This is a genomic window from Janibacter limosus NBRC 16128 (genome assembly GCF_001570985.1).
In the GTDB taxonomy this organism is placed as follows: Bacteria; Actinomycetota; Actinomycetes; order Actinomycetales; family Dermatophilaceae; genus Janibacter; species Janibacter limosus.
The window spans coordinates 1-55,626 of the sequence record NZ_BCSS01000014.1; the positions used below are offsets into that span (position 1 = coordinate 1).

Annotated in this window: 54 protein-coding genes and 1 riboswitch (1 of these 55 only partly in view); of the genes, 22 read left to right on the forward strand and 32 right to left on the reverse strand. The window is 69.9% G+C overall.

The annotated features are described in order from the left end of the window. The coding region (locus JLI01S_RS06935; RefSeq protein ID WP_157074853.1) for a hypothetical protein at positions 1-1,484 on the reverse strand (1,484 nt) is incomplete at its 3' end. Between the two features lie 251 nt (positions 1,485-1,735). Further along, the gene (locus JLI01S_RS06940; protein WP_068262090.1) at positions 1,736-2,593 is read right to left on the reverse strand and encodes a glycosyltransferase family 2 protein; all 858 of its coding nucleotides are present in this window, start codon (positions 2,591-2,593) and stop codon (positions 1,736-1,738) included. A 126-nt stretch (positions 2,594-2,719) separates the two neighbouring features. Between JLI01S_RS06940 and JLI01S_RS06945 the strand changes: the two genes are divergently transcribed. Both JLI01S_RS06945 and JLI01S_RS06950 read left to right on the forward strand, forming a co-directional pair. Beyond that, on the forward strand, positions 2,720-3,610 hold the full coding sequence (locus tag JLI01S_RS06945; protein WP_157074854.1) for a right-handed parallel beta-helix repeat-containing protein: 891 nt from the start codon (positions 2,720-2,722) through the stop codon (positions 3,608-3,610). A 73-nt stretch (positions 3,611-3,683) separates the two neighbouring features. Next, positions 3,684-4,997, forward strand: coding sequence for a glycosyltransferase family 4 protein (locus tag JLI01S_RS06950; protein WP_245634544.1), 1,314 nt, complete (start codon positions 3,684-3,686; stop codon positions 4,995-4,997). 40 nt (positions 4,998-5,037) lie between these two features. On the opposite strand, the gene JLI01S_RS06955 is transcribed toward JLI01S_RS06950, so the two are convergent. Both JLI01S_RS06955 and JLI01S_RS06960 read right to left on the reverse strand, forming a co-directional pair. Next, the gene (locus JLI01S_RS06955; protein ID WP_068262101.1) at positions 5,038-5,676 is read right to left on the reverse strand and encodes a hypothetical protein; all 639 of its coding nucleotides are present in this window, start codon (positions 5,674-5,676) and stop codon (positions 5,038-5,040) included. 14 nt (positions 5,677-5,690) lie between these two features. Next, on the reverse strand, positions 5,691-6,845 hold the full coding sequence (locus JLI01S_RS06960) for a cell division protein PerM (RefSeq protein WP_068262103.1): 1,155 nt from the start codon (positions 6,843-6,845) through the stop codon (positions 5,691-5,693). A 121-nt stretch (positions 6,846-6,966) separates the two neighbouring features. Between JLI01S_RS06960 and JLI01S_RS06965 the strand changes: the two genes are divergently transcribed. Together JLI01S_RS06965 and JLI01S_RS06970 are read left to right on the forward strand one after the other, a co-directional pair. Further along, positions 6,967-7,473 carry an RNA polymerase sigma factor gene (locus JLI01S_RS06965; RefSeq protein ID WP_068262115.1) on the forward strand — a complete coding sequence of 169 codons (507 nt, stop codon included), beginning with the start codon at positions 6,967-6,969 and terminating at the stop codon, positions 7,471-7,473. Continuing rightward, positions 7,466-8,269 carry a hypothetical protein gene (locus tag JLI01S_RS06970; protein WP_068262117.1) on the forward strand — a complete coding sequence of 268 codons (804 nt, stop codon included), beginning with the start codon at positions 7,466-7,468 and terminating at the stop codon, positions 8,267-8,269. The genes JLI01S_RS06965 and JLI01S_RS06970 overlap by 8 nt, the downstream gene beginning before the upstream one ends. 127 nt (positions 8,270-8,396) lie before the next feature. Here the strand turns inward: JLI01S_RS06970 and ribH are convergent, their stop codons facing one another. From ribH to sucC, 7 genes are all read right to left on the reverse strand, one after another. Further along, positions 8,397-8,867, reverse strand: a complete 471-nt coding sequence (gene ribH / locus JLI01S_RS06975) for a 6,7-dimethyl-8-ribityllumazine synthase (protein WP_068262119.1) — start codon at positions 8,865-8,867, stop codon at positions 8,397-8,399. Further along, entirely contained in the window at positions 8,864-10,111 is a 1,248-nt protein-coding gene (locus JLI01S_RS06980) for a bifunctional 3,4-dihydroxy-2-butanone-4-phosphate synthase/GTP cyclohydrolase II (protein WP_068262123.1), read from the reverse strand. Before JLI01S_RS06980 ends, ribH begins: the two co-directional genes overlap by 4 nt. Next, positions 10,108-10,758, reverse strand: a complete 651-nt coding sequence (locus tag JLI01S_RS06985; protein WP_068262126.1) for a riboflavin synthase — start codon at positions 10,756-10,758, stop codon at positions 10,108-10,110. Before JLI01S_RS06985 ends, JLI01S_RS06980 begins: the two co-directional genes overlap by 4 nt. Then, the gene (gene ribD, locus JLI01S_RS06990; protein WP_068262128.1) at positions 10,758-11,849 is read right to left on the reverse strand and encodes a bifunctional diaminohydroxyphosphoribosylaminopyrimidine deaminase/5-amino-6-(5-phosphoribosylamino)uracil reductase RibD; all 1,092 of its coding nucleotides are present in this window, start codon (positions 11,847-11,849) and stop codon (positions 10,758-10,760) included. The genes JLI01S_RS06985 and ribD overlap by 1 nt, the downstream gene beginning before the upstream one ends. Before the next feature lie 144 nt (positions 11,850-11,993). Continuing rightward, positions 11,994-12,123: riboswitch (FMN riboswitch) on the reverse strand. Between the two features lie 92 nt (positions 12,124-12,215). Next, positions 12,216-13,046, reverse strand: coding sequence for a lysozyme (locus JLI01S_RS06995; protein ID WP_068262131.1), 831 nt, complete (start codon positions 13,044-13,046; stop codon positions 12,216-12,218). 188 nt (positions 13,047-13,234) lie between these two features. Then, complete coding sequence (gene sucD, locus JLI01S_RS07000) at positions 13,235-14,125, reverse strand: succinate--CoA ligase subunit alpha (RefSeq protein ID WP_055993292.1); 891 nt, start codon at positions 14,123-14,125, stop codon at positions 13,235-13,237. 18 nt (positions 14,126-14,143) lie between these two features. Continuing rightward, entirely contained in the window at positions 14,144-15,325 is a 1,182-nt protein-coding gene (gene sucC, locus JLI01S_RS07005) for an ADP-forming succinate--CoA ligase subunit beta (protein WP_068262134.1), read from the reverse strand. 177 nt (positions 15,326-15,502) lie between these two features. Between sucC and JLI01S_RS07010 the strand changes: the two genes are divergently transcribed. Continuing rightward, the gene (locus JLI01S_RS07010) at positions 15,503-16,429 is read left to right on the forward strand and encodes a lipase family alpha/beta hydrolase (RefSeq protein ID WP_245634545.1); all 927 of its coding nucleotides are present in this window, start codon (positions 15,503-15,505) and stop codon (positions 16,427-16,429) included. Positions 16,430-16,550: 121 nt separating this feature from the next. After that, the gene (locus tag JLI01S_RS17315; protein ID WP_068262137.1) at positions 16,551-17,456 is read left to right on the forward strand and encodes a M23 family metallopeptidase; all 906 of its coding nucleotides are present in this window, start codon (positions 16,551-16,553) and stop codon (positions 17,454-17,456) included. 81 nt (positions 17,457-17,537) lie between these two features. Here the strand turns inward: JLI01S_RS17315 and pcrA are convergent, their stop codons facing one another. Then, on the reverse strand, positions 17,538-19,991 hold the full coding sequence (gene pcrA / locus JLI01S_RS07020; protein ID WP_068262142.1) for a DNA helicase PcrA: 2,454 nt from the start codon (positions 19,989-19,991) through the stop codon (positions 17,538-17,540). Positions 19,992-20,050: 59 nt separating this feature from the next. On the opposite strand from pcrA, the gene JLI01S_RS07025 reads away from it, so the two are divergent. Genes JLI01S_RS07025 through ligD form a run of 3 tightly spaced genes read left to right on the forward strand, consistent with a single transcriptional unit; the run spans position 20,051 to position 22,918 of the window. Then, positions 20,051-21,328 (forward strand): MFS transporter, encoded by a 1,278-nt coding sequence (locus JLI01S_RS07025; protein WP_245634546.1) that lies wholly within the window; start codon positions 20,051-20,053, stop codon positions 21,326-21,328. A gap of 21 nt (positions 21,329-21,349) precedes the next feature. Next, entirely contained in the window at positions 21,350-21,940 is a 591-nt protein-coding gene (locus tag JLI01S_RS07030) for a GNAT family N-acetyltransferase (protein WP_068262145.1), read from the forward strand. Positions 21,941-21,949: 9 nt separating this feature from the next. Further along, a complete protein-coding gene (gene ligD, locus JLI01S_RS07035) occupies positions 21,950-22,918 on the forward strand; it encodes a non-homologous end-joining DNA ligase (protein WP_068262147.1) in 969 nt (322 codons plus the stop codon). Here the strand turns inward: ligD and JLI01S_RS07040 are convergent, their stop codons facing one another. Continuing rightward, the gene (locus JLI01S_RS07040) at positions 22,919-23,251 is read right to left on the reverse strand and encodes a TfoX/Sxy family protein (RefSeq protein ID WP_084349262.1); all 333 of its coding nucleotides are present in this window, start codon (positions 23,249-23,251) and stop codon (positions 22,919-22,921) included. Positions 23,252-23,284: 33 nt separating this feature from the next. On the opposite strand from JLI01S_RS07040, the gene JLI01S_RS07045 reads away from it, so the two are divergent. From JLI01S_RS07045 to JLI01S_RS07055, 3 genes are all read left to right on the forward strand, one after another. Further along, positions 23,285-24,115 carry a uracil-DNA glycosylase gene (locus JLI01S_RS07045; RefSeq protein WP_068262154.1) on the forward strand — a complete coding sequence of 277 codons (831 nt, stop codon included), beginning with the start codon at positions 23,285-23,287 and terminating at the stop codon, positions 24,113-24,115. 16 nt (positions 24,116-24,131) lie between these two features. Next, complete coding sequence (locus JLI01S_RS07050) at positions 24,132-25,121, forward strand: quinone oxidoreductase family protein (protein WP_068262156.1); 990 nt, start codon at positions 24,132-24,134, stop codon at positions 25,119-25,121. A 142-nt stretch (positions 25,122-25,263) separates the two neighbouring features. Then, on the forward strand, positions 25,264-26,151 hold the full coding sequence (locus JLI01S_RS07055; protein WP_068262157.1) for a type IV toxin-antitoxin system AbiEi family antitoxin domain-containing protein: 888 nt from the start codon (positions 25,264-25,266) through the stop codon (positions 26,149-26,151). Between the two features lie 75 nt (positions 26,152-26,226). On the opposite strand, the gene JLI01S_RS07060 is transcribed toward JLI01S_RS07055, so the two are convergent. Genes JLI01S_RS07060 through JLI01S_RS07070 form a run of 3 tightly spaced genes read right to left on the reverse strand, consistent with a single transcriptional unit; the run spans position 26,227 to position 28,347 of the window. Then, a complete protein-coding gene (locus tag JLI01S_RS07060; RefSeq protein ID WP_068262159.1) occupies positions 26,227-26,562 on the reverse strand; it encodes a hypothetical protein in 336 nt (111 codons plus the stop codon). A gap of 34 nt (positions 26,563-26,596) precedes the next feature. Next, positions 26,597-27,268, reverse strand: coding sequence for an NUDIX hydrolase (locus JLI01S_RS07065; RefSeq protein WP_068262162.1), 672 nt, complete (start codon positions 27,266-27,268; stop codon positions 26,597-26,599). Then, positions 27,265-28,347, reverse strand: a complete 1,083-nt coding sequence (locus tag JLI01S_RS07070) for a glycosyltransferase family 4 protein (protein WP_068262165.1) — start codon at positions 28,345-28,347, stop codon at positions 27,265-27,267. The genes JLI01S_RS07065 and JLI01S_RS07070 overlap by 4 nt, the downstream gene beginning before the upstream one ends. A gap of 43 nt (positions 28,348-28,390) precedes the next feature. Between JLI01S_RS07070 and JLI01S_RS07075 the strand changes: the two genes are divergently transcribed. After that, positions 28,391-29,236, forward strand: a complete 846-nt coding sequence (locus JLI01S_RS07075) for a PIG-L family deacetylase (protein ID WP_068262170.1) — start codon at positions 28,391-28,393, stop codon at positions 29,234-29,236. Then, entirely contained in the window at positions 29,233-30,321 is a 1,089-nt protein-coding gene (locus JLI01S_RS07080; protein ID WP_084349264.1) for a lysylphosphatidylglycerol synthase transmembrane domain-containing protein, read from the forward strand. The genes JLI01S_RS07075 and JLI01S_RS07080 overlap by 4 nt, the downstream gene beginning before the upstream one ends. Positions 30,322-30,337: 16 nt before the next feature. On the opposite strand, the gene JLI01S_RS07085 is transcribed toward JLI01S_RS07080, so the two are convergent. The 3 genes from JLI01S_RS07085 to JLI01S_RS07095 are packed head-to-tail and all read right to left on the reverse strand — an operon-like array spanning position 30,338 to position 33,190. Continuing rightward, complete coding sequence (locus JLI01S_RS07085) at positions 30,338-31,135, reverse strand: type 1 glutamine amidotransferase (protein ID WP_068262172.1); 798 nt, start codon at positions 31,133-31,135, stop codon at positions 30,338-30,340. Then, entirely contained in the window at positions 31,132-32,475 is a 1,344-nt protein-coding gene (locus JLI01S_RS07090; RefSeq protein ID WP_068262174.1) for a Mur ligase family protein, read from the reverse strand. Before JLI01S_RS07090 ends, JLI01S_RS07085 begins: the two co-directional genes overlap by 4 nt. A gap of 4 nt (positions 32,476-32,479) precedes the next feature. Beyond that, complete coding sequence (locus JLI01S_RS07095) at positions 32,480-33,190, reverse strand: lysophospholipid acyltransferase family protein (protein ID WP_245634547.1); 711 nt, start codon at positions 33,188-33,190, stop codon at positions 32,480-32,482. A gap of 31 nt (positions 33,191-33,221) precedes the next feature. On the opposite strand from JLI01S_RS07095, the gene JLI01S_RS07100 reads away from it, so the two are divergent. Continuing rightward, complete coding sequence (locus tag JLI01S_RS07100) at positions 33,222-33,701, forward strand: hypothetical protein (protein WP_068262179.1); 480 nt, start codon at positions 33,222-33,224, stop codon at positions 33,699-33,701. 55 nt (positions 33,702-33,756) lie between these two features. Here JLI01S_RS07100 and guaA read toward each other — a convergent pair whose 3' ends face one another. The 6 genes from guaA to JLI01S_RS07130 form a co-directional block, all read right to left on the reverse strand. After that, the gene (gene guaA / locus JLI01S_RS07105) at positions 33,757-35,334 is read right to left on the reverse strand and encodes a glutamine-hydrolyzing GMP synthase (protein ID WP_068262184.1); all 1,578 of its coding nucleotides are present in this window, start codon (positions 35,332-35,334) and stop codon (positions 33,757-33,759) included. A 41-nt stretch (positions 35,335-35,375) separates the two neighbouring features. Then, positions 35,376-35,720 carry a DUF3817 domain-containing protein gene (locus JLI01S_RS07110; RefSeq protein WP_068262186.1) on the reverse strand — a complete coding sequence of 115 codons (345 nt, stop codon included), beginning with the start codon at positions 35,718-35,720 and terminating at the stop codon, positions 35,376-35,378. After that, positions 35,717-36,475 carry an SURF1 family protein gene (locus JLI01S_RS07115; RefSeq protein WP_068262188.1) on the reverse strand — a complete coding sequence of 253 codons (759 nt, stop codon included), beginning with the start codon at positions 36,473-36,475 and terminating at the stop codon, positions 35,717-35,719. Before JLI01S_RS07115 ends, JLI01S_RS07110 begins: the two co-directional genes overlap by 4 nt. 30 nt (positions 36,476-36,505) lie before the next feature. After that, positions 36,506-38,284 (reverse strand): FAD-dependent oxidoreductase, encoded by a 1,779-nt coding sequence (locus tag JLI01S_RS07120; RefSeq protein ID WP_245634548.1) that lies wholly within the window; start codon positions 38,282-38,284, stop codon positions 36,506-36,508. 5 nt (positions 38,285-38,289) lie between these two features. Beyond that, on the reverse strand, positions 38,290-39,882 hold the full coding sequence (locus tag JLI01S_RS07125; protein ID WP_068262196.1) for a succinic semialdehyde dehydrogenase: 1,593 nt from the start codon (positions 39,880-39,882) through the stop codon (positions 38,290-38,292). Between the two features lie 90 nt (positions 39,883-39,972). Continuing rightward, the gene (locus JLI01S_RS07130; protein WP_068262199.1) at positions 39,973-41,094 is read right to left on the reverse strand and encodes a GuaB3 family IMP dehydrogenase-related protein; all 1,122 of its coding nucleotides are present in this window, start codon (positions 41,092-41,094) and stop codon (positions 39,973-39,975) included. Between the two features lie 137 nt (positions 41,095-41,231). Here JLI01S_RS07130 and JLI01S_RS07135 point away from each other — a divergent pair, with 137 nt between their 5' ends. Together JLI01S_RS07135 and JLI01S_RS17280 are read left to right on the forward strand one after the other, a co-directional pair. Further along, complete coding sequence (locus JLI01S_RS07135; protein ID WP_068262202.1) at positions 41,232-42,893, forward strand: DHA2 family efflux MFS transporter permease subunit; 1,662 nt, start codon at positions 41,232-41,234, stop codon at positions 42,891-42,893. A gap of 92 nt (positions 42,894-42,985) precedes the next feature. After that, on the forward strand, positions 42,986-43,267 hold the full coding sequence (locus JLI01S_RS17280; protein ID WP_068262204.1) for an antitoxin: 282 nt from the start codon (positions 42,986-42,988) through the stop codon (positions 43,265-43,267). Positions 43,268-43,316: 49 nt separating this feature from the next. Here JLI01S_RS17280 and JLI01S_RS07145 read toward each other — a convergent pair whose 3' ends face one another. Continuing rightward, positions 43,317-44,339 carry a dipeptidase gene (locus JLI01S_RS07145; protein WP_068262208.1) on the reverse strand — a complete coding sequence of 341 codons (1,023 nt, stop codon included), beginning with the start codon at positions 44,337-44,339 and terminating at the stop codon, positions 43,317-43,319. A 46-nt stretch (positions 44,340-44,385) separates the two neighbouring features. On the opposite strand from JLI01S_RS07145, the gene JLI01S_RS07150 reads away from it, so the two are divergent. Beyond that, positions 44,386-45,417: a P1 family peptidase gene (locus JLI01S_RS07150; protein WP_068262211.1), complete on the forward strand. Its 1,032-nt coding sequence runs from the start codon at positions 44,386-44,388 to the stop codon at positions 45,415-45,417. Here JLI01S_RS07150 and JLI01S_RS07155 read toward each other — a convergent pair. Together JLI01S_RS07155 and guaB are read right to left on the reverse strand one after the other, a co-directional pair. Beyond that, positions 45,401-46,378: a hypothetical protein gene (locus tag JLI01S_RS07155; RefSeq protein WP_068262219.1), complete on the reverse strand. Its 978-nt coding sequence runs from the start codon at positions 46,376-46,378 to the stop codon at positions 45,401-45,403. The two genes, JLI01S_RS07150 and JLI01S_RS07155, sit on opposite strands and share 17 nt — an antisense overlap. Positions 46,379-46,389: 11 nt before the next feature. Continuing rightward, a complete protein-coding gene (gene guaB, locus JLI01S_RS07160; protein WP_068262222.1) occupies positions 46,390-47,931 on the reverse strand; it encodes an IMP dehydrogenase in 1,542 nt (513 codons plus the stop codon). Between the two features lie 178 nt (positions 47,932-48,109). Between guaB and JLI01S_RS07165 the strand changes: the two genes are divergently transcribed. Together JLI01S_RS07165 and JLI01S_RS07170 are read left to right on the forward strand one after the other, a co-directional pair. Beyond that, positions 48,110-48,412, forward strand: a complete 303-nt coding sequence (locus tag JLI01S_RS07165; protein WP_068262224.1) for a WhiB family transcriptional regulator — start codon at positions 48,110-48,112, stop codon at positions 48,410-48,412. Positions 48,413-48,443: 31 nt separating this feature from the next. After that, positions 48,444-48,689: an RNA-binding S4 domain-containing protein gene (locus tag JLI01S_RS07170; RefSeq protein ID WP_068262232.1), complete on the forward strand. Its 246-nt coding sequence runs from the start codon at positions 48,444-48,446 to the stop codon at positions 48,687-48,689. A 12-nt stretch (positions 48,690-48,701) separates the two neighbouring features. On the opposite strand, the gene JLI01S_RS07175 is transcribed toward JLI01S_RS07170, so the two are convergent. Further along, positions 48,702-49,397, reverse strand: a complete 696-nt coding sequence (locus JLI01S_RS07175; RefSeq protein WP_068262246.1) for an aspartate/glutamate racemase family protein — start codon at positions 49,395-49,397, stop codon at positions 48,702-48,704. A gap of 118 nt (positions 49,398-49,515) precedes the next feature. Between JLI01S_RS07175 and serA the strand changes: the two genes are divergently transcribed. Further along, positions 49,516-50,718, forward strand: coding sequence for a phosphoglycerate dehydrogenase (gene serA / locus JLI01S_RS07180; protein WP_068262247.1), 1,203 nt, complete (start codon positions 49,516-49,518; stop codon positions 50,716-50,718). Positions 50,719-50,850: 132 nt separating this feature from the next. On the opposite strand, the gene groL is transcribed toward serA, so the two are convergent. Then, on the reverse strand, positions 50,851-52,458 hold the full coding sequence (gene groL / locus JLI01S_RS07185) for a chaperonin GroEL (RefSeq protein ID WP_068262249.1): 1,608 nt from the start codon (positions 52,456-52,458) through the stop codon (positions 50,851-50,853). A 107-nt stretch (positions 52,459-52,565) separates the two neighbouring features. Further along, on the reverse strand, positions 52,566-52,859 hold the full coding sequence (gene groES / locus JLI01S_RS07190) for a co-chaperone GroES (RefSeq protein WP_068262252.1): 294 nt from the start codon (positions 52,857-52,859) through the stop codon (positions 52,566-52,568). A 181-nt stretch (positions 52,860-53,040) separates the two neighbouring features. Here groES and JLI01S_RS07195 point away from each other — a divergent pair, with 181 nt between their 5' ends. Next, the gene (locus JLI01S_RS07195) at positions 53,041-54,288 is read left to right on the forward strand and encodes a class I SAM-dependent methyltransferase (protein ID WP_068262254.1); all 1,248 of its coding nucleotides are present in this window, start codon (positions 53,041-53,043) and stop codon (positions 54,286-54,288) included. 244 nt (positions 54,289-54,532) lie between these two features. Here the strand turns inward: JLI01S_RS07195 and JLI01S_RS07200 are convergent, their stop codons facing one another. Continuing rightward, positions 54,533-55,626 carry the 3' portion of a DUF11 domain-containing protein gene (locus JLI01S_RS07200; protein ID WP_169797299.1) on the reverse strand. Its footprint extends 391 nt past the window's final position, so the window shows 1,094 of its 1,485 coding nt (coding positions 392-1,485); the start codon falls outside the window, past its right edge; the stop codon is at positions 54,533-54,535.

The window sequence follows — 55,626 nt, forward strand, 5'->3', positions numbered from 1 at the left end:
TCAGGGGCCTCTGCGCTCCCACCGACAATGGCATGGGAAACAGTCCCAGTGGAGGCAGCAAGTACCAGCCAGGCGCCGTCGGCGTTGGACTTGGTGCTGGTGACATTGTTGAAGGAGCCGCTCAACACCTTGGTCTCGCTCGGCGAAAACTGGATCTTGGACATCGGCGAGACCCGTTCAACGACGTCATCCAGATTTTCGGTGGTGGTGAAGACGACCTTCACCGTCGCCGCCCCCTCGTCGAGCAGGACGATCGGCCGCGTGCCGTGGCGGGCCACCTCGTGCAGCGGCTCCCAGGCGCCGTCAGGCTGGCGTACCAAGAGGGCGATGACGGGTTGCGACGCTGAGTCAAAGGACGTCTTGACCGCCGCGAAAAGCGTCCCGTCGGACGCCACAGCCAGGTTGATGTGGTCATCGGCCATCCCGCCACCAACCGACTTGGCCGAACCGCCGGCTGGGACCTCATCCGAGGTCCAGCTGCTGGGCGCGCTGCCATCCTGGTGCGTGCGAAAGCCGAATCGCCGACTCGACTGGTTGGACCACATGACGCCGATGCGGCCTCCGCGCAACGACGTGATCGCGGCGATGTCGTCGTCCTTGATGCCACTGGCCACGGTGATCGGCGCCGAGAACGACGTGTAGGGAGCATCGCTGTAGCGCATCTGCACTGTCGTGCTGGTGTCATAGGCGACCCACATGCGACCGGTGGTGTCCGTCGTCAACGTGGCAGTCTCGCTCCCCGGCATGGAGATGCCGGTCGCTTCCGGACGTTGCGCCCAGGGCTGGTAACCGGCCCCGTCGTACTGGAGTGACACCAGTGAAGTGCTCGGCCCGTGCAGCAGAACGTGGGCCAGGTCGCCGTCCGTCTGCACGTCGGCGCGCACAGCCGTGCTGGGGGAGATCATCACCTCGGGTCGCCAACGCTCGCCCTCGAGCTTCCACACCCAGGTTCCAGCAGGCGAGATGCCCGTGGACCCCAGAACGACCCACCAAGCACCATCATGACGCCATACCTTCGACTGCGGCTTTTCGCCGGTGTTCGTCGACGCGGGTATCGATGCAAAGGTGCTCTGCGAGGGAGCGACACGCCGCTGCTTCGGCTGGGCAACACCCACGTCCTCACTCCAGGACAGCGTCATCAAACCGGCCTGGCGGTGCTTCGCGCGAACACTGATCTGGAAGATCTGGCCCTCGCTGGCAACGACGACGACGGCAGATGTGGTCACGTCACCGACATCATCGCTATGCGTGGTCTTGCCTGAGCCCGCTCGTCCACTCTGGGGGCGCACGGTGAGCACTGTGTCCGCCTCGGACCCGTGGGTGTCGAAGTCATATCGGCCGTCGGCCGGGGCAGTCCACGTCCATGCCACTGTGTCGTCGACGAGCACCTTGCGTGGGTTCACCGGATCCATGACGAAGTTGGGAACCACGACCTGCCCGGTGGCCCCCACGAGGGTCTGGACGGGGAGCTTGCCCGCCGCCACGGCACGGGACCCCTGGCTGGCCACTCCCGCGGCGGCCGGCCCTCCCATTGACGCCATGACCAAGAGAGCGCTCATCAGCGCCCCGCAAACCCAGCGCCCCCACGCCCACCGACCAGTTGTGACTGCAGACATAGCCCCTCCTCAGGGGCAGCACTCGCGACCCTTAGTGATCGCGGGGCCTTCTCCCACCGCCAAAGTACTCCGCTCCAAGCGGCTTGCCTAGGCTCGGACACGGGTGTCTGCGAGCAGTCCTACAGGTAGAGCACCCGATGGTGGACGCTCCCGGAGACACGTCCGGCCGCGCCGGCGAGGTCCTCCGTCCACTGCCATCGCACCCGCTGAGAGAAGGGCACGATCGGTGCCACGGCAATGAGCCTGGCCCACCTCCCGGCCGCCCCGGCCAGCCGTGGCCGCGGCATCCCGCGATCACCGTAGTCACGGAACAGTCGGCCACGTGACTGATTCGCCTTGTAGGCCTTGACGGCCACCGAGCGGAGGGTGGAACGGTGCCGGTAGTGGACCACCGCATCGGGGGCATGTCGAAGGCTGAACCCGGCGAGCTGCAGTCGCCAGCTGAACTCCGTGTCATCAGACCCATACGTGTATGCCTCTGCGAAACCCCCGATCTCGTCGAAGACCGTTCGCTGCACCGCCAAGTTGGCGCTGATGGCGCGAGGGAGGAACCCCGCCACGACCGGCAGCCCGTCGGGGTGGCGAGGCAGGAAGGAGGGGCGGTTGCCGTTGAGGAGGTCGTTCTCGATGGCGCCGCCCACCGCGTCGGCCCGGTCCAACGCCAGCACCATCGCCCGGATCCAACCGGGTCCCACCATGTCGTCGGCATCGCAGAAGAGCAACCGGTCAGACCCGGCGACCGCGGCTCCCCTGTTGCGCGCGGCACTCGTCCCTGGCGTCTCGCAGGCCACGACGCGGATGGGCAGTCTGGACGTGTAGGAAGCGCACACATCGACGGTGTCGTCTGTCGAGCCGTTGTCGACGACGATGACCTCCCACGGGAAATCGACATCCTGCTGAGCGAGGGCATCGAGCTGCAAGCCGATGGACTCTGCCTCATTCAGCACCGGAATGATCACGCTGGCCCAGAAGGTCACGCGGCTCAACGTAGCAGTCCCCAAATGACCAGGCATTGACCCCGAAGAGGGAGCACGCTTGACTGTGTGGACGCCCCTGCCAGGGGCTCCCCCGGCACGGGTCGGGAGGAGGGGAGGGAGTCAGTCGTGGCTGGCATTCAGGCGCGATCCATCGTGATCGGCGCAGGGATGACCATTGCCCTGTTGGCGACCGCCTGCAGTTCATCCAGCGGCGCCCCGACGCGGGTCGCAGCCGACCCGACCCAGGCTGCCGATGTCGCCAGTCCTCCCCCGTCACTGCAACGCTCCGATTTCCCCGATGAGTCGACCACCGGTGTGCCCGCTGGTACCCGCCTGAAGCCGTCGGGGTCCCTGACGATCGACAAGGACGGCACGGTGATCGACGGTAAGGAGATCACCGGGACGGTCACCGTGAAGGCCGACAACGTAGTCATCCGCAACTCAAGGATCCTCAACACCGGTCCCTTCCCCGTGCGTGTGGACGGGGGCAAGAACCTCCTCGTGGAAGACAGCGAGATCGACGGACGCGGACGAGGGGAAGCCGCCATCGCCTTCGGCAAGTACACCCTCCGGCGAGTCCACATCCACAACATCCCCGAGGGGCCGCGCGTGGCGGGTGGCGACGTCTTCATCGAGGACTCGCTCATCCACGAAATGGTGCAGAAGGGTGACAACCACACCGATGTCGTGCAGGTCGTCTCCGGCAAGAACATCGTCGTGCGAGGCAACGCCCTGGAGGCCTACAACCCGGAGTCGGGACTCATGGGAAATGCCGCCTTCATGTTCGGCGAGGACGACGGTCCCGTCACCGACTGCCATGTCACGGGCAACTACCTCAATGGCGGTAACTACACCGTCAATGGTGGAGGGTCCAAGACCACGGGGGCTGCGTGCACCTTCCGGGACAACGCACTCGGCAGCGACAACCGCTACGGCCCGACTGCCAACCTCGGTCCAGACGTCGACTGGGACGCGTCGAACGTCTGGCTGTCGAACAACAAAACCGTCAAGGGGTGACTGACTTGGGCCATGTCCTGGCAGCGGGTGTACCGCGTTGACGACCACCAGGCCACCAGGCTCTGGGACGCGTGTGCTCATCATCGTCCAGAACCTGCCGGTCCCCTTGGACCGACGGGTCTGGCTGGAGTGTCAGGCCTTGCGCGACAACGGCTACCTCGTCAGCGTCATTTGTCCCAAGGGCCCGGGCGACCCTGCGCGGCACGACGTCGATGGCGTGGCCCTGTACAAGTATCGGCCAGCGCCCGAGGCGCAGGGGGCAGCCGGCTTCGCGTACGAGTTCGCCTATTCCTGGCTCAGAACCGCATGGCTGAGTCTGCGCGTCCACCGGGAGCGAGGCTTCGACATCATGCAAGCCTGCAACCCACCGGACACCTACTGGCTGCTGGCCAAGTTCTGGCGCGTGCGCGGTGTCCGGTTCATCTTCGACCACCACGACTTGAACCCCGAATTGTTCGTGTCGCGGTTCGGAGCTCCGACATCGCTCGCAGGGCGTGTCCAGCTCGCGGGACTTCGCTGGCTGGAGCGCCGCACATTCCGCACCGCCGACCACGTGATCTCCACCAACGAGTCGTACAAGGAGATCGCACGACGGCGGGGCGGCGTTGCGGAGAGCCAGGTGACCGTCGTGCGTAGCGGCCCGGACACGACCCGCATGCGCCCGGTGCACCCGACGATCGATGTGCGCCGAGGTGGCGAGCACTTGCTGGCATACCTCGGGATCATGGGACCTCAGGATGGCGTCGACAACGTCCTGAAGCTGATGGACGAGCTGGTGCATCGCCGGGGTCGCACCACGGTGCGGGCTGCGCTCCTGGGCTTCGGTGACTGTCTCGCCGAGCTCGAGCAACAGTCCACCGACCTCGGGCTGGATCCGTACGTGGAGTTCACCGGCCGCGTCGGGCCGGAGCAGATCGCGCAGTATCTGAGCGCTGCAGACGTGGGGATCGGCCCTGATGCGGCCACTCCTCTCAACGAGCTCTCGACGATGAACAAGACGATGGAGTACATGGCCTTCGCGCTGCCGTCCGTTGCATTCGACCTGAAGGAGACCCGGGTCAGCGGCGCAGATGCCGTCCTGTACGTCCCCTCTGGGGACGTGTCCGCGATGGCCGACGCTGTCGAACGTCTGCTGGACGACCCTGATCTACGGGTCACTCTCGCCCTGCGCGGCAGAGAGAGAGTGAGCGCCCTGCTCGACTGGCAACCACAGCGCGAGGCCTACCTCGCGGCCTTCGCTCAGGTTGCAGGCGTGCCTTCAGAGCCAGACGCCAACGTGGCCACACCGGTCGAGGACAGGGCGGCGAAGGCACCCACCGGACTCACCTACGTGGACCTCGGCGATGAGGACGAGATGCGGACCTTCGTGCTGCATCGCGGGGGGTAGACCGCACTCACAGGCGATTGCCGACCGTCTCCGTCCGCACTCACCACGTGGTGTACGAGGAGTCGTTGATCGTGAACCCGTGGTCGCCGACCCGGCAGGTCATCCCGGTGGAGCGGCTCTCGCACTCTGCCTGATCAGTCCCGACGCTGTGCTCGTACGGGAGCACCGCCTCGTCCTGCGCGGACGAGCCGAGCTCCGCCGTCCACCAGCCGGCGTCCTGGGCCTGGGTGGCCGACTGCGCCGTGACCGCATCGCTGACGCAGCCGGGGCGGGCGCCCTGCGCGTCGACGACCATGCTGGCGCCCATGTCGAACTCGCAGCCGTCCTTGAGGTCAGCCGGGACCGGGAGAGCGCCGCTGCGCAGGTCGCAGCGAGCCAAGGCCTCAGGACCCTGCGTCGACAGCGTGCACACGATCTTGCCGCTCGGCGAGACCCAGCTGGCGTCCGCGGTGTCCTGACCCAACCGGTTGGCGGACGGGATCGCTGACTGCGACGGCTGGCCCGCCGCGCTCGACGTCCCAGTGGCTGGCTCGGCGGGCGAGGACGTCGCCTGCGTGGTGACGGTCACCGTCGTGCCCGACGCCCCGTCCCCGGGCTCGTCGGCTCCACCGCAGGCGGTGAGGGCCAGCACGAGGGCACTGACAGCGACCGCAGACGAGAGCAGGCGTGGGGTGCGCATGGTCAATGGTGCCCTCAGCGGCGCAGGACCCACCAGTCGCGCGCGAGGACGGCGAAGGCTCCGACCGCGAGCTCACCGAAGAGCACCAGCGCAAGCAGGGGCGCCGGAGCGCCCAGGTGGGACAGCCGGACCGCCCCGAGTGAGCCGCCGGCGAAGGTGTCGAGCAGAGCGATCGTCACGGCGGCCACGAGGACCGCAGCCACCACGGCCGCGAGCTTGGTCTGGGTCGCGGCCAGTCGGGGCACGTAGGCCAGCGCCTCGCGGCCGAGCCAGACGCCGACCGCGATCGGCAGCAGGACGAGCAGGTGGGTGGCCCACGGGAGGCCGCCGGGCTGCGGTTGCGCGGCCAGGACGGGGACCATCGGGAGCAGTCCGGCCTCGGCGCCCGACCAGGTCGTCATCGCGCCACCGGTGGTCGAGAAGCCCGGTCCGGCAGCGAGGGACAGCGCCCAGATGCCGAGGTTTGGCAGCAGGGCCACCTGGAGCAGGACGAGGACGACTCCGCCGAAGAAGCCGGCGTCGAGGGCTGAGTGGATGTGCGCGACCCGCCCCAGGTGCAGCAGCGTGGCCACGGCCACGAGGACCGAGCCGAGCGCGATGAGCAGGACCGCCCCCTTCGCTCCCGGGAGGAGGCCCCGACGCAGCGACAGGGGGGCGCGGACCCACAGGTCGTCCAGCTGCTCCGGGAGTCCGTGCGCCCAGACGAGCCCGACGGCGGGTATGACGATCAAGGGCAGGACGAGGCTGAGCAGGACGGGACCTGCAGGTGACATGAGCCCGATGAGCGCAGCCACCACCCCGACCGCGGCATATCCACCGAGCCAGGCACCCTGCACCCGCGGGGCCGGCTGCTCGGGCAGCCCACGACGGGCTCCCGCGCGAGCGAGGAGGACGAGGAGCACGGCCCCGAGGAGGGGCGTGAGGGCCAGGGTCCCGTCACCGAGATGCAGGCGGGCACCACCAGCGACGAGCCACACCAGGCTACCGGAGCCGACGGCGTCACCGAAGCCGGCGGACGCGCGCGGGACCGCCAGAGCGCCGAGCACGACCAGGAGGACGGGGAGCGCCCAACCAACGGCTGCCGTCAGGGCGCCTGCCGCTGCCGCCCGCACCTCGGGCCGTCTCCGAGTACCGTCATCAACGGTCGTGGCCGACCGGATGAGCTCCATCACCGTCACGCCCCCATGGTCACCGACGAAGGGGGATGGGTGGTGGAGGCCAGCCGAGGGTCACGAAAAGATTTCGGTTCCGGGAGCAACCCACGTGCATCCGCAGGCGTCTGGAGGGGTGATGAAGGGAGGCGAGGCATCGGCCGAAGCCGAGTTCGACGACTTCTACCGCTCCACGGCCCAAGGCGTCGTGCACCTCGTGTATGCCGCCACGGGCGACCTCGAGCTGGCCCGGGACTCCACCCAGGAGGCCTTCGCCAGGGCATGGCAGCGGTGGGACCAGGTGCGCGCCACGGACGAGCCGGGCGCCTGGGTGCGGACCGTGGCTCGGCGCATCGCGATCTCCGCATGGCGCAAGAACACCAACAGGAACAAGGCGATGGAGCGCCACGGGGAGCCCCCGTCTCCAGCCGGCCCCACCGTGGACCGGGTGACGGTGGTCGCTGCCCTGCGCACCCTGGGCCCCGAGGTGCGCGAGACCCTCGCACTGCACTACCTCACCGACATGTCGGTCGAGGAGATCTCCCGGCAGACCGGCGCCCCGCCGGGAACCATCAAGGCACGTCTGCACCGTGGACGAGCACAGCTGGCCAAGGCACTCACCGACAAGGAGGCCCACGATGACTGACCACCACGACGACCAGCCGTGGGGCCTCGAGGACGACGAGCTCGTCCGCTCCGCGCTGGTCTCCCTGCGCGAGGATGTCTCCGCCCAACCCCTGCCCGAGCCGGCCTTTGTGCGGGCCCGCGCCGAGGGCCGGGAGCAGGCGTCCGCTGGCCAGGTCGTCGACCTGGCCAGGCGCCGCCGTCGCTCCTTCACGCTGCTCGCCGGAGTGGCCGCCGCTGCGCTCATCGCGACGGGTACCGGCTTCCTCGTGCAGGCCCGGGTCGACACCGCTCCCCCTGCTGCGACCTCCACCGACTCGGCCGGCGAGCCGACGATGCGGATGCTCGACTCGAGCGAGTGGTCAGCCGCCCTCGGCCTGCCCGTCGCGAGCACGCAGGGCACGACCGACCCTGACGGGCAGTGCTTCCAGGCCCCCCGCTCGGACACGTGGGACCGGCGCGTCTCCACGCTCGACGACGGTCGGGTGGTCGCAGGACAGTGGATCGGCACGGCGTCCGGCGGCACGGACGCTCCGACCGATGCGATCGACACGGCCGTGGCCCAGTGCGAAGAGACCTACACGGTCACCCAGCGGGTCACCGAGGACCTCCCCGGCGATGCCAGGTTCCGCTCGTGGCACGCCCGCGGGGCCGATGGTGCGACCTACTGGTGGGTCGAGGCGACCCGCGGAGCGTCGACCTCGTACCTCACTGTCGCCGAGCTCGACGGCATGACCTACACGTCAGAGGAGATGCGCCAGGTCGCGCAGTCCGCCCTCGGGGACTTCGACCTCACCGCGTCCCGCAACGCTCCCTGAGGAGTCACGGCAGACAGCGCCGACCCGGGAACAGGGGGGATCGACCGGGTCGGCGCTGCCTCGCAAGGCTAGACCCGCATGTCGCTCCGCGTCACCACCGCTGATCCACACCGCACCGTGTGCTCCGTCACGCTCGGAGACCGCGCAGGGTGACGGCCGTGGACAGCGCCGCCTCCGTGGCCTCGCGGCCCTTGTCCTCCTGGGAGCCGGTCAGTCCGGCTCGGGCGATGGCTTGCTCCTCGTCGTCGCAGGTGAGCAGGCCGAACCCGATGGGGGTCCCGGAGTCGAGCGCCACGCGCGAGAGACCGTCGGTCGCGGCCGCGCAGACATAGTCGAAGTGCGGGGTGCCCCCGCGGATGATGACCCCCAGCGCGATGACCGCGTCGTGCGTGCGGGCCAGCTGCGCCGCGACGACCGGCAGCTCGAAGCTGCCCGCGACCCGCACGAGGGTCGCCTCCAGGCCCACCTCTGCGAGCGCTCCCTGCGCCCCGCCGACCAGTCCGTCCATGACCTGGGTGTGCCAGCTCGAGGCGACGATCGCCACCGTGAGGCCTGCAGCCCCCTCCACCTGGATCGTCGGTGCTCCGTGACCACTCATCGTGTGCTCCCTTCGTCGTCGGTACCCGGCAGCCACGGGAGGTCGTGACCCATCCGGTCGCGCTTGGTGCGCAGGTAGCGCAGGTTGTCGCTCGTGACCTCCGGAGGAAGTCCCACCCGGTCGACGACCTCGACGCCGAGCGCGGTGAGCGCCTCGACCTTGGCCGGGTTGTTGCTCAGCAGGCGCACGGTCTCGACCCCGAGATCACGCAGCATCTGAGCGGCATGCGTGTAGTCCCGGGCATCGACCGGCAGGCCCAGGTCGGAGTTGGCGTCGACGGTGTCCGCGCCGCCGTCCTGCGCGGAGTAGGCGCGCAGCTTGTCGACGAGCCCGATGCCTCGCCCTTCGTGCCCGCGGACGTAGACGATGACACCGGAGCCGGCCTCGGCGACGGCCGCCTGGGCCGCGTCGAGCTGAGGGCCACAGTCACAGCGGAGCGAGCCGAAGACGTCGCCCGTCAGGCATTCGCTGTGCACGCGCACCAGCGGCGTCCCGGACGTGATGTCCCCGTGGACGAGGGCGATGTGCTCGCTGGCGTCGATGCCACTGCGATATCCATGAGCCATGAACTCGCCGTGGATGGTCGGCAGGCGCGTGGAGACCACTCGCTCCACGAGCGACTCGGTCCGGCGCCGCAGGTCGACCAGGTCGGCGATGCTCACCAGTGGCCAGCCACGCTCGTCGGCGAGCTGCCGCAGCTGCGGCAGGCGGGACATCGAGCCGTCCTCCTCGACGACCTCGCAGATGACGCCCGCGGGCGCGCGACCGCCGAGCCGGCACAGGTCGACCGCGGCCTCGGTGTGGCCGCGACGCACCAGCACCCCCCCATCGCGAGAGCGCAGGGGGAAGACGTGGCCGGGGCGGGCCAGGTCACCGCGCCCCGTCGACGGGTCTGCCAGGAGGCGAGCCGTGCGGGCCCGGTCGGCGGCGCTGATCCCGGTGCTCACGCCCTCTCGGGCGTCGACGGAGACGGAGTAGGCGGTCCCCTTGGAGTCCTCGTTGATCGCGGTCATCGGGGGCAGCGCGAGGCGGTCGAGCTCCTCGCCCGTCATCGCGACGCAGATGACGCCGCTGCCCAGGCGCACCGTGGCACCCATGATCTCGTCCGTCGCCGCATCGGCGGCGAAGATGATGTCGCCCTCGTTCTCCCGGTCGGCATCGTCGACCACGAGGACCGGACGCCCGGCAGCGATCGCCTCGATCGCGCTCTCGATGGGGTCGAGCAGGGTGTCGTCGTGACTCATCGGGTTTCCTTCGGATCAAGCGCCAGCATGCGCTGCACGTACTTGCCGAGGATGTCGACCTCGACATTGACTCGGTCACCAACTCCCTTGCGGCCCAAGGTGGTCAACTCCAGGGTCGTGGGGATGAGGGCGACCTCGACGTGGTCGTCCCCCACCTCGGTGAGGGTCAGGCTCACGCCGTCGAGGCAGATCGACCCCTTGTCCACGACGAAGGGGGCCAGCTCGGGGTCGATGGCGAGCCGCACCTCCTCCCACCCATCGAGGCTCGTTCCTCGCACCTCAGGGCGGCGCCGGTCTGCACTCGGACGGCGCTCGAGGATGGTCGCGGTGCCGTCGACGTGCCCCTGGACGAGGTGGCCGTCGAGGCGGGCACCGAGCACCATGGCGCGCTCGAGGTTGACGGCGTCGCCGGCGGCCAGGTCACCGAGGGCGGTGCGCCGCAGGCTCTCGGCCATGACGTCGAAGGTGACGACTCCCCCCTTCGCCTCGTGGTCGGTGACGGTCAAGCAGGCGCCGTTGACCGCGATGGAGGCGCCGTGCGCGGGGTCGGCGGTGGTGACGCTCCCGCGCACGGTGATCCGGCTGGAGTCCGTGCTCGGTTCGATGGCGACCACCTCCCCGAGCTCTTCGATGATTCCGGTGAACATCAGTGCTCCCTCCTTACGGTGGCCGTGACGGCGATGTCGTCGCCGAGGCGCGTGACATCGGTGGTGGTGAGGCGCAGGGCCTCGGTGATGGTGGTGATGCCGGCATCCGCGAGGACCGGCGAGCCGGCTCCGAGCAGTGCCGGTGCGATGTGGGCCACGACCTCGTCGACGAGGTCCGCGGCGACGCACGAGGCGGCGAGGTGGGCGCCGCCCTCGAGGAGGACCGACCGGACTCCGCGCTCGTGGAGTCCGACGAGCAGTGCAGCCAGGTCCAGGCCTGTGGGCCCGTGGGGCACGGCGAGGACGTCGACGCGGGCCTCGGTCAGCCGGCTGGCATCAGCGTCGTCGGCGACGACCACGAGGGTCGGGGCCGCGTCGTCGAGGACACGGGCCGTGAGCGGCATCTGCGCCCCGCTGTCGATCACGACGCGCAGCGGCTGGGTCGCACCGTCGATGCCCCGGACAGCCAGGTGGGGGTCGTCCGCTCGCAGCGTGGCACCGCCGACGAGCACGGCATCACTCTCGGCCCGCAGACGGTGGACGTCGGCGCGGGCCTGCGCCCCGGTGATCCAGCGACTCGTGCCATCAGCTGCGGCGGTGCGTCCGTCGAGGGTGCTCGCGAGCTTCCACGTGACGTGGGGGCGGCCGGTCGTCATCGCGTGCAGCCAGGCCCGGTTGCCGTACGCGGCCGCATCCCGCCCGGTGCCCACGACGACGCCGACCCCGTGCTCCCGCAACAGATCCGCTCCCCCACCTGCGGTCACGGTGGGGTCCGGGACGGCGACCACGACTCGCGCGACACCGGCCTCGAGCAGGGCGCCGGTGCACGGTCCGGTGCGACCGGTGTGCCTGCAGGGCTCGAGGGTGACCACCGCGGTGCCGCCACGGGCGGACCGTCCGGCCTCGGCGAGCGCCCTGACCTCGGCGTGTGGTCCACCGGCGCGCTCGTGCCACCCTTCGCCGACGATCCGGCCGTCCGCATCGAGGATGATGCAGCCGACGACCGGGTTGGGTGCGGTGCGGCCCAGACCGCGCGCCGCCAGCTCGACGGCACGGGTCATCGCACTCTCGATGGTGACCGGCTGCTGCATCGTGCCCTCTCCGTGGTCTGACGCGGACCACGGGGGCGAAGGGGGAGGCACGCCAGATGGCGTGACGGCGCGCGCGCAGACCATCGGATGCCCGATGACGTCATGCCGACGAGGGTCAGACCCACGCACGGCACGACCGCGACGCCGCGTGCTGCCTCCCATCCGGACTTTCACCGTCGGTGCTGGAGTTTCACCAGCTCAACCCGACCTTGAGAGGACGGGCTCGCGGACTGTCACCGCCGGCTCGGAATTACACCGACCCCGGAGCACGCGTACGACATGACTCGTACTCCGTCAAGGATACCCCTCACCCCGTGGTCGGCCACATGACCTGCCCCACCCTGCGGTACGTGCCCACCCGGAGCATCAGTGCGTCGCGAAGTACCGCAGGCGCTCCAAGGTGCCGTTCCAGACGTTCTGGTCGACGGGGGTGGTGCTGTACTGCCAGAAGCTGTGCGTGGACCATCCATACGGCTTGGTCCCCACCGTGCTCGAGTACCTGGCGATCCACAGCGGCGACTTCGCGGCGATCGTGGCGTCGCTGCCGACGCACTGGTCCCACCAGCTCGTCGCCGTGTAGATCACGGGGTAGCGACCGGTCCGGCTCTTGTACTGGGTGAGGAAGGCGTTGATCCAGGCGCGCATCTGCGTGCGTGTCTTGCCGTAGCAGGTGGCTCCGTAGGGGTTCCACTCCATGTCGAGGGCCCCCGGGAGGGTCTTGCCGTCTGCGGACCACCCGCCGCCGTTGTCCACGAAGTGGTTGGCCTGGGTCGACCCGCTCGAGCTGTCCGGCAGTGCGAAGTGGTATGCGCCCCGGATGAATCCCTGGCTGTACGAGCCCGTGTACTGGTGGCCGAAGGACGGGCTCTCGTACGTCGTCCCCTCGGTCGCCTTGACATAGGCGAAGCGCTTGCCCGCCCCCCACTGCGCGGCCCAGTCGACCCGGCCCTGCCAGTTGGACACATCGATGCCCGGCACCCCCGACGGTGCAGCGACCGCGGCCGATGCCCTCTCCGGCGTGCGCCTCGCGCCGTGCTGATTCCAGCCCATCGCCGCATCACCCGGGCTGTTGATGCCAGCCGACCGCGCCTCCGCAGTCGGGGTGCGCTCGGCCGGGGCAGCACCGGCTCCGGTCGGGACGAGCAGACCCGCTGCGGCGAGTGCTGCCGCGGCGAGGGTCATGGTGGTGCGAGACATCAGGGTTCCTCCAGCGACGGTGACGATCCGGGGACGGACCGATCCGCACGGTAGAGCCTGCAGGTGACCAACCGGCCACGATCGTTACCGGATCCCGTCAGCGCTCCGTCAAGATCTCACACCGACATGACGAAGGGCGGTTCCCACCTCATCGGTGGGAACCGCCCTTCGTCATGGCCTGGCAGGACTTACTTGGCCAGGGACTTCATGATCTCGCGCATGAGGTCAGCGGTCTCGGACGGCGTCTTGCCGACCTTGACCCCGGCGGCCTCGAGGGCCTCCTTCTTGGCGGCGGCCGTACCGGAGGACCCGGAGACGATGGCGCCGGCGTGGCCCATGGTCTTGCCCTCCGGGGCGGTGAAGCCCGCGACATAGCCGACGACCGGCTTGGTCACGTTGTCCTTGATGTACGCCGCAGCGCGCTCCTCGGCGTCGCCACCGATCTCGCCGATCATGACGATCGCGTCGGTGTCGGGGTCCTGCTCGAAGGCCTCGAGGCAGTCGATGTGCGTGGTCCCGATGACCGGGTCGCCGCCGATGCCGACGCCCGTGGAGAAGCCGAACTCACGCAGCTCGTACATCATCTGGTAGGTCAGCGTGCCGGACTTGGACACCAGACCGATGCGGCCCGCACCGGCGATGCTCGCCGGGATGATGCCTGCGTTGGACTGTCCGGGGCTGATCAGGCCGGGGCAGTTGGGCCCGATGATCCGGGTGGCCTTGCCCTTGCTGTAGTTGTAGAACTCCGCGGAGTCCTTGACCGCGATGCCCTCGGTGATGACGACGGCGAGCGGGATCTCGGCGTCGATCGCCTCGACGACGGCGGACTTGGCGAAGGCCGGCGGCACGAAGATGACCGACACGTCAGCGCCGGTCTCCTTCATCGCGTCGGCGACGGAGCCGAAGACCGGAACGGTCTTGCCGTCAGGGAAGTCGACGCTCTGGCCGGCCTTCTTGGGGTTGACGCCGCCCACGACATTCGTGCCCGAGGCGAGCATGAGCGTGGTGTGCTTCATGCCCTCGGAGCCGGTCATGCCCTGGACGATGACCTTGGAGTCAGCAGTGATGAAGATTGCCATGTCTTTTTTCTACGTCCTTTACTTCGCGGCCAGCTCGGCGGCCTTGCGGGCAGCGCCGTCCATGGTGGCCTCGATGGTGACCAGCGGGTGGTTGAACTCGGCGAGGATGCGGCGACCCTCCTCGACGTTGTTGCCGTCGAGACGGACGACGAGGGGCTTGGTGGCCCCGTCACCGAGGGTCTTCAGCGCGCCGACGATGCCGTTGGCGACGGCGTCGCACGCGGTGATGCCACCGAAGACGTTGACGAAGACGGACTTGACCTGCTCGTCACCCAGGATGACGTCCAGGCCGTTGGCCATGACCTCGGCCGAGGCGCCGCCACCGATGTCGAGGAAGTTGGCCGGCTTGGCCTTGCCTCCGGTGAAGTCCTCACCCGCGTAGGCGACGACGTCCAGGGTGCTCATCACGAGCCCCGCGCCGTTGCCGATGATGCCGACGTTGCCGTCGAGCTTGACGTAGTTGAGGCCCTTGGCCTTGGCCTTGGCCTCGAGCGGGTCAGCTGCTCCCTTGTCCTCGAGGGCAGCGTGGTCGGGCTGACGGAAGTCGGCGTTCTCGTCCAGCGTGACCTTGCCGTCGAGCGCGACGATGTCGCCCTGCTCGGTCTTGACGAGCGGGTTGACCTCGACGAGGGTGGCGTCCTCCTCGCGGTAGACGACCCAGAGCTTCTTGATCGTCTCGGCGATCGCGCCCTTGTCGGCCTCGTCGAAGCCCGCGGCGTCGACGATCTCCTTGGCCTTGGCGTCGTCGATGCCGACATTGGGGTCGACCGCGATGCGAGCCAGCGCCTCGGGGCGCTCGACTGCGAGCTGCTCGATCTCCATGCCGCCCTCGACGGAGCACATCGCCAGGTAGGTGCGGTTGGCCCGGTCGAGCAGGATCGAGAAGTAGTACTCCTCGGCGATCTGCGCGCCCTGGGCGATCATCACCTGGTGGACCGTGTGGCCCTTGATGTCCATGCCCAGGATGGCCTCGGCGTGCGCCTCGGCCTCGTCAGCGGTCTTGGCGACCTTGACGCCACCGGCCTTGCCGCGGCCTCCGGTCTTGACCTGGGCCTTGACGACGGTGACACCGCCGCTCTTTTGACCGATGCTCTCGGCGGCGGCTCGCGCCTCCTGCGGGGTGGTGGCGACGGCGCCGGCAAGAACCGGGACACCGTGCTTCTCGAACACGTCGCGTGCTTGGTACTCGAAGAGATCCACGAGGTTGATTCCGTCCTCTGCTGTGGTAACGGGGTGCGGGTCGAGACTATCCCCAGCGCGCAGGCGGAAGCACCTCCGGTCATGAGACGGGCACCACGGCGATCGTTGAAGCGTTGATCACAGACTCGTCACGACCCTTCACATCAGGTCGCCCTTCGGGGTTACTCTCGAGTCACCATGGCCCCGCAGACACGCACGGTGACCACCACCGTCCCGAGGAGCGGCCCCGCAACGACGCCGGCCCGCCTGCGATCCGGTGTGTGCCAGCAGCTGCGACAGATGGCCACCGTGCAGGCAGCGGTCTTCGCGGCCGTCGAGGTGGTCTGGGCGACGACCCACGTCTCGCTCTACCCCTTCGGCGCCCGGGCTCCGCGGCGCGGAGGGCCACGGCACGGTTATCGCATCGAGCACCTGAGCCCGGTGCAGCGCGGACGGCTCGTCACTGATGTCACCGAGGCCGGCACGCCGATCCTGCTGCTGCACGGCATGGCCGACAACCACTCGATCTTCACCCTCCTGCGCCGGGGGCTGCTGCGCCGTGGGTTCAGTCGTGTCTTCTCCATGAACTACTCGGTGCGCACCAAGGACGTGCGCACCGCCGCCGCCCAGCTCGCCGAAGAGATCGAGGCGATCGCCGCGGAGACCGGCTTCGAGCGGATCCATGTCGTCGCGCACAGCCTCGGCGGCGTGGTCGCCCGGTACTACGTGACGCGTTTGGGCGGTGACGAGCGCGTCCACACGCTCGTCACGCTGGGCTCCCCGCACGGCGGGACCCTGCTCGCCCACCTGGTGCCGGCATCACTGCTGCGGCAGCTGCGGCCGGGCAGCCCCTTCATGCGGGAGCTCAACCAGCCCGCGCCCGGGTGCCGCACCCGGGTCATCGCCTTCTGGTCCGACACCGACGAGGCGGTCGTGCCCGCCGTCAACGCCTCCCTCCACCAGGAGGGTGTCGACAGCACCAACATCCGACTCCGGGGCATCGGCCACCTGTCGCTGCCGATCCTGCCGAGCGTCGTGCACCAGATCGCGACCCGGCTGACCCAGCTCGACAGCGAGGGCACACCGACCGCCTCGGTCACGGACATCAGCGCCCGTCTGGCCTGACCACCGGCCCCTGGCGGTCGACGCGAGCGTGGCGCCGGTCACCTCAGTTTTGCATAACGAAAAGGTCACGCTAGGGTTTCGCAGGATTTGTCCACGACTCCCCTGCGAGGACTCCTTCTTCATGTCTGACTACTCCGGGCGGCACCGGCCGCCCACCCGCGCTGAGCGGCGCGCCATCGAGCGCTCTTCGCGTCTGCCCAAGAGCTTCGGCCCCGCATACCTGGTCCCCACGGCTGCGGCGGCCACCTTGGTGCTGACGGCGGCTGGCGCCACTGCCGCCCAGTCCTCCTCCTTCACGGGTGCGTCAGCGGCCACGCAGGCCCGCGGCGCCCTCCTCACCCCGACCCAGGACCAGGACACGGCGTCCTCGCTGCTGTCCGACCCGGCGCTGGGCGAGAGCGCCCGCGAGGAGGTCACCGCCTCCGCTCAGGAAAGGAGCGGTCTGGCCACGCGCCGACAGGCCGCCTCCACCTCTGTCGCCAAGGACCAGGCCCGCACGCAGGAGCGCAAGCGCGCCGCCCGCGACAAGGCCCGCGCGGAGCTGGCCGCGGACAAGAAGCGCACGTCGGCGTCCTCGACGAAGGACTCCACGACTGCCGGGTCCACGTCCTCCGAGTCCTCGGACACCGCCACGGGTGCCCAGAGCTGGGTCAAGCCGCTCGACAACGCCGTCTTCACCTCCCCCTTCGGCCAGCGCTGGGGCAGGCTGCACGCCGGCCAGGACTACGCCGCCCCGATCGGCACCCCGCTGAAGGCCCTGAGCAGCGGCACCGTCGTCGGCGCCGGCCCGATGAGCGGATACGGCGTCTACATCGACATCAAGTACTGGGACGGCACGGTCTCCCGCTACGGGCACCTGACCTCGGTCAGCGCGGCCGTCGGGCAGCAGGTCGCCCCCGGTGACGTCGTCGCCCTCTCGGGCAACACCGGGCACTCCACCGGCCCCCACCTCCACATGGAGATCCACCCCGGTGGCGGCGGCGCGATCGACCCGGCCGGCTGGCTGGCCGAGCGCGGCATCGCCTGACCTCATAGCTCCACCGACGAAGGGGGCCCGACGAGCAATTGCTCGTCGGGCCCCCTTCGTCTGTCCCTGCGGGAATGCCCCTCAGAGCTTTTCGAGAGGTGCATAGCGCAGCAGCAGTCGCTTGACGCCGTCCTCTCCCCCGAAGTCGACGTGCGCCATCGACTTGTCCCCCTCACCCTCGACGCGGATGACCGTGCCGAGGCCGAAGCTGTCGTGCGTGACCTTGTCGCCGTTGGTCAGGGCGATGACCGGCCGGTTGCCGGGTGAGCGCACACCGGGACGGGCCGCGAGGCGGGCGACCGCGGGCTGGCGCCCATCGCGGGACCCGGCACCACCGAAGCCACCGAGCGGCGGGCCCGTGCGCTCCCACTGCACGAGGTCCGCGGGGATCTCGTCGAGGAAGCGTGAGGCCGGGTTGTACTGCGGCGTGCCGAAGGCGCTGCGAACCGCGGCGCGGGAGAGGTGCAGCCGCTCGCGAGCGCGCGTGATGCCGACGTAGGCCAGACGGCGCTCCTCCTCGAGCTCGGTGTCGTTGGCCAGGCTGCGCTGGTGGGGGAAGGTGCCGTCCTCCATGCCGGTGAGGAAGACGACGGGGAACTCCAGCCCCTTGGCGGTGTGCAGGGTCATGAGGGTGACGACGCCCTGCTCCTCGCCCTCGCTGCCCTCGTCGTCGGGGATCTCGTCGGCATCGGCCACGAGGCTGACCTGCTCGAGGAAGTCGTCGAGGCTGATGACCTCGCCGGTGGCCTCACGGGTCGCGTCGAACTCGCGAGCGACGCCGATCAGCTCCGCCAGGTTTTCCAGCCGGGTCTCGTCCTGCGGGTCGCGGCTGGCCTGCAGCTCGCTGACGTAGCCGGTGCGGTCGAGCACGGCCTCGAGGAGGTCGCCGATCCCGGCGCCCCCCTCGTGCAGCCCGCCCAGACCCTCGAGCAGCGCGGTGAATCCCTTGACCGCCTTGACCGAGCGGGTGGCGATGCCGGGGGCGTCCTCGACGCGGCCGAGTGCGGCGACGAAGGGGATCCGCTCGCGCTCGGCGAGCTGGGCGAGCGCCAGCTGGGCCCGGTCGCCGATGCCGCGCTTGGGGGTGTTGATGATCCGGCGCATGTTGACCGTGTCCGCCGGGTTGGCGACGACGCGCAGGTAGGCCAAGGCGTCCTTGACCTCGCGCCGCTCGTAGAAGCGGGTGCCGCCGACGACCTTGTAGGGCAGCCCCGTGCGGACGAAGATCTCCTCGATGGCGCGCGACTGCGCATTGGTCCGGTAGAAGACCGCGACATCGCCGGGACGCACCCCGTGCTCGTCGTGCAGGTCATCGATCTTCTTGGCGATGAAGGAGGCCTCGTCGTGCTCGTTGTCGCCGACGTAGCCGACGATCTGCTCGCCGGCCCCTGCCTCGGTCCACAGGTTTTTCTTCCGCCGCGACTCATTGCGCTCGATGACCGCGTTGGCCGCGGTGAGGATCGTCTGCGTCGAGCGGTAATTTTGCTCGAGGAGGATCGTCCGGGCGTCCGGGTAGTCCTCCTCGAACTCGACGATGTTGCGGATCGAGGCCCCGCGGAAGGCGTAGATCGACTGGTCGGCATCACCGACGACGACCAGCTCGCTCGGCTCGACGGAGTGGGCTGACCGGGTCGCGTCCTTGTCGCCGCCCACCAGCTCACGCACGAGCATGTACTGCGCGTGGTTGGTGTCCTGGTACTCGTCGACGAGGACGTGGCGGAAGCGACGGCGGTAGTGCTCGGCGACATCGGGGAAGGCCTGCAGGATGTGCACCGTCGTCATGATGATGTCGTCGAAGTCCAGCGCATTGGCCTGCCGCAGTCGGCGTTGGTACTCGGTGTAGACCTGCGCGAGCGTCTGGTCCTGCTGTGTCCCGCCGGTCTGGACGTCCTCGTCGACCGCCGCGCGCCGCGCGAACTCCTCCTCGTCGACCAGCTCGTTCTTGAGGTTGCTGATCCGATGGCCCATGGAGCGCGGAGGGAAGCGCTTGGGGTCCAGGTCGAGATCACGCATGACCATGGCGACGAGGCGCTGGCTGTCGGCCGCGTCGTAGATGGAGAAGCTGCTCTTCATCCCGACCTTGGTCGCCTCGCGGCGCAGGATCCGCACGCACGCGGAGTGGAAGGTCAGCACCCACATCGCCTTGGCCCGCGGACCGACGAGGTCCTCGACCCGCTCGCGCATCTCGGCGGCGGCCTTGTTGGTGAAGGTGATCGCCAGGATCTGGCCCGGCTGGACGCCCCGCGCCCCGAGCAGGTGGGCGATGCGGTGAGTGAGCACCCGGGTCTTACCCGAGCCGGCCCCGGCGATGATGAGCAGCGGTCCGCCCGCGTGCAGGACCGCCTCGCGCTGGCCCGGGTTGAGGCCGGCGACCAGCTCCTCCGGGTCCCGCTGGACGGGAGTGTCGTGCCGGCTGTGCGCGGCCCGCGTCGGGCCCTCGTCGCTCATCGCCCACGTGGGGACGCCGGCGTCGGTCACGTCGTGGTTCCAGTCACCGGGCAGGGCATCGGGAAGGTCGTCGAAAAGGCTGCTCATGTCGGCGACCAGCCTACGTCGCGGGACTGACACCCCCTTCGCCCAGATACCGTGCCGCGGTGAGCCCGATCCGCGACCACCTGAGCCTGCTGCGCGAACGACGCTTCGCCGCGCTCTTCGCCGCGCGGACCTTGTCGATGCTCGGGCTGGCCTTCGCACCCGTGGCGCTCGCCTTCGGCGTCCTCGGGCTGCCGGGGGCCGACGCCGGCACCCTCTCGCTCGTCGTCGCGGCCGAGGCGATCCCGCACGTCCTCGGGCTGCTGCTCGGTGGTGTCGTGGCCGACCGCTACCCACGCCGTTTCGTGATGTTCACCGGGGAGTGCCTCTCCCTCGTGGCCTGGCTCGGGATCGGCATCATGTTCCTGGTCGGGTGGGCACCGATCCCGGTGGTCTGTGCCTTCGCCGTGCTCACCGGCCTCGCCGGCGCCGTCGTCTGGCCGGTCCTGTCCGGGATCATCCCCGAGGTCGCGCCCGCGGGACACCTCCAGTCGGCCAACGCGCTGCTCGCGGTCGGCGCCAATGTCGCCCGCATCGGTGGGCTGATCGCGGCCGGGGCCATCGTCGTGCTCATCGGGCCCGGCTGGGCCCTCGTCGGCGCCGCCGCGATCCACGGTGCGGCCGCGACCTTCGCCTGGCGGATCGGCTCCACCCCACGCCCCGGACGCGAAGGGGGGACCTCCGTCGTCGCCGAGCTGCGGGAGGGGTGGGTCGAGTTCTCCTCACGCGAGTGGCTGTGGGTCGTCGTCGCGCAGTTCGCCCTGCTGATCCTCGCCTGGCAGGGCGCGCACACCGTCCTCGGTCCGGTCGTGGCCGAGGCCGAGCTGGGCGGCGCCGGAGCCTGGTCGGCGATCCTCACCGGCGAGGCGGTCGGCATGCTCGTCGGCGTCGTCATCGCCCTGCGGATCAGGCCGCGCCGCCCGATCCTCCTCGGGGTACTGCTCACCTCGCTCACCGCGCTGCCCTACCTGCTGCTCGGGGTGGGCGCCCCCCTTCCGCTCATCGTGCTCGGCGGTTTTGTCATGGGTCTGGGCATGGACACCTTCACCGTGCTGTGGCAGACGACGATGCAGCGCGAGGTGCCGCCCGAGGCACTCTCGCGAGTCGCCTCCTACGACGCCTTCGGGTCGATGCTCTTCGGGCCGGTCGGGGTCCTGCTCGCCGGACCGGCAGCGGTGCACCTCGGCGCCCACCGGGCCCTGCTCGTGTGCGCTGCGCTCATCCTCCTGTCCAGCCTGCTGGCCCTGCTGTCCCGGGACGTGCGCACCCTGCGTGCGCCCGTCGACATCACTCCGGTCCCCGAGGGCGAGTACACCTCACCGGTGGATCCGGTCGTCTGACCCGGGATCTAGGCTGCTCCCATGTCCCAGATCGTGCGCCCCGACCCCCGCTACCAGGCCTCCTACCTGGAGGCCCACGACGAGTTCGGCGGTGCGCACCGCGACGGCGACGGCGACCTGGTGCAGGCCGCTGACCCGACGGTCGGTTTCGAGGGCTTCAGCTTCACCCGGGAGGGGCTGGAGGACCGCGACGAGTTCCGCCGCTTCGTGCAGGTCCGTCGCGCCGACGAGCTCCCGGAGACGCCGCGACCCGCCGGCTTCGTCCCGTGCACCTTTCTCTGGGTCGTCGAGGGCGAGGAGTACCTCGGCTCGATCGCGCTGCGGCACGAGCTGAGCGACTTCCTGCTCGAGCAGGGTGGGCACATCGGCTACTCGATCCGCCCCTCGGCGCGGCGGCAGGGGCACGCGAGCACCGCCCTTCGTCAGGTGCTGGAGCTCGCCGGCGAGATGGGTCTGGAGCGCGTCCTGATCACCTGCGACGAGGACAACGAAGCCTCCCGCGCGACCATCGAGGGCGCCGGCGGCGAGTACGAGGACTCCCGCAGCGGCAAGCGACGCTACTGGGTGACGACCATCGCCACGGACCGTCCGGAGGGTGCCCGCCTGTCCTAGGCTCGGTGCATGGCACGCGGCGAGCACGGTGAGGACGTCCATCTCGACGTCGGCGGCAGGGATGTGCGCATCTCCTCCCCCGACCGGGTCTACTTCCCCGAGCGCGGCGAGACCAAGCTCGACCTCGCGCAGTACTACCTGTCCGTCGGTGACGGGATCCTGCGTGCGCTGCGCGAGCGGCCGACGATGCTGCACCGCTTCCCCAAGGGGGTCGAGGGCGCCAAGGTCCACCAGAAGCGCCTGCCCCAGGGGGCACCGGACTGGGTGGAGACGGTGCGTCTGCACTTCCCCCGGTACGACCAGCACGCCGACGAGCTGTGCCCGACCGAGCTGGCCCAGATCCTCTGGGCGGTGCAGATGAGCACCGTCGAGCTGCACCCGTGGAATGTCCGTCGTGCCGACGTCGACCGGCCCGACGAGTGGCGGATCGACCTCGACCCCATGCCGGATGCTCCCTTCGACCGGGTACGGCGGGTGGCCGGTGTCGTCCACGAGGTCCTCGACGAGCTCGGTGTGGTGGGCTACCCCAAGACCTCCGGGGGATCCGGGCTGCACGTCTACGTGCGCATCGAGCCTCGATGGGAGTTCGGCGAGGTGCGCAGGGCGGCGCTCGCCTTCGCCCGCGAGGTCGAGCGGCGCGTCCCGGACGAGGTGACGACGACGTGGTGGCGCAAGGACCGTGACCCGGCGGCCGTCTTCGTCGACTACAACCAAAATGCTCGCGACCACACGATCGCGGCCGCGTACTCGGTGCGGGGCAACGCGGCCGGCACCGTGTCGACCCCGATCACCTGGGACGAGATCACGGACGTCGAGCCACAGGACTTCACCATCGCGACCGTGCCGCAGCGCTTCGCGGAGCTCGGTGACCTGCACGCCGACATCGACCATGTGGCGCACGACCTGGGTCCGCTGCTGGAGTGGGCCGAGCGCGACGAGGCCGAGGGCGCCGAGCCGCCGGTCGACCCCGAGGACTGATCAGAGCGCACGACGCAGGCAGGCGTCGAGCCAGTGGGCCAGACCGGCATCGTCCTCGACGGCGTCGGGCGAGACGTCGAGCCAGCTGGGGCCCATGCCTCGCTCCCCCATGAGCGCGACCTGGGCGTAGTAACGACCAGCCTGCTCCAGGAGCTGCTCGCTCTCGTCGGGGTCGACACGCACCAGCAGGCCACCCCCGCCCCGCACTCCCATGAGGATCTCGTCCTTGACGAGGAAGATCAGCGCCCCGAACATCCGCTTCTCCTCCCACGCGATGCCGCGGTCGAAGAGGGCGGTGCGGACCCGGTCGGCGAGATGCTCGTCGATGGCCATGGATCCACACTGGCAGATGTCTATGGTGAGCAGGTGCCTGAGCCAGTCCTCCTGCCCCATCCCGTGACGGGTGCTCCCTTCGCCTCACCGGTCGTGCCCGGGACCGGCTGGCCCGATGACCTGGCGACCACCGAGACCCCCGTCGCCCGGACCGCCGCGCAGGTGAGGCGGCTGGCGAAGGGAGCCATCGGGCAGGACGAGCTGGACGCCCGGATCTCCGTCTGCCGCGCCTGCCCGCGTCTGGTGGCGTGGCGTGAGGAGGTCGCCCTCACCAAGCGGGCCGCCTTCAGCGACCAGCCGTACTGGGGGCGGCCCGTGCCGACGCTCGGCCCGGCCGATGCACCCGTGCTCGTCGTCGGTCTCGCTCCAGCGGCCCACGGCGCCAACCGGACGGGACGCAACTTCACCGGCGACCGGTCGGGCGACTGGCTCTATGCCGCACTGCACCGGGCCGGGTACGCGAGCCAGCCGGAGTCGTGGGCCGCCGGGGACGGGCTCGAGCTCGACGGCGTGCGGATCGTCGCACCCGTGCGCTGCGCGCCGCCGCAGAACAAGCCGACGACGCTCGAGAAGCAGACCTGCGCGCCATGGCTCGATGCCGACCTGGCGAGGAGCGTTCCCTTCGTCCGGTCGATCATGTGCCTGGGCTCGATCGGGTGGGACGCGACGATCGCCGGCGTACGGCACGCGGGGTGGGACGTGCCGAGGCCCAAGCCCAAGTTCGGGCACGGCGCCCGCGCCACGCTGCGCACCCCCGACGGCCGGGAGGTCGCTCTGGTGGGCTGCTACCACGTGAGCCAGCAGAACACCTTCACCGGCAAGCTGACCGAAACCATGCTCGACGAGGTCATTGCCTCGCTGTGAGTCCTAGGGTGTCGGCATGGCCACCACCACTGCGCTCGTCGTCACCCGCCACGGAGGACCCGAGGTCCTCGCGCTCGAGGAGCGCGAGGTGCCGCCGCCAGGACCGGGCGAAGCCCTCGTCGAGGTCGCCGCAGGTGGCGTCAACTTCATCGATGCCTACATGCGCGAGGGCATCTACGCGAGCGAGCCGCCGTACGTGCAGGGCTTCGAGGCCGCCGGCACCGTGCGCGAGGTCGGTGAGGGTGCGGCAGTCGCCGTCGGCGACCGGGTCGCGTGGTCGATGACGGCCGGGCTGCATGCCGGTCTCGTCATCGCCGACTCCACGCGCCTGCTGCCCGTCCCCGACGACGTCGACCTCGAGACCGCGTGTGCCGCAACGCTGCAAGGCCTGACTGCGCACGCCCTCGTCACCAGCTGCTACCCGGTGCAGGAGGGCACGATCGCGCTCGTGCACGCCGCCGCTGGTGGGGTCGGACAGCTGCTCACCCAGATGATCACCTCGCGCGGTGGCACCGTCATCGCGACGGCAGGATCGCACGGCAAGCTCGAGATCGCCCGCTCGCGCGGCGCCTCCGAGCTCATCGACTACTCCGACACGGACGACCTGGCCGGTGAGATCGCAGCGGCGGCCCAGCGGCTCGGGGCGACGCAGGGAGTCGACGTCGCCTATGACGGCGTCGGCAAGGCGACCTTCGACGCGTCGCTGTCGTCGCTACGCCCCCGCGGCACACTCGTGCTCTTCGGCGGGGCCTCCGGGCAGGTGCCCCCCTTCGACCTGCAGCGGCTCAATGCCGGAGGGTCCTTGTTCGTCACCCGCCCCTCGCTGGCCCACTTCATCATCGAGCGCGAGGAGCTGCTGATGCGCGGGCGCGAGGTCTTCGAGGAGATCTCCAGCGGGCGGCTCGACATCGCCATCGGTGGGCGGTACTCCTTCGCCGAGGCGGCGCAGGCCTACCAGGCGCTCGAGGGTCGGCAGACGACGGGCAAGGTCATCCTCATCCCCTGATGACCTGCCCACAAGGACTGCACCTGGTCTGGCAAGCGCCGAGGAAGCCCCGTTCTGTGCCGACCGCAGGCTGACCTGCAGTCCTTGTGAACCTGTGGACAACTCAGGGCGTGTGCGACCAGTGACTGTCAGGCTGACAGGCATGTCAGAGGTCGCCCAGATCATTGCCCAGGCCGGCGGGAGCGCAACGCGCCAGGAGCTGAGGCCAGCACTGCGGGGCCGGCCCCTGACCCGCGCCGTCCGATCCGGCGAGATCCTCCGGGTGCGGCGAGGGATCTACACCCTCCCTGCTCTTGACGCCTCCCTCGAGGCCGGGTTGCGGGCGAACGGCGTCGTGAGTCACCGCAGTGCTGCACTCCTGCACGGATGGGGGGTGCTCCACGCACCGAAGCAGCCGGAGCTGACCATCCCCCGGCACCGTCGCGTGGAGGCAGGGCGACGCCGCCAGGTCCACGCCCGCTGGCGGACACTGGATCCGCAGGACATGGACGACTCATGCACCACCCCTCTGCGGACGGTCGTGGACTGTGCGGCCGACCTCCCTCTCCCGGAGTCACTGGCCGTGGCGGACTCGGCCCTGCGTTCGGGCAAGGTCACGGCCCAGGAGCTGGCTGATGCCACCGTGCCCCGCATCGGTCGCTCACGCGCTGGACGAGCCCTGGCCCTGGCCTCAGCAGAGGCGGCCAATCCCTTCGTGTCGGGGTTGCGCGCCTTCGCTGTCGAGGCAACCGACGGGGTGTGGACGCCGCAACAGCCGATCACCCTGCGCGACGGCGTCGTCCTGCACGCAGATGTCGGGTGCGCGGCGGTCAGGGTCGCGCTCGAGGCCGACAGCCACGAGTTCCACAAGAGTCGGTCTGACATCATCCGGGACTGCCACCGCTACAACGAGATGACCATTGCGGGCTGGGTCGTGCTGCGCTTCGCGTGGGAGCACGTGATGTTTCACCCCGACTGGGTCCGCGAGGTCATCGCTTGGGTCGTCGCCGTCAGGTCAGCTCACAAGGACTGCACGTCGATACCGGCGTGACGTGGCGATCCCGCCATCAGACCGCCTCTCCGCCAGATCAGATCGCTTGCGTGGAGGAGCTGCAGTCCTTGTGGGTCACCAGACGAAGGCGATGATGGCGTTGACGACCGCCAGACCGGCAGCGACCAGGGCGAGGGTCTTGCCGTTTTCACCACGCTTGCTCTTGGCGTTACCGATCTCGGCGCAGGCCAGGACCGCGATCATGACGACGAGCTTGGTGCCGATCTTGGCGTGGTTGACCGGATCGTCACCCGCCTCGGCCAGACCGGTCAGCCCGAGGCCGAGCAGCAGCTGGATACGCGCGCCCCAGACCTGGACGAGGTGCCCTCGACCAGCGACGAAGGGTCCGACGACGATCGCCAGCATCGCGAGCATGTGCAGGACGTAGAGGACGAGACGCAGGGCTTCCATGCCCGGCAGCCTAGGCGACCAGGGGCGCTGTCTCCTACACCGGGTAGGAGTCGCCGCCGGGCACGTGGGGCCAAGCCACGCGCACCATGTCGGACAAGGGCAGCGACCCGACCTCCCCCAAGGGGACCCACGCGGCAGCAGCCGTGGACCCGTCGACCTCCACCACGTGAGCGGGCGTCGGGCGCGGGCAGGTCGCCGAGTGGATCAGCCGCACCGCGTGGAAGTCCTCGTGCCGCTCCCCCGCCGCGACATCCCCGACCCAGTGCCGGGACTGCACCTGCACGAGGGCGTCGACGACGACGTGCTGACCGGCCTCCTCGTGGACCTCGCGCACGACCCCGTCGAGAGGTGCCTCCCCCGGGTCGACCCCTCCGCCGGGCAGCGTCCACAGCCCGGCGCCGCCGCCGACCCACGAGGCCAGCTGGGACAGCAGCAGCCGCCCCTCGTCGACGACGATCGCGTACGCCGCCAGTCGCTGCAGGATCCGGGCGCCCGCTGCTCCGACGGGGATCTCGACCACGTCGACGACCGGGGCCAGCGGGTCCACGTCGTAGCGCACCTCGACCTGGCCCTCGACGATCTCGGTCTGCATGGGCTGCCCGACCCAACCGTGCTCGGCCAGCAGGTCCACCGGGTCCTGCCCGTGCGCCAGTGGCCAGCGTCCGACCTCGCCCTCGGCGTCCACGGCCACGACGACGACACTCATGCGCCGGCCCGTCGGTACTCCGCCACGGCCAGGTCGACGACCCGTTCCCAGGTCTGCGCGGGCGGCGTGCGCCGGTTGTGCCGAGCGATCCGGGCCCGCAGGCTCTCGTCAGCAACGAGCCGCACCAGCGCGTCGGTCAGCCCGGCATCCTCGGTGGCCAGCAGACCCGACACTCCATCGGTCACGACCTCGCGGACACCCGAGTCACCCCGCGCGATGACCGGCAGTCCCGCCGTGCGCGCCTCGAGCGCCGCGATGCCGAAGGCCTCCAGCCGGGTCGGCGACAGGTACCCGTCGGCGTCGGCCCACGCCCGCGCGAGCTCGCCGCGCGTCACGCGACCCGGCAGGCGCACCACGTCGCCCAGCCCCAGTGCCTGGATACGGGCCTCCAACCATGGCCGCAACGGGCCGTCCCCATAGATGTCCACCGTCATCGCGCGCGGTCCCAGCCGCTCGTGTGCTCGGGCCACGACGGACAGCAGGGCACCGACGCGCTTGCGAGGAGCCAGCCGCGAGGCCGTCACCACCCGCACGGGCCGGGCACCGGTGCGGGCCGGACCTGCCGGCCAGGCCGACGGGTCGATGCCGTTGGGGAGGACGGCGACGGACTCCCCCTTCGCCGCCTTGTGCACGCCCTCGGCAGCAAAGCCGGAGACGGCGGAGAGGACCGCGCCACGCTGCACCCACCGGCGGACCGCCGGGCCGAGCGGACGGGCCGCACGGTCGAGCACGCAGTGCCAGGTGAGCGCCGTCGGCAGCCCCAGGCCCGTCGTGACCCCAGCCATGTCCCAGGCGAAGGGAGAGACCACCCCCATGTGCACGTGCGCCACATCGAAGCCTCCCGCGGCGAGCAGCTGCCGCACCTGCGGCGACGCCATCGGGTTGACCGGCAGCCCCAGCGCCAGCGGCGTGCTCAGTCGGTGCACGTGCACGCCGTCGACACCCGGACCACCCGCCGTCGCGGTGAAGACCTCGACCTCGTGACCGGCCACGACGAGCTGGGCCGCGAGGTCACTGACCTGCGACTCGATCCCGCCGGTGCGCGGCGGGTAGCAGTCGGAGAGCAGGGCCACCTTCACGGCTCCAAGGGTGCCACGGACAGGTGTGGCAGGGTTTCACCCGATGGACTCCGCAGCCCGCACCCTCGTGGTCTTCCACGCCCACCCCGATGACGAGGCACTCCTCACGGCGGGGACGATGGCCCGCGCCGCGGCTGCCGGGCACCGGGTCGTCCTCGTGGTCGCCACGGACGGCGCGCTGGGCCTGACCGACGAGTCCGCCTACGGGAGCACGGGCGAGGCCCTCGCCGCCACCCGCAGCCGCGAGCTGTCAGCCAGTGCACGCGCCCTGGGCGTCGCCCGCACCGTCGAGCTCGGCTACGCCGACAGCGGCAGCGGACCCGAGGTCTGGCCCGACCCGCCGGGTCGTCGCCGCTTCGTGCGCGTGCCGCTGGACGAGGCAGCCACGGCACTGGCTGACGTGCTCGTCGAGGAGCGCGCCGACGTCCTGACGACCTATGACCCCAACGGCGGCTACGGCCACCGCGACCACGTGCGCGTCCACGAGGTCGGGGCGCGCGCGGCCGAGCTGGCCCGCGAGCGCGGGCTCGACGTCCGGGTGCTCTGGGCGACCGTCCCGCGGGATCTGATCTGCCGGGCCATCGACCTCGTCGCCCGGGTCTATCGCTTCCCACCCGAGTTCGACCGCAGCAGCTTCGACCGGGCCTTCTCCGCGACGGCTGACATCACCCACCGCTTTGACGTGCGGCGCTTCGCCGGGGCCAAGCGTGCGTCGATGCGAGCGCACGCCAGCCAGGCCGCCGACACCGACGGCGGCGACCGCACCCTCGGGATGCTCGTGCGCATCCCGAGGCCGATCTACGACCTCGTCTTCGGCCGGGAGTGGTTCGTCGATCCGAGCGCGCCCGCGGGTCCCACCCGCACCGACCTCTTCGAAGGACTGTCGTGACGACCGCACCGTCCGGCCCCGCGCCGGCTCAGCCATCGCCTGCTGACCCGAAGCGGACCTCTCCCGTCGTCCGGGGGCTGCAGATCTGTCTCGGGCTCGGCCTGGCGGTCGCGATGCTCTGGTGGGGCCTGCCCCACTTCGCCAAGACCTCGTGGAGCGAGGTCTTCCACGTCCTGGGGACGGTCCCTGCGTGGAAGGCTGCGCTCTTCATCGCGCTCGTGGTGGCCGGTCTCTACTGCTACACCTTCGTCATGACGGGGGCGATGCCCGGCCTGACCCACTCACGGGCACTGATCCTCAATGTCTGCGGGTCCTCGGTCTCCAACCTGCTGCCGGGTGGTGGTGCCGTTGGCCTGGCCGCGACGTACTCCATCGCCAAATCGTGGGGTTTCTCCGCCGCGAGCGTGACCACGATGGCCGTGGTGACCGGGGTGTGGAATGTCCTGACGCGCGTCGCGCTGCCGATCATCGCCGTCCTCGGGCTGGCCTGGGGTGCGACTGATCTGCCGACAGCGATGCGGGAGGCCGCGTGGGCCGCAGTGCTGTCCGGCACCGCAATCGTCGCCCTCTTCGCCGTGGCCATCGGCACCGACGCGGGGGCCCGCATGCTCGGGCGTGGGATCGATCGCCTGATCCGCCTGGTCCGTCGCGGCCACGGCGACACCGTCGAGCGGGGCCTGACGGGCATGCGCGAGCGCACCGCCGACACCGTGCGCACCGGATGGCTGCAGATGACGCTCGGGATGGTCGGCTTCTTCGGCCTGTACTACGTGCTCTTCCTGCTGTGCACGCAGACGACCGGCATCGAGCTGCCCTTCGGTCAGCTCTTCGCGGCCTACGCGATCGGCCGCCTGCTCACCGCTGTCGGCGTGACGCCCGGTGGGCTCGGCGTGACCGAGACGGGCACCGCTGCCGCGCTCGTCGCCTGGGGCGCCGACCCGGCCGCGTCGATGGCCGGCGTCGTCCTCTTCTCGATCTTCACCCACCTCATGGAGATCCCGCTGGGAGCCATCGGGTGGCTGGCGTGGAGTCTCATGCCCAAGGCGAGCGCCGAGGAGCTGGCCGAGGCCGAGGCGCCTGCCTGACCACGTCCGAACCGGGTCAGCCGAGCAGGCGGCGCACCTGGCGGGTCTGCGCCTGACGCGCCACCTCGTCGTCCAGCTGCGCGGGCTCGAAGTCCCGCCCGGTCGCCTGCTCCGCCGCCCAGCCGATGAGCGCGTCCGAGAGACGTGGGTTGGCGGGCAGGACGGGGCCGTGCAGGTAGGAACCGATGACATGGCCAGCGACAGCGCCCTCGGTGCCGTCGCTGCCGTTGTTGCCCTGACCGTGCCGCACCCTGCCGAAGGGGGCCTGTCCCGCCCCGAGCACCGTGGAGCCCGAGTGGTTTTCATAGCCGACGACGTCGCCGTGGTCGGTGCTCAGGACGACCGGACCGATCATCCGCTGCTCGTTGCCCCGGGTCGTGACATCGAGGATGCCCAGGCCGGGCAGGCTCTTGCCCTCGACGGTGACGAAGGCATTGCCGAAGAGCTGGTACATCCCGCAGATCATCAGCATCGCGGTCCCGTCTGCGGCGAGCCCACGCAGCCGGTCGGCGATGCGCGCGAGATCGTCCTCGACCTTGGTCTGCCCGGAGTCCTGGCCGCCACCACCGACGACGAGGTGAGCCTGCTCGGGGAAGGGGTGCCCGGGGTGGTGTTGGTGCACGACCGGCACATAGCCGTGCCGTCGGATGCGAGCGGCCAGGCAGCGGGTGTTGCCGAGATCGCCGTAGATGCTCATCTCGCGCGGGTAGAGGTGGACGACGTGGATCTCGCCCTTGCCCTCGTGACCGGAGTCGGCGGGCAGCGCGGAGCGTGCAGGCTCGCCGAGGATCGGGATGTCGAGGTTGGTGCTCATGCTGCGCCTCCGGCGGTCTCGGGGGCATCGACGCCCATCTCCGGCAGGTCGTAGCGCTCACTGAGCATGCGGCGCAGCGCGAGCATCGCCGTGTAGGTGCAGAAGATGCGCTTGGGCTCCTCCCGGTGGTCGGCGAGGAAGCTCTCCAGCGCCCGGGCCAGGTCCACCTCGGTCGCCGCGACGGGGACATCGTCGTACTGCAGGCGCAGGGCCATGTCCCAGCCACGCACGCCGCTGGTCAGCGCCACCCCACGATCGCGCAGGGACTCGAAGCTCACGTCGTAGAGCCAGGACACGTCGCGCCCGTCGGCGTAGTCGTCGTTGATCGCGATCATCGTCGCCGTGGGCGTGCTGCCATAGGTGCCGAGCGCGACGGTGAAGCCCGCCGGGTTCTTGACCAGCACCAGCTCCAGCGGCGTGCCATCGGCATCGACGACCTCACCCCGGCCGAAGGGGGGCGCCACCGTGCGCAGCGCCTGCTCGGTGGCGTCGGTGCGGAAGTCGGCGCCGAGGAGGTGCTTGGCCATCGAGGTCGCGGCCGTGGCGTTGATCATGGCGGCCAGACCGCGCTGACGCAGGGTGACGGGGCCGACCCGGCCCCCTTCGTCCTGCGCACCGAAGGTGATCTGCAGCTGCTGCTCGTCGATGGGTGTGAGGAGACCGTCGCGCTCGGCGGCCGCCGGGGGCGCGAAGTCGTCCTGCTCGCGGGAGTCGTGCTCCGACAGCTCACCGAGGCGATCTGCCGCAGCGGCGTCGAGGCCGAACCAGCTGACGTCGATGCCGGGCGCGAGGGTCGTGGCGATCCGGTTGACGAAGGGATCGTCGCGGTTGAGCACGACCCCCTGGGTCGTCATCGCGGCGAGCTGGGTCAGCAGCCCTGCGGTGTGGTCGATCTCGGCGAAGCGGTCCAGCTGGTCGCGCGCGACATTGAGCAGCAGCGCATGTGTTGGGGCGACCGCGCGAGCGAAGTGCAGGGCGTGGGCCTCATCGAGCTCGAGGACGGCGATGTCGGCCTGGAGGCGGCCGCGCTGGAGCTTTTCGCTGAGCAGCGACGAGATGACACCGCGGGTGAAGTTGCTGCCGGTCGGGTTGGTGAAGACGGTCTTGCCGTGGGCACGCAGCACCGCGACGAGCATCTTGGTCGTCGTCGTCTTGCCGTTGGTCCCGGACACGACGACGATCCCTCCGCGCACGTCCGCGAGGGCGTGGGCGAGGAATCCGGGGTCGACCTTTTCGGCGACGAGGCCTGGCAGGGCAGATCCGCCGGAGCCACCGCCCCTGAGGCGGGCGGCGCGGCGGGCGGCCTTGCCGGCGAGGGCGGCAACAGTGGTTCTCAGCACCGGATCACCCTAACGGCGAGTCGGCGCCGGGCCGTGCAGCGAAGTCGGCGCTGCGTTCCTGACCGGATCGGGTCGCGATGGCATCCATGACCTCGTCAGTGACCGCACGCAGCAGGCGCCCCTTGACGTGCTGCGCCTCCAAGGAGCCCACGTCCACCGGCGGCGCGAAGCTGACCGTCACCCGGTGCGGGCGGATGCCCCGGTGGCCAGCGGGTTGCGCCTTGTCGGTGCCGGTGAGGGCACAGGGGATCACGGGGGCCCCGGAGGCGAGGGCGAGTCGACCGACGCCGGTGCGGCCCTTGTGCAGTTTGCCGTCGCGGCTGCGGGTCCCCTCGGGGTAGATGCCGAAGGCGCCACCGGCGGCCAGGTGCTCCTCGGCGATCTCGAGCGAGAGCGCCGCCGCCCGGGCGTCGGAGCGGTCAACGGGGATCATGCCGCCGAACTCCCCGAACCAGAGGCGCTTGAGCCACCCGGTGATGCCACTGCCCTGCATGTACTCGGCCTTGCCGAGGAAGCCCACCTTGCGGCCCGCGGCGAGCGGGATGACCATCGAGTCGATGAAGCTGAGGTGGTTGCTGGCGATGATGACCGGTCCGGTGGCCGGGATGTGCTCGGCACCCTCCACCCGCAACCGGAGATAGGCACGAAGGGGAGGCCCGACGAGGACTCTCCGCAGGAGCCACTCGAGTCCACGCATGGGGAGGGTGCCAGTCACCCGGTCAGCGTAGCCATTAGCCTGACGTCCCATGACCAGCATCCCACCGCCTCCGCACCAGCCCGGCCCGCACCAGCAGCCGGTCGCCCCGGTATTCGGGCCGCAGGCGGCGATGATGCAGCCCCCCGCCGGGCACGGAGCGTTCATGCTGACCCTGCAGGGCAATGGCTTCACGGCCGGGCTGACCCCGAAGGTGCACATCGACGGCCATCCCGTCCCCGGCGCCTTCGGGGCGAACTTCTACCCCCTTCGTCCCGGCCACCACCGCGTCGACGTGCACACCCAGTGGATGCGGCAGTACGGGCAGGCGTCGATGCAGCTCGACATCCGCGAGGGGCAGACGGTCCCCGTCTTCTACGCCGTCCCGTGGCACCAGTTCACGACCGGGTCCATCGGCCACCAGCAGCAGTCGCGCAAGGGCGTCGGCGTGATGCTCACGATCCTCATCGTGCCCCTCCTCGCCATGCTGGGCATGTGCCTGCTCGCGCTGCTGTACAGCCTGACGAACTGACGAGTACATCCCGGACCGTCCCCTCACGTGTGAATGAGTGGCACCTGAGGCCCGATCACTCCCACTCGATGGTGCCCGGCGGCTTGCTCGTGACGTCGAGCACCACGCGGTTGACCTCTTCGACCTCGTTGGTGATGCGGTTGGAGATCTGCGCGAGGACATCACCGGGTACCCGGGTCCAGTCGGCGGTCATCGCGTCCTCGGATGAGACGGGACGCAGCACGATCGGGTGACCGTAGGTGCGGCCGTCGCCCTGGACACCGACCGAGCGCACGTCGGCGAGCAGGACGACCGGGCACTGCCAGATCTCCTTGTCCAGACCCGCAGCGGTCAGCTCCTCGCGAGCGATCGCGTCGGCCCGGCGCAGGATGTCGAGGTTGGTCTCGGTGACCTCACCGATGATCCGGATCCCCAGACCGGGGCCGGGGAAGGGCTGGCGGTCGACGATCGCGTCAGGCACACCAAGCTCGCGACCGACCTGGCGGACCTCGTCCTTGAAGAGGGCGCGCAGCGGCTCGATGAGCTTGAACTGCAGGTCATCGGGCAGGCCACCGACATTGTGGTGCGACTTGATGTTGGCCGCGCCCGTGCCACCGCCGGACTCGACGACGTCCGGGTAGAGCGTGCCCTGCACGAGCCACTTGACCGGGTGGCCGTCGTCGGCACCGTCGCCGACGACATCGCGCGCCGACTGCTCGAAGACGCGGATGAACTCGCGGCCGATGATCTTGCGCTTCTCCTCCGGGTCGGTGACGCCGGCGAGCGCGCCGAGGAAGCGCTCCTTGGCGTCGACGACGACGAGGTTGACCCCGGTCGCGTCGACGAACTCCTGCTCGACCTGCTCGGCCTCGCCCTGGCGCAGGAGGCCGTGGTCGACGAAGACGCAGGTCAGCTGGTCGCCGACGGCGCGCTGCACGAGCGCCGCGGCGACGGAGGAGTCGACGCCGCCGGACAACGCGCACAGCACGCGGTCCTGGCCGACGGTCTCCTTGATCAGGGCGACCTGCTCGTCGATGACGTTGTCAGCGGTCCAGTCGGGCGTGAGGCCGGCGCCGCGGACGAGGAAGTTCTCGAGCACGGGCTGACCGAAGGTCGAGTGCATGACCTCGGGGTGCCACTGCACCCCGTAGAGCCGACGCTCGTCGTCCTCGAAGGCCGCGACCGGCGCACCGGTGGTGCTCGCGGTGACGCGCATGCCCTCGGGCGCCTCCGTCACGGAGTCGCCGTGGCTCATCCAGACCGACTGCTCGGCGGGCTGGCCGTTGAAGAGCGTGGACTCGCGGTCGCTGACCTGCGCCCGGGTCGCGCCGTACTCACGCAGACCGGTCCGCTCGACGGTGCCACCGAGGGCCTTGACCATCGCCTGGAAGCCGTAGCACATGCCGAAGACCGGGACACCGGCCTCGAGCAGCGTGACATCGAGGCCCGGTGCGTCGTCGGCGTAGACCGAGGAGGGGCCACCGGACAGAATCACCGCAGCCGGCTGCTTGGCAAGGATGTCCGCAACCGGCATCGTGTGCGGCACGACCTCGCTGTAGATCTTGGCCTCACGCACCCGTCGGGCGATGAGCTGGGCGTACTGGGCGCCGTAGTCGACGACGAGAACCGGGGAGGTCTTGAGCGAATCCGTCACCCGCACAGGCTACCGGGACTCGGCCCCTCCTCCGTCGTCGGTCAGGTGGTGAGCGGGGTGACCTCGCGGACGACCCGGCGCTCCTCGACGAAGGCGAGGAAGGGGATGCACGCGAGCAGGAGCGTGAGGATCATCCGACCGACCGACCAGCCGACCTTGAAGCCGAGGTTGGCGGTGGCGACAGCGAAGACCATGAAGATCAGCCCGTGCACCGGCGACCACCAGGCCAGCGCTTCGTTGTCCATGCCGTACTTGAGGATCATCTCGACGATGAGGACGAACATCGCCAGACCGGCGACGATCGCTGCGATGCGGAAGAAGGACAGGGCCGTCGCGATCGCCCTCGGGTCCGCGGTCGGCGCGCCCTTGGTGTTGTCGTTGCTCACGTCGTCTCCTCCATGCTCATGGCGGGCTCCCCCGCCTCGTCCTGGTCGGTGCGCGCGGCCTGGCGCACCATCTTGATCCACATCCACAGCGCAAAGACCGAAAAGAGCCACCACTGGAAGGCGTACATGACATTGCGGAACTGCAGCGAGGTGTCGGGCAGCGGCGGTGGGAGCCGCTCGAGTCCCTCCGCGCTCTCGGAGCCGTCCTCGCTGATCGCGAAGACGAAGCCGTTGTAGATGTCGCCGTCCCACGCGTTGACCAGCTGGGCGATGTCGACCGAGGTCAGCTCGCCGTCCGCTGAGCCACCGGACTCGTCCGGCGCCTCGGCTGGTGCCAACGAGCCGACGAGGTCGAGGGTTCCGTTCGGTGCCGAAGGGGGGTCCTCCCCCGCGGGGATCCAGCCGCGGACGACCGCGAGGTTGGCTCCCGTGTCGTCCACGACGAACCGGTCGAGCACCCAGCTGACCGTGGCGTCGTCGTAGCGACGGTTGACCACGAGGAGTGGCTCTCCGGCGTACTCGCCGCGCGTCGAGACCTGCTGGCCCGATCCCTCGTCGGGGAAGGACTCGTGCGGGCCGACGATCTGCGTGAGTGGCCGCGTCGGTCGTTCCTGGACCTCACGCACGGCGTCCGCGCGCGCCACGTCGTGGGCCACCGACCACTGCCAGCGGCCCGCGATGATCCCGAGCACGGCCAGGACGAGCGCCACCACGAGCAGCCCCAGCCAGCGGGGTCGAAGGGCGGTCCGGAGCACGCGCTCAGGCTACGCGAGCACGCTGGAGGCTCAGGACACCCCGTGACGAACGGCAGGCATGGGCAGGCTCACCGTGGAGCTGGCGTGGGTGAACTCACGCACCGCCGGCTGCCGCGCGACGACCGGATCGACCCGCCGGTAGGCATCACCCTGCGACGGTCGCAGGTCCGCGTCACCGGTGTTGGGCCACATCGCAAAGGTCCGCTCCGACTGCGCAGTGATCGTCAGTGACGGATTGACCCCGAGGTTGGCCGAGACGGCCGAGCCGTCGACCACGCTGATGCCCGGGTGGCCCCACAGCCGCTGGTAGGGGTCGATGACCCCGGTGGCGGGCGAGTCGCTGATGGGCGCGCCGCCGAGGAAGTGTGCGGTGAGCGGGATGTCGAAGGCCTCGCTCCACGTGCCACCGGGGTAGAAGGGCTGGCCGAGCCTCGCCGCAAGCTTGTCGGCAAGGACCGTGATGCCCTCGTGACCGGCCTTGATGTAGGTGGGGTTCTCCTCACCATGGCCCTGCGTGGAGGTGAGCCGGCGGCGTCCGCCGCGCCCCTGAGTCAAGTAGGTCGTCAGCGAGTTGTCGAGGGACTGCATCACGAGACCGATGACCGTGCTGTCGGCGAAATGGGTGCCCGGGGGGAACCAGGCCTTGAGCGCGGGAAGGTTGCGCGGCAGGTCGGCGAGGAGCTTCACGACGCGGGGGGTCTTGCCCGTCTTGGGCGGCGCGAGCAGGGTGGTGAGCATGCCCATCGCGTCCGAGCCCTGGCCGTACCGGACGTTCTCGATGTGGGTGGACGCATCGGGGTGAAAGGAGGAGGTGATGGCCACGCCCTTCGTCAGCGCGTCGTCCCCCTCGGGAGGCGTCGTTGCGAGCGCGCCCAAGAGCGCCTCGGAGTTGGTCCGCGTCAGCTCACCGAGCCGGTCGCTGATCCCCGACAGCTCGCCGTCCGCCTTCATCGCGTGGAGGAGGTTCTGCGTACCCCACGTCCCGGCGGCGACGACCACCTTGCGCGCAGTGGTCACGCGAGCGCTCTTGTCACCCAGCGCATCCGTGGCCTCGTGGCGCACGCGGTAGACCTCGTCGGGTCCCTCGGTCCCCGGGACCACCCCGACCCGGGTCACGGTGCGCATCGGCACGATCTGGGTCCCGAGACCCTCGGCGAGCGCGAGGTAGTTCTTGACGAGCGTGTTCTTGGCACCCACGCGGCACCCGACCATGCAGTTGCCGCACTCGGTGCACGTGGTGCGCGTCGGGCCGGCGCCACCGAAGTAGGGGTCGTCGATCGTGCGCCCCTGCTCCTGGGGCGAATCGTCCTCACCGAAGAGCACCCCGACAGGGGTCTTGCGGAAGGTCTCGGGGACACCCATCTCGGCCGCGGCGTCGCGCATGGCGTCCTCGACGACCGACTCGCACGGGTTGGTGACGACGCCGAGCATGGTGCTGGCCATGTCGTAGTGCGGCAGCAGCTCCGCCTGCCAGTCGGTGATGTGTCCCCACTGGCGATCCTTGAAGAAGACCTCCGGCGGCACGTAGAGCGTGTTGGCGTAGTTGAGCGAGCCGCCCCCGACCCCTGCGCCCGCCAGGACCATGACGTCCTTGAGCAAGTGGATGCGCTGGATGCCGTAGCAGCCGAACTTGGGCGCCCAGAGGAAGTTCTTCAGATCCCAGCTGGTCTCCGCGAAGTCGGAGTCCGCGAAGCGCCGCCCGGCCTCGAGGACGGTGACGCGATAGCCCTTCTCCGAGAGGCGAAGGGCAGCGACGGAGCCGCCGAAGCCGGAGCCGATGACGAGGACATCGGTGTCGGTGGTCTGCACGTCGTTCACTTCATGCCTGCCATCTTCATCGCGCGCAGACCCAGGGTCAGCGTCTTCGCGAACAGCTTGTCGCTCATCCCGAAGGCGGGCGCGATCGGGATGAGGTGCTGCGCGGCGACGGTCTGCGCCTCGGTGTACTTGAGGATCCCCTCGGCACCATGACGACGGCCCATGCCGGAGTCCTTCATCCCGCCCATCGGCGCCCCCATCGACGCCCACGCGGCCGCGTAGCACTCGTTGATGTTGACCGTGCCGGTCTGGATGCGGGCGGCGATCTCCCGACCGCGGCGCACATCACGGGTCCACACCGAGGAGTTGAGTCCGTACTCGGTGTCGTTGACCAGAGCGATCGCCGCGGCATCGTCGGCGACGCGGTAGATCGACACGAGCGGACCGAAGGTCTCCTCGTCGCGGCAGGTCATCGCCGCGGTCACGCCGTCCAGGACGGTCGGCTCGAAGACGAAGGGACCGATCTCGGGGCGGTGCCGGCCCCCGGTGAGGATCGTGGCCCCCTTCGCCGTGGCGTCCTCGATGTGAGCGGTCACGGTTTCCAGCTGCGCCTGGCTGACGAGGGAGCCCATGTCGAAGCCGTACTCGAGGGCCGTGCCGAGGGTCATCGCCTCGACGGCGGCGACGAAGCGCGGGATGAACTCGTCGGCGATCGCCTCGTGGACGACGACGCGCTCGGTGGAGATGCACAGCTGCCCGGCGCTGGAGAAGCAGGCCCGCACGGCCCCCTCGACCGCACGGTCGAGGTCGGCGTCGGCCGCGATGTAGACGGAGTTCTTGCCGCCGAGCTCCATGCTGAAGGAGACGAGTCGGGCAGCCGCGGACTGGGCGACCCGGCGACCCGTCGCGGTCGAGCCGGTGTAGCAGACGTAGTCCGTGGAGTCGACGACCGCCTGGCCTGCCTCGGAGCCGGCACCGAGGACCACCTGCAGGACGCCCTCGGGCAGTCCCGCCTCGCGCAGCAGCTCGACACCGGCGAGCGCGGTCACCGAGCCCTGCTGGTCGGGTCGCAGCACGACGGCGTTGCCGGCCATGAGGGCCGGCAGGGCATCGGTGATCGCCAGGCTCAGCGGATAGTTCCACGGGGAGACGACCCCCACGACGCCCTTGGGGTGGTGGAGCACCCGCGTCTGCGTCAGGACCGGGTAGGCACCGGCGACCCGGCGCGGCTTGAGGTGCGCCTCTGCGGTGCGGGCGTAGTAGCGGGCCGCGAGCGCGGTGTCGAGGACCTCCTCGAAAGCCTGCTTGCGCACCTTGCCCGACTCGATCTGCACGAGGTCGAGCAGATCGACCTGCTTGGCCAGCACGAGGTCGTGGAAGCGCAGCAGGATGCGGCGTCGCTCCTCGAAGGAGCTGGCAGCCCAACGGGGTTGGGCCGCCCGAGCGGCCGCGACCGCCCGACGCACGTCCTCGGCGCTGGACAGCGGCAGGGCCGCGATCGGCCCCCCGGTGAGCGGCGAGGTCCGGGTGAAGGTCTCTGCGGTCGGCGAGGCGACGACCCGACTGGCGTACCGGCGGGCCCGTCCGGGATCGACCGCATAGGTGGCCGTGGGGTCCAGCTCTGGGTCAGCGATGGTCTCCGAGGTCATTACTCAAGGGTAACCGTGCAGTGATCCCGGGGCCAGAGCGATCCACGTGCCAGACGCCACAACACGCGAGCGCCAGCGCGCCTCGTCGCCTCAGCTCGGCTGGTGCGGCGCGACGACGACCTCGATGCGCTGCAGCTCCTTGACCTCGGTGTACCCCGTGGTCGCCATGGCCCGGCGCAGGGCGCCGATGAGGTTGGTGGAGCCGTCCGACACCTTGCTCGGGCCGAAGAGGACCTCCTGGAGCGGAGCGACCGAGCCGACCTCGACGCGCGAGCCACGTGGCAGCTCACGGTGGTGGGCCTCGGGGCCCCAGTGGTAGCCACGGCCGGGGGCATCAGCAGCACGGGCGAGCGCAGCGCCGAGCATGACGGCATCGGCGCCGCACGCGATCGCCTTGACGATGTCTCCGCTCGACCCGAGGCCACCGTCCGCGATGACGTGGACGTAGCGGCCGCCCGACTCGTCGAGGTAGTCGCGACGCGCGGCCGCGACATCGGCGACGGCGCTGGCCATCGGGGCGTGGATGCCCAGCGTCTGACGGGTCGTGTGCGCCGCTCCCCCGCCGAACCCGACGAGCACACCGGCAGCACCGGTCCGCATGAGGTGCAGGGCAGCGGTGTAGCCGGCGGCGCCACCGACGATCACCGGCACGTCGAGCTCGTAGATGAAGCGCTTGAGGTTCAGCGGCTCGCTGCGGCTGCTCACGTGCTCGGCGGAGACGGTCGTGCCGCGGATGACGAAGAGGTCGACTCCCGCGTCGACGACGGTCTTCCAGTGCTGCTGGGTGTTCTGCGGGCTGAGCGCACCGGCGACGGTGACGCCGGCGCTGCGCAGGTGGCGCAGTCGCTCGGTGATCAGCTCCGGTTGGATCGGTGCTGCGTAGATCTCCTGCATCCGTGCGGTCGCCATGACCGGGTCGAGGGAGGCGATCTCCGCCAGCAGCGGCTCCGGGTCGGCGTAGCGCGTCCACAGGCCCTCGAGGTCCAGGACCGGCAGACCGCCGGCCTCACCGAAGGCGACGGCGGTTGTCGGCGACATCACGGAGTCCATGGGGGCCGCGATGACCGGCATCTCGAAGTGGTAAGCGTCGATCTGCCAGTCGAGCGAGACCTCCTCGGGGTCGCGCGTGCGCCGACTCGGCAGCACCGCGATGTCGTCGAAGGAGTAGGCCCTGCGGCCACGCTTGCCTCGGCCGATCTCGATCTCATTCACCCGCTCAGCCTAAGGGGCTTGGTCCTCGAGGCGGGAGGGCGCATACTTGCTTGGCCGATGCATGCATCTTTTTGCTCGGCCCGGGTGGCGACGAGGCCGCCGCCGCCCCCCTTCGCATCCCCTCTCAGGAGACTCCTGTGTCCACGACCCCCCACGACTCCCCGCCGCAGGAGTACCCCGAAAAGATCGACGCCGCCGTGCTCAAGGTGGCCGGTGTCGTCGTCCTCGGCGCGATCATGTCGATCCTCGACATCACCGTCGTCAACGTCGCCCTCCCCCACTTCCAGACGGACCTGGCGACCGGCCCCGAGCCGCTGCACTACTCGACCGTCGCGTGGACCGTCACGGCCTACACGCTCGCCCTGGCGACCGTCATCCCGTTGACCGGCTGGGCGGCCGACCGCTTCGGCACCAAGCGTCTCTACCTCGCGGCCATCGCCTTCTTCGTCGCCGGCTCGGTGCTGTGCGCCTTCGCGCCCACGATCGAGATGCTCATCGGCGCCCGGGTCCTGCAGGGCCTCGGTGGCGGCATGCTCATGCCGCTCGGCATGACGATCATGACCCGCGCGGCCGGCCCGCAGCGCATCGGTCGCCTCATGGCGATCCTCGGGGTCCCGATGCTCCTCGGCCCCATCGGTGGGCCGATCCTCGGTGGCTGGCTCATCGACAACGCCCACTGGCTGGGTCGCCCGAGCTGGACCTGGATCTTCCTGATCAACCTGCCGATCGGCGCCGCCGCCCTCATCTACGCCTGGATCGTCCTGCCCAAGGACGACACGCACCCCAGCGAGTCGCTGGACGTCATCGGCCTGCTCCTCATGTCGCCCGGCCTGGCGCTCTTCCTCTACGGCGTCTCCTCGATCCCCGAGGAAGGCACCGTCAACTCCCCCAAGGTCTACGGCACGGCTCTCGCCGGTCTCGTGCTGATCATCGCCTTCGGCTGGTGGTCGATGCGGCCCAAGCACCCGCTGCTCGACCTGCGCCTGCTCGCAAACCGACAGTTCTCCATCGCGGCCCTGACGATGTTCCTCTTCGCTGCGGCCTTCTTCGGGGGCCTGCTGCTCATGCCGACCTACTTCCAGCAGGTGCGTGGCGAGTCCACGACCATGGCAGGCGTGCTGATGATCCCGCAGGGGCTCGGCGCGCTGGTCACCATGCCGATCGCCGGCATGCTCGTGGACAAGTACCCCGTCGGTCGCATCGTGCCCGTCGGCATCGCGCTGATCACGGGTGGCATGTTCGCCTTCACCCAGCTCTCGGCGGACTCCAGCTACTGGGGCTTCGTCATCCCGGCGCTCTTCGTCATGGGCCTGGGCATGGGCGCGACGATGATGCCGCTGATGACCAGCTCGCTCAAGGCGCTGACCGACCACCAGGTCGCCCGCGGCTCGACCCTGCTCAACATCACCCAGCAGGTGGCCAGCTCCTTCGGTGTCGCCATCGCCTCGGTCGTCCTCACCCGTGGTTTCGAGAACCGCCCGCTCATCGGGCAGGCCCAGGCCTTCGGCGAGGAGAGCGCCAAGGTCTCCGACCCCAACGCCATCCAGCAGTTGCTCGCGAAGTTCCCCGAGGTCGCCCAGATCCTCGGCCAGTACGCCGGCGACCCTGCGGCCGGCGCGCAGGCGCTCATGCACGCCGTCCGCATGGACATGGCCGATGCCTTCGCCGCCACCTACTGGGTCTCCGCCTTCATGTGCCTCGCGACCCTCGTTGTCGCGGCCTTCCTCCCGCGCAAGCAGGAGAAGAGCCACCTGCTGGACGACGAGCCGGAGGACAGCACTCCGGTGCTCATGCACTGACCCGGGACGACGAAGGGGCGGCGCGCAGGAATCCTGCGCGCCGCCCCTTCGTTGATACTGGGAGAGAACCGCACCCGATCAAAGGATCACTGATGGCCAAGTTCAAGAACGCTGCCCTGATGCTCACCGCCGGCGAGACTGCCCGCCAGTGGGCCAAGAACAACCCTGAGAAGGCCAGTGACTACGTCGAGAAGGCCACCGGCTTCATCGACAAGCGCACCCAGGGCAAGTACCACAAGCAGCTCTCCGGGCTGTCGCAGACGGTGAAGAGGAACCTCCTGGGCACCCAGACCGTCAAGGGCTCGACCGTCCGCGGCGAGACCCCCGATGTCCCAAACGCGTCGGCACGCCCCTTCCCCGACCTGCGCGCCTGACGTCCCACCCCGCTCCCTGAGGAGGTTGCGAAGCAACCGTCTCGAAGGGTCAGACCTGCGTCGCCTCGAGGACCCGCAGCACGTTGCCGTGCGCCAGCGCCTCGAGGTCGGCGCGTGACCAGCCTCGCTCCCCCAGCGCAGCGAGCAACCGCGGATAGCTCGCGACGTCCTCCAGGCCGACCGGGGTCTCGTCGACCCCGTCGTAGTCGGCGCCGATGCCCACGTGCTCGATCCCCACGACCTCGCGCAGGTGCTCGAAGTGCGCCACGACGTGCTCGATCGTCGCGACCGGTTCCGGGACGACATCGGTGCGCCCGAGGGACGCGTCGGCACGTGCCTGGTTGACGAACTTCGGCACGACATTGGCCATGACGATGCCACCGTTGGCGGGGATCCGCTCGAGGACGTCGTCCGGGACATTGCGCGGGTGGTCGCAGATCGCCCGCGCGCCGGAGTGGCTGAACATCACCGGTAGCCAGGAGGCATCCAGCGCGTGGTGCATCGTCTCGGCGCTCACGTGGGAGAGATCGACGATGACGCCGAGGTCGTTCATCCGCGCGACGACCTCGCGACCGAAGTCCGTCAGGCCGCCGTGGACCCGCTTGTCGGTCGCCGAGTCCGCCCACTGCGTGTTGTCGTTGTGGGTCAGGGTCATGTACCTCGCGCCGCGATCGGCGAAGTCGGCCAGGTGGTCCAGCGAGCCGTTGATGGAGTGCCCGCCCTCCATCCCGATGAGGGCGGCGTGCCTCCCTTCGCTCCAGGCGGCGTGCACGTCCGCGGCGGTGCGGGCCGCGACCATCTCGTCGTAGCGATCGCAGAGCGCACCCACGAAGTCGATCTGCTCGTGGGTCGCCGCGACGGCGTCCTCACCCTCCATGGAGCACGGCACCCAGACCGACCAGAGCTGCGCCGCCAGTCCGCCCTCACGCATGCGCGGCAGGTCGGTGTGCAGGTGTGTCTGCGGCTGCGCGATGTCGCACACGTCGAGGTCGTAACCGGCCACCTCGCGGTGGTGCCACGGCAGGTCGTTGTGGCCGTCGAGGACGCGGATCGGTTCGCTGCTCGTCGTCATCGCACCAGTCAACCGCACACCGTCGCCCACCGGGCATGCTGGGGGCATGCGCCCCGGAGCTCACAACGCCATCACCGATGTCCCAGGAGTACGGGTCGGGCACGCCACCCGTGATCAGACGGGCTGGCTGACCGGCACGACCGTCATCACGCCCCCGGTTGGGACCACCGGTGGGGTCGACGTACGCGGCGGCGGCCCCGGGACCCGCGAGACCGATCTGCTCGACCCGCGCAACGTCGTCGACGCGGTCGACGCGATCGTGCTGTCGGGGGGCAGTGCCTTCGGCCTGTCGACCGCGGACGGCGTGATGTCGGCGCTGGCGGACGAAGGGAGGGGCTGGCCCGTGGGTGGACCCGGCCAGATCGTGCCGATCGTGCCGGCGGCGATCCTCTTCGACCTGGGTCGCGGTGGCTCCTGGCGACACCACCCCGGACCCGACGAGGGCCGGGCTGCGTACCTCGCCGCCAGCGACGGCCCGGTGGACGAAGGGAGTGTCGGCGCCGGCACCGGAGCCCGCGCCGGTGGTCTGCGGGGCGGCATCGGGACGGCCAGTCTCGTGCTCGACTCGGGAGTGACCGTCGGGGCGATCGTGGTGGTCAATGCCGTCGGCTCTCCCATGGGACCTGATGGTCGACTGCTCGGCGAGCGCCTGATGGCCCCCGGTGAGGCCGACGTCCCGGTGCCGGATCCCGTTGCGGTGCAAGCGCACTGGCAGCGCCAGGCGGACGAGGCGCGGGCCCTGCAGGCGGGGACCGCCACCACGTTGGCCGTCGTCGCGACCGACGCGTCCCTCGACAAGGCCGGCTGCGCGACGCTCGCGGGCGTGGCCCACGACGGCTTCGCGCGGGCACTGTCCCCGGTACACACGGCCTTCGACGGCGACACCGTCTTCGCCCTGTCGACGGGCGACCGGCCCCGACCCTCCCCCTTCGAGCTCGTGGCCGTGCAGACCGCCGCCGCCGACTGCGTGACCCGGGCGATCGTGCGGGGGATGCTCGCGGCACGGTCGGTCGACCGCACCCCCGACGGGGGCGCCGCCCTGCCGTCCTACCGGGAGTCGATCAGTCGGTCAGGCTGAGGTCGGGAGGCTGGTCGTGGACGTCGAGGTCGCGGTCCGGTCCGCTCGGGATGTGGTGGGCCAGCTCATGCTTGCAGATCCAACCGCACAGCACCATGAGCGGGAAGCAGATGAGGGCGACGCCGGGGTAGTCCTCGCGCATGACCACTCCCGTGTACGCCAGGAGCGCGAGGACCACGGCCCCGACGAAGCCGCTCGTGCCCTGCCACTGCGCGAGGTCGCTGCGGCTGCTGCGCGTCCGCAGCCAGCGGTGGCGCAGGAGCTGGTGGGCCTCCATGAGGACCCAGCCGATCGGGAGCAGGAGCATCGGTAGCAGGCCCCACATGGCGTCGACGCGGTCCTGCAGCTCGACGAGCACGACCACCACCACGAGGGACAGCGGCAGCCACCCGTAGAGGCAGGTCAACGCCGTCAGGCGCAGCAGGCGAAGGGGGCGGGACCACGGGCCGGTCGGCACCGCGGCCGGGACGTCCGTGCCCGCCTCGCGTCGACGCAGTGCCGCCGAGCGCAGCTCCTGCTCGGTCATCGCGGTGGTGGCCACCTCGTCGTCGCCCTCCGACGCTGACCGCTGGTGCTCGACCGCCCTCTCGCGGGCGCGGGTGTCGGCGGCCACCTGCTCGACGAAGCGCTGCCGCTCGGGCGGTGGTGACCACCGGTCGATCCGCAGCTCGTTGCCGAGGACGTCGACGTGGACGTGCTCGTCCTTGAGCTCGCGCCAGGCCGACCTCGTCATCGAGCCGATCACCGTCACTGCGCACAGGACGAACCAGACGGCGAATGTCGGCCAGTGGGTGTCCGGATCCGTCTGCCCCTCGATGGGCATCCGGGTGAGCATCATGAGCGCGAAGGCGAGCACGACCATGAGGCCCAGCGTCATGGCCAGCCCAGCGCCCTGCACGAGCCACCAACCGACACCGATCTGCTTCGGTGCGGCGATCGGGGCGGGCTGGTGGTGGTCCACCCGTGCTCCCGTCAGCCGAGGCTGTAGTTGGGCGCCTCGACGACGCCCTGGATGTCGTGCGGGTGGCTCTCCTTGAGCGAGGCCGAGGTGATCCGCACGAACTTGCCCTTGGCCTGCAGCTCGGGGATGGTGCCGGCGCCGACGTAGAACATCGACTGCCGCAGCCCCCCGACCATCTGGTGGGCGACCTGTGCGAGCGTGCCGCGGTAGGAGACCCGGCCCTCGACGCCCTCGGGCACGAGCTGGTCGTCGCTGGTGACCTCGGCCTGGAAGTAGCGGTCCTTGGAGAAGGACTTCTTGCCACGGCTGCTCATCGCACCGAGGCTGCCCATGCCGCGGTAGGCCTTGAACTGCTTGCCGTTGACGAAGATCAGCTCGCCGGGGCTCTCCTCGCAACCGGCCAGCATCGAGCCGACCATGACGGTCTCGGCGCCGGCGACGATCGCCTTGGCGATGTCACCGGACTGCTGCAGGCCACCGTCGGCGATGACCGGGACGCCGGCGGGACGGGCGGCGAGCGACGCGTCGTAGACGGCCGTGACCTGAGGGGCCCCGACCCCGGTGACGATGCGGGTGGTGCAGATCGAGCCCGGCCCGACGCCGACCTTGATCGCGTCGACACCCACGTCGATGAAGGCCTGGGCGCCCTCGCGAGTGGCGACATTGCCGCCGATGACCTGGACGTGCTTGGTGGCCGGGTCACTCTTCAGCCGCTCGCACATCTCGAGCAGGAGCTTGACGTGGCCGTGGGCGGTGTCGGCTACGAGGACGTCGACACCGGCGTCGATGAGCGTCGTCGCGCGCTCCCAGGCGTCGCCGAAGTAGCCGATGGCCGCACCGACGAGCAGGCGACCCTGACCGTCCTTGCTCGCGTTGGGGAACTGCTCGCTCTTGACGAAGTCCTTGACGGTGATGAGCCCGGCGAGACGGCCCTGGTCGTCGACGATCGGCAGCCGTTCGCGCTTGTGCTGCCGCAGCAGCAGCGTGGCGTCCTCGTTGGAGATGCCCACGGGAGCGGTGATGAGCGGCATGTTCGTCATGACGTCGCGCACGAGGGTGGTCGACCACTCGGCAACGGGGGTGAACCGCAGGTCGCGGTTGGTGATGATGCCGATGAGGACGTTGTCCCCCTCGACCACCGGGAGGCCGGACACGCGGTACTCGCCACAGATCTGGTCGAGTTCGTCGAGGGTCGCATCGGGACCGATGACGACCGGGTTGGTGATCATGCCGGTCTGCGTCCGCTTCACGAGGTCGACCTGGTAGGCCTGGTCCTCGATCGACAGGTTGCGGTGCAGGACACCGATCCCGCCCTGGCGAGCCATCGCGATCGCCATGCGCGACTCGGTGACGGTGTCCATCGCCGCCGAGATGAGCGGCGTCCTGAGGCTGATCTCGCGCGTCAGGCGGCTCGTGGTGTCGAGGTCGCCGGGGGCCAGCTCGCTGTAGCCGGGCAGGAGGAGCACGTCGTCGTAGGTGAGACCGACCTTGGCGAAGGGGTTCGGGCCTTGGGCCCCAGTGTCGTCACGGTCCGTGGGGTTGCCGAAATCCATTTCCCTATCGTAGGCCACCCCCACGACGCCTCCGGACCTGACCATCTCCTGACCAAACCCTTCATTTCCGGTGCCAATCCATACCTTCTGGACGACCTCTGTTGGCGTCGATCTCCTTAGGTTGGCCATCAGAAGCGGGGAACGGCACCCGCCGAGGCTTGATGCACGGAGGAAGATCATGGGACACATCGACAGCGCGCCCGGCCCGGTGGCCGACCTGTGGGAGTGGCAGTTCGAGGGTGCGTGCCGCGACATCGGCAGCGAGTCCTTCTACCACCCCGACGGTGAGCGAGGAGCCGCCCGACGGCTTCGCGACGCCGCGGCCAAGGAGGTCTGCGCCAGCTGCCCGGTCATGACCGCGTGCCGCAACCACGCCCTGGCCATCCGTGAGCCCTTCGGCGTCTGGGGCGGCCTCACCGAGGACGAGCGGCAGCTCCTGCTCGCCGAGCGCGACATCGCCAGCGCCGGCCTCGCTGGCTGAGCCGACCCCCTTCGCGACCTAGGCTGGTCGGGTGACATCTCCTGAACCGGTCCACATCCGCGACGAGTCCATCCGCCTCGGCCAGCTGCTCAAGCTCGCCGGGCTCGTGGAGGACGGCGTCATGGCCCGTGAGGTCATCGCAGCCGGTGAGGTGAGCGTCGACGGCGAGCCCGAGACCCGCCGCGGCGCACAGATCCGCGCCGGCAGCGTCGTCGAGCTCGCCGGCCAGCAGATCACGGTCGTCACCGGAGAGGCCGAGATCGACGTCCCCTGGTGACGACGCTCCTGCTCAGCCCTCGGTGAGCATCCAGTCGAGCGCCCGGTCGACGTGGATCGCCGTGGTGTCGTGCATCGGCACCGGGCAGTCGTCCTCGTCGATGAGCAGGCCGATCTCGGTACCGGCCAGGACGACGCACTCGGCGCCCCGGTCGGCCATCCCGCGCATGATCGTGCGCAGTTCACGTCGTGAGGAGTCCTTGATCACGCCGTGGACGAGCTCCTCGTAGATGATCCGGTCGACCTCGGGGCGCTGGCCCTCCTCCGGCAGGATCACCTCGATCCCCCGCTGCTCGAAGGGAGTCGTGTAGAAGTCCCCCGCCATCGTCGTCGCCGTGGCGACGAGCCCGACCTTGCGCTGGTGCGAGGCCTCGACCCGGCTCGCGGTCGCCTTGGCGATGTGGAGGAAGGGGATGTCGACGGACTCCTCGATCCGGTCGGCCACGGCGTGCATCGTGTTGGCGGCCAAGAGGAAGCCCTCGGCTCCCCCGGCCTGCAGCCCCCTGGCCGCCTCGATGAGGACCTCGGCCATCGCGTCCCAGTCACCGGCGTTCTCGGCGTCGTCGATCGGCTGGAAGTCGACGCTGTGGATGAGCACCCTGGCGCTGTGCAACCCGCCGAGGCGCGCGTCGACCCCTTCGTTGAGGCGACGGTAGTACTCCGCCGTCGCAGACCAGCCCATACCGCCGAGGACACCGAGTAGACGCATGGGCCCACCATAGTCAGCGGCCTTGTACCCGTGGGGTTTCAGTTCCGCACAAGGGATCCGGGTTTCGGATGGCGGGCGCGTGCGAGGTCACATCAGGGGCAGGCATACCCTTCAGGGCGTGAAGGTCCTGCTGCTCGAAAACATCCATGACGCTGCCCACGAGGCCCTGACTGACGCCGGCTTCGATGTCGAGACCCGCTCCGGCGCCCTCGACGAGGCCGAGCTGATCGCCGCCCTGGAGGGGGTCGACATGGTCGGCATCCGCTCCAAGACGCACGTGACGCGAGCCGTCCTCGAGGCTCGCCCAGAGCTGAAGGCCATCGGCGCCTTCTGCATCGGCACCAACCAGATCGACCTCGATGCGGCCGCCCAGGCCGGCACGGTCGTCTTCAACGCTCCCTTCTCCAACACGCGCAGCGTCGTCGAGCTGGCTCTGGGCGAGATCATCTCGCTGGCCCGCCACCTGACCGACAAGAATGCCGCGCTGCACGCCGGCGTCTGGGACAAATCGGCCAAGGGCGCGCACGAGGTGCGCGGCCGCACGCTCGGCATCATCGGCTACGGCAACATCGGCGCCCAGCTGTCCGTGGTCGCCGAGGCCTTCGGGATGCACGTCTCCTTCTACGACCTCGAGGACAAGCTGCCTCTGGGCAACGCGACCAAGGTCGACACCCTCGACGAGCTGCTCGAGACCTGCGAGACGATCACGCTGCACGTCGACGGCCGGGCGGGCAACGCCGGCAACTTCGGCGCCGAGCAGTTCGCCAAGATGCTGCCGCGCAGCCTCTTCCTCAACCTCTCCCGCGGATTCGTCGTCGACCTCGAGGCCCTGCGCGACAACCTGGTCTCCGGGCACATCGCCGGCGCGGCCGTGGACGTCTTCCCCACCGAGCCCAAGAAGGCCGGCGACCCCTTCGAGAACTGCCTGCAGGGCATCCCCAATGTCATCCTCACCCCGCACGTCGGGGGCTCCACCGAGGAGGCGCAGCTCGACATCGGGCGCTATGTCTCCGGCAAGCTGCGCGACTGGGCGAGCACCGGTGCGACGACGATGTCGGTCAACGTCCCGGCCGTCGCCGCTCCTGTCGCCACTGGCGGCACCCGCATCCTCCACCTGCACAAGAACGTCCCCGGCGTCCTGGCCCGGGTCAACACGATCCTGTCCGAGGGTGACGTCAACATCGACAGCCAGCAGCTGAGCACCCGTGGTGAATTCGGCTATGCCGTGACCGACCTCGCGAGCAACCTGCCGGCTGACACCGAGCAGCGCCTGCGCGACCTCGAGGAGACCGTCGAGGTCCGGGTCATCGTCACGACCTGACCCTCCCCCTTCCACGAGTAGAGGTGGTGGCGACCGGATAGTCGGTCGCCACCACCTCTTTCTCATGTCAAGCACGACGAAGGGGGTCACCCACCAGGCGGTGGGTGACCCCCTTCGGGTCAGATCAGAAGATCAGTGGGAGTGACCGTGGCCGGCAGCCTCGGGCTCCTCCTCCTTCTTCTCCACGACGAGGGCGTCGGTGGTCAGGACCATCGACGCGATCGACGCGGCGTTGATGAGCGCCGAGCGGGTGACCTTGACCGGGTCGATGACGCCTTGGCCGATGAGGTCGCCGTACTCGCCCGTCGCGGCGTTCAGGCCCTGACCGGGGGTCAGCTCCTGGACCTTGGCGACGGCGACGTAGCCCTCGAGGCCGGCGTTCTCGGCGATCCAGCGCAGCGGCTCGACAGCAGCGGTGCGCACGATGTTGGCACCGACCTTCTCGTCACCCTCGAGCTCGAGGGCGTCGAGGACGGCCACGGCGTGGGCCAGCGAGGAGCCACCGCCAGCGACGATGCCCTCCTCGATCGCCGCGCGGGTCGCGGAGATCGCGTCCTCGATCCGGTGCTTCTTCTCCTTGAGCTCGACCTCGGTGTGGGCACCGACCTGGATGACGCAGACGCCACCGGCGAGCTTGGCGAGACGCTCCTGGAGCTTCTCACGGTCCCAGTCGGAGTCGGTGCGCTCGATCTCGGCCTTGATCTGGTTGACCCGACCGGTGACCTCGCTGGCGTCGCCCTGACCATCGATGATCGTCGTGTTGTCCTTGGTGACGACGACGCGACGGGCCTGACCGAGGTCCTCGAGGGAGACCTGGTCGAGCTTGAGGCCGACCTCCTCGGCGATGACCTGTCCACCGGTGAGGATGGCCATGTCCTGCAGCATCGCCTTGCGGCGGTCGCCGAAGCCGGGAGCCTTGACGGCCGCGACGTTGAAGATGCCCTTGAGCTTGTTGACCACGAGGGTCGAGAGCGCCTCGCCGTCGATGTCCTCGGCGATGATCAGCAGCGGCTTGCCGGACTGCACGACCTTCTCGAGCACCGGGAGGATGTCCTGGATCGTGGAGATCTTGCCCTGGTTGATCAGGACGTAGGCGTCCTCGAGGACACCCTCCATGCGCTCCGGGTCGGTGACGAAGTAGGGGCTGATGTAGCCCTTGTCGAACTGCATGCCCTCGGTGAAGTCGAGGGAGGTCTCGGCGGTAGAGGACTCCTCGACGGTGATGACGCCGTCCTTGCCGACCTTGTCGAAGGCCTCGGCGATGGTGGCGCCGATGCCCTGGTCCTGGGCGGAGAGCGAGGCGACCTGAGCGATCTCGTCCTTGCCGTCGACCTCACGGGCGATCTCGAGCAGGCGAGCGGCGACGGCCTCGACGGCCTTGTCGATGCCGCGCTTGAGGCCGGACGGGGCGGCGCCTGCAGCAACATTGCGCAGGCCCTCCTTGACCATGGCCTGGGCGAGGACGGTCGCGGTGGTCGTGCCGTCACCGGCGACGTCGTTGGTCTTGGTCGCGACCTCCTTGGCGAGCTGCGCGCCGAGGTTCTCGTACGGGTCCTCGAGCTCGATCTCGCGAGCGATGGTCACGCCATCGTTGGTGATGGTGGGCGCGCCCCATGCCTTGTCGATGACGACATTGCGGCCCTTGGGGCCGAGCGTCACCTTGACGGCATTGGCGAGCTGGTCGACGCCACGCTGGAGGGCGTCACGGGCGGAGTCGTTGAACTCCAGTTCCTTGGCCATGTCTGTCCTTTGGTTCTACGAAGGGGGAATGAGCGACGCCCCGGAGGGACCCGGGAGGGCCCGCACCCGGGGCGTCAGCTGCGTACTGCTGCGAGCGTCAGATCGCTTCAGGAAACGATCGCGAGGACGTCGCGCGCGGAGAGGATCAGGTACTCCGTACCGGCGTGCTTGATCTCGGTGCCGCCGTACTTGGAGTAGACGACGCGGTCACCGACCGCGATGTCCATGGGGACACGCTCGCCGGCGTCGTTGAAGCGGCCGGGGCCGATCGCAACGACCTCGCCCTCCTGCGGCTTCTCCTTGGCGGTGTCCGGGATGACGAGACCGGACGCGGTGGTCTGCTCGGCCTCGACGGACTGGACCACGATGCGGTCCTCGAGCGGCTTGATGGAAACCGACACGCTGACTCCTTATAAGTGAGGGTCGTGAACTTGAGTTCTTGGGTGTGCGTGACCGGTCGCCGTCGCGGGGGTCGACCTGTCGTGCATCTGGCACTCGCCTTCGGTGAGTGCCAGTGCCAAATCTAGGCGGAGCGCTGGCACTCGGTCAACCCGAGTGCCAATCCGCAGTCCGTGCGTGACAATGGACGACGTGGACCTGACGACCGTGCGCTGGCTGGCCTCCCCGGAGGGCCATGCCGCGCTGCACGATCTGCCCGCCTACAGCGAGGCTGACGCCGTCACCCAGGCCACCCGGCTGCGGGGCACCGGCCTCTCCCCCGAGCAGGTCTCCGCCCTCCTGACGCAAAAGCGCCTCCAGGGTCGCGCGCAGGACAAGTTCGGCGAGTTCGCCGAGGGCATGCTCTTCACCCCCGACGGGCTCGAGCAGGCCAGTCGGCTCGAGGTCGCCGCCACCCACGCCGGCCGCTACGCCGCAGCCAGCCTGGCCACGGTCCACGATCTCGGGTGCGGCATCGGATCGGACGCCATGGCGATGAGCGCCCTCGGCGTCACCGTCCACGGAGTCGACGCCGACCCCCTCACCGCGGCCATCGCGGACGTCAACCTGCGTCCGTGGCCGGACAGCCGGGCCCGCACCGGGGTGGCTGAGGACTTCGACGCACCCATGGACCCCCTGCACTCCCGCGCCGGGGTGTGGCTCGACCCCGCCCGACGGACTCCGGGCGTCACCGACCGGACGGGACGCACCCGTCGCGTCTTCCGCCTCGACGAGATCGCGCCCTCGTGGGACTTCGTCCTCTCCGTCGCACGGGATGTCCCGGCGACGGGCGCCAAGCTGAGCCCCTCCCTTCCCCACGACATCCCGCCGCTCGGCACAGAGGCACAGTGGACCTCCTGGCAGGGCAGCGTCCTGGAGTGCACCGTCTGGTGGGGGCCCCTCGTCAAGCAGGCCGGCCGCAGCGCCCGCGTCCTGCGCAAGGGGGCGCCCCCGGTCGAGGTCGACCAGCGCACCTGCGAGGACGACCCGGCAGCGGCCGGCTCGCTCGAGGGCATCGGGCGGTGGCTCTACGAGGCGGACCGGGCCGTCAACCGTGCCGGACTCATCGGCACGGTGACCTCAGCCGTCTCCGGGATGGAGCTCGAGGCAGGGCTCGGCTATGTCACGAGCGACTCGGCGCTCGACCTCGGCCACGCGCGTCGCTACGAGGTCCTGGAGGCCATGCCCTTCGCCGTCAAGGGCCTGCGTGCCTGGCTGCGCGAGCGCAACATCACCGGCCTGACGATCAAGAAGCGGGGCATCCGCCTCGACGAGGACCAGCTGCGCAAGCAGCTGAAGATCGCCCGCCATGCCGGCAGCGGCGAGAGCGCGACCATCGTCCTCACGCGTGTCGCGGGCGCCCAGACCGTGCTCGTCGTCACGCCGGCCTGACGGGCTGGACCACCCCAGCCTCCGACCGACTGGAGGTACCTGCGGGTACGACGTGCACCTGCCGCGCCATGCATTCACGGATCCTCGAGAATCCAGGGATCCTGTCGTCCGTCGGCCGACGACTGCGCGTCGTACCCGCAGGTAGCCCTGGGCCCGACTGCTCTGGACTCCCCACGGACACGACGAGGCCCGCAGGAGCTGGTGCTCCTGCGGGCCTCGTCGGTCACGTGGACCGTGCCGTCACTCAGTGGCGGCGGGTCGGTCGCACTGCCGTCCAGCGCGCGGCGAGCAGCAGACCCAGGCCCGCGGTCCCCGCCAGGAGCAGGAGACCGGAGCCGCCCAGCCCCGATCCCATGGGGCCTCCGTCGGTCTGGACGACGCCGGGCGTCTGCGGCCCGTCGGTCGACGGGGTCGTGGTCGGCTGGGCCGTCGTGGTGGACGTGCTCGTCGGCGTGCTCGACGTGCTCGTGGTGGTGGACGTGCTCGTCGAGGTGCTGGTCCCTGTGGACGTGGTCGTCGAGGTGCTGGTCCCGGTCGACGTGGTCGACGTGGTCGTCGAGGTCGCCGCGGTGACCGTCACCGGGGCGGTGTCATCGGCAGAGACCACGGTGACGCCGGGGCCCTCGGCGCTCGCCGAGTTGGTGTAGGTCCCCGGGACGTCGGAGACCGTGGCCCGGAAGCTCAGGGTCGCCGTACCGGCCTCGCCACCCTCCGCGGCCGGCACCTGGTAGGTCCCCGTCCAGGACAGGTCCGAGGTGCCGGTCGGGTCGGCGGTGGTCAGACCTGTGGTGGACCCCGGCACGTAGGCGAATCCGTCGGGCAGGGAGTCGGTCACCGAGGTGATGGCCTGCTCGGTGGCACCCGCGTTGGACAAGGTGATCGTGTAGGTCACCTCGGAACCGGCCGGGGCTTGCGCCTGGTCGACGGTCTTGGTGACCGTCAGGGGCGTGGTGCCGACCGGGGAGAAGAAGGTCAGGCTCGACAGGGTCACCGTCGCTCCCTCGGTGATGTTGCGGGCCCAGGAGATCGCGATGCCGTTGTCGATCTCCTCATCGCAGCGACAGGTGTTGGGGAGCATCTCCCCCGTGCCGATGGCGCGCCAGACCTCGCCGTAGTTGGCCTCGATGTAGGCGCTGCCGCCGCTCAGCGGACGGAACCCCTCGACCCGCTCAGGATTGGCCGAGCCAGGCTGGGCCTTGCACACCGGGGAGTTGCCGTCGAGGACCTGACCCAGACCGCGGTCGCTGTCCTGCAGGTAGCAGTCACCACCGCGGAAGATGACGGCGTCACCAGAGGTGGCGCCACCGGTGATCTTGATGTCGGTGCGGTAGGCCGTGG

What these genes read in the sequence shown, in the direction of transcription:
- JLI01S_RS06955 (WP_068262101.1), bottom strand. Translation starts at nt 5,676, where the DNA reads ATGCGCACCCCACGCCTGCTCTCGTCTGCGGTCGCTGTCAGTGCCCTC.
- JLI01S_RS06960 (WP_068262103.1), bottom strand. Translation starts at nt 6,845, where the DNA reads ATGGAGCTCATCCGGTCGGCCACGACCGTTGATGACGGTACTCGGAGA.
- JLI01S_RS06965 (WP_068262115.1), top strand. Translation starts at nt 6,967, where the DNA reads ATGAAGGGAGGCGAGGCATCGGCCGAAGCCGAGTTCGACGACTTCTAC.
- JLI01S_RS06970 (WP_068262117.1), top strand. Translation starts at nt 7,466, where the DNA reads ATGACTGACCACCACGACGACCAGCCGTGGGGCCTCGAGGACGACGAG.
- ribH (WP_068262119.1), bottom strand. Translation starts at nt 8,867, where the DNA reads ATGAGTGGTCACGGAGCACCGACGATCCAGGTGGAGGGGGCTGCAGGC.
- JLI01S_RS06980 (WP_068262123.1), bottom strand. Translation starts at nt 10,111, where the DNA reads ATGAGTCACGACGACACCCTGCTCGACCCCATCGAGAGCGCGATCGAG.
- JLI01S_RS06985 (WP_068262126.1), bottom strand. Translation starts at nt 10,758, where the DNA reads ATGTTCACCGGAATCATCGAAGAGCTCGGGGAGGTGGTCGCCATCGAA.
- ribD (WP_068262128.1), bottom strand. Translation starts at nt 11,849, where the DNA reads ATGCAGCAGCCGGTCACCATCGAGAGTGCGATGACCCGTGCCGTCGAG.
- JLI01S_RS06995 (WP_068262131.1), bottom strand. Translation starts at nt 13,046, where the DNA reads ATGTCTCGCACCACCATGACCCTCGCCGCGGCAGCACTCGCCGCAGCG.
- sucD (WP_055993292.1), bottom strand. Translation starts at nt 14,125, where the DNA reads ATGGCAATCTTCATCACTGCTGACTCCAAGGTCATCGTCCAGGGCATG.
- JLI01S_RS07010 (WP_245634545.1), top strand. Translation starts at nt 15,503, where the DNA reads ATGGCCCCGCAGACACGCACGGTGACCACCACCGTCCCGAGGAGCGGC.
- JLI01S_RS17315 (WP_068262137.1), top strand. Translation starts at nt 16,551, where the DNA reads ATGTCTGACTACTCCGGGCGGCACCGGCCGCCCACCCGCGCTGAGCGG.
- pcrA (WP_068262142.1), bottom strand. Translation starts at nt 19,991, where the DNA reads ATGAGCAGCCTTTTCGACGACCTTCCCGATGCCCTGCCCGGTGACTGG.
- JLI01S_RS07030 (WP_068262145.1), top strand. Translation starts at nt 21,350, where the DNA reads ATGTCCCAGATCGTGCGCCCCGACCCCCGCTACCAGGCCTCCTACCTG.
- ligD (WP_068262147.1), top strand. Translation starts at nt 21,950, where the DNA reads ATGGCACGCGGCGAGCACGGTGAGGACGTCCATCTCGACGTCGGCGGC.
- JLI01S_RS07040 (WP_084349262.1), bottom strand. Translation starts at nt 23,251, where the DNA reads ATGGCCATCGACGAGCATCTCGCCGACCGGGTCCGCACCGCCCTCTTC.
- JLI01S_RS07050 (WP_068262156.1), top strand. Translation starts at nt 24,132, where the DNA reads ATGGCCACCACCACTGCGCTCGTCGTCACCCGCCACGGAGGACCCGAG.
- JLI01S_RS07055 (WP_068262157.1), top strand. Translation starts at nt 25,264, where the DNA reads ATGTCAGAGGTCGCCCAGATCATTGCCCAGGCCGGCGGGAGCGCAACG.
- JLI01S_RS07060 (WP_068262159.1), bottom strand. Translation starts at nt 26,562, where the DNA reads ATGGAAGCCCTGCGTCTCGTCCTCTACGTCCTGCACATGCTCGCGATG.
- JLI01S_RS07065 (WP_068262162.1), bottom strand. Translation starts at nt 27,268, where the DNA reads ATGAGTGTCGTCGTCGTGGCCGTGGACGCCGAGGGCGAGGTCGGACGC.
- JLI01S_RS07075 (WP_068262170.1), top strand. Translation starts at nt 28,391, where the DNA reads ATGGACTCCGCAGCCCGCACCCTCGTGGTCTTCCACGCCCACCCCGAT.
- JLI01S_RS07085 (WP_068262172.1), bottom strand. Translation starts at nt 31,135, where the DNA reads ATGAGCACCAACCTCGACATCCCGATCCTCGGCGAGCCTGCACGCTCC.
- JLI01S_RS07100 (WP_068262179.1), top strand. Translation starts at nt 33,222, where the DNA reads ATGACCAGCATCCCACCGCCTCCGCACCAGCCCGGCCCGCACCAGCAG.
- JLI01S_RS07125 (WP_068262196.1), bottom strand. Translation starts at nt 39,882, where the DNA reads ATGACCTCGGAGACCATCGCTGACCCAGAGCTGGACCCCACGGCCACC.
- JLI01S_RS17280 (WP_068262204.1), top strand. Translation starts at nt 42,986, where the DNA reads ATGGCCAAGTTCAAGAACGCTGCCCTGATGCTCACCGCCGGCGAGACT.
- JLI01S_RS07145 (WP_068262208.1), bottom strand. Translation starts at nt 44,339, where the DNA reads ATGACGACGAGCAGCGAACCGATCCGCGTCCTCGACGGCCACAACGAC.
- JLI01S_RS07150 (WP_068262211.1), top strand. Translation starts at nt 44,386, where the DNA reads ATGCGCCCCGGAGCTCACAACGCCATCACCGATGTCCCAGGAGTACGG.
- guaB (WP_068262222.1), bottom strand. Translation starts at nt 47,931, where the DNA reads ATGGATTTCGGCAACCCCACGGACCGTGACGACACTGGGGCCCAAGGC.
- JLI01S_RS07165 (WP_068262224.1), top strand. Translation starts at nt 48,110, where the DNA reads ATGGGACACATCGACAGCGCGCCCGGCCCGGTGGCCGACCTGTGGGAG.
- JLI01S_RS07175 (WP_068262246.1), bottom strand. Translation starts at nt 49,397, where the DNA reads ATGCGTCTACTCGGTGTCCTCGGCGGTATGGGCTGGTCTGCGACGGCG.
- groL (WP_068262249.1), bottom strand. Translation starts at nt 52,458, where the DNA reads ATGGCCAAGGAACTGGAGTTCAACGACTCCGCCCGTGACGCCCTCCAG.
- JLI01S_RS07195 (WP_068262254.1), top strand. Translation starts at nt 53,041, where the DNA reads ATGGACGACGTGGACCTGACGACCGTGCGCTGGCTGGCCTCCCCGGAG.